The 48,688-nt window shown below is 51.7% G+C and carries 43 protein-coding genes; 15 read left to right on the top strand and 28 right to left on the bottom strand.

Features of this window, described 5'->3' with window-relative positions; translation table 11 throughout:
• On the top strand, positions 1-769 hold a 769-nt coding region (locus tag ACKI61_RS07105; RefSeq protein ID WP_407457055.1), incomplete at its 5' end, for an AAA family ATPase.
• Between the two features lie 91 nt (positions 770-860).
• Here ACKI61_RS07105 and hisN read toward each other — a convergent pair.
• Both hisN and hisC read right to left on the bottom strand, forming a co-directional pair.
• On the bottom strand, positions 861-1,673 hold the full coding sequence (gene hisN / locus ACKI61_RS07100; protein ID WP_407457054.1) for a histidinol-phosphatase: 813 nt from the start codon (positions 1,671-1,673) through the stop codon (positions 861-863).
• Between the two features lie 14 nt (positions 1,674-1,687).
• Positions 1,688-2,779, bottom strand: a complete 1,092-nt coding sequence (hisC, locus tag ACKI61_RS07095) for a histidinol-phosphate transaminase (protein WP_407457053.1) — start codon at positions 2,777-2,779, stop codon at positions 1,688-1,690.
• Between the two features lie 47 nt (positions 2,780-2,826).
• Here hisC and ACKI61_RS07090 point away from each other — a divergent pair, with 47 nt between their 5' ends.
• A complete protein-coding gene (locus ACKI61_RS07090; RefSeq protein WP_407457052.1) occupies positions 2,827-3,534 on the top strand; it encodes a hypothetical protein in 708 nt (235 codons plus the stop codon).
• 46 nt (positions 3,535-3,580) lie between these two features.
• On the opposite strand, the gene ACKI61_RS07085 is transcribed toward ACKI61_RS07090, so the two are convergent.
• Positions 3,581-5,893, bottom strand: a complete 2,313-nt coding sequence (locus ACKI61_RS07085) for a DNA internalization-related competence protein ComEC/Rec2 (RefSeq protein WP_407457051.1) — start codon at positions 5,891-5,893, stop codon at positions 3,581-3,583.
• A gap of 96 nt (positions 5,894-5,989) precedes the next feature.
• On the opposite strand from ACKI61_RS07085, the gene ACKI61_RS07080 reads away from it, so the two are divergent.
• Genes ACKI61_RS07080 through ACKI61_RS07065 form a run of 4 tightly spaced genes read left to right on the top strand, consistent with a single transcriptional unit; the run spans position 5,990 to position 9,772 of the window.
• On the top strand, positions 5,990-7,240 hold the full coding sequence (locus ACKI61_RS07080) for a M12 family metallo-peptidase (protein WP_407457050.1): 1,251 nt from the start codon (positions 5,990-5,992) through the stop codon (positions 7,238-7,240).
• A gap of 4 nt (positions 7,241-7,244) precedes the next feature.
• Positions 7,245-7,796 (top strand): DUF4416 family protein, encoded by a 552-nt coding sequence (locus ACKI61_RS07075; RefSeq protein WP_407457049.1) that lies wholly within the window; start codon positions 7,245-7,247, stop codon positions 7,794-7,796.
• Between the two features lie 30 nt (positions 7,797-7,826).
• The gene (locus tag ACKI61_RS07070; protein ID WP_407457048.1) at positions 7,827-8,813 is read left to right on the top strand and encodes a hypothetical protein; all 987 of its coding nucleotides are present in this window, start codon (positions 7,827-7,829) and stop codon (positions 8,811-8,813) included.
• Between the two features lie 11 nt (positions 8,814-8,824).
• Positions 8,825-9,772, top strand: a complete 948-nt coding sequence (locus ACKI61_RS07065) for an asparaginase (protein ID WP_407457047.1) — start codon at positions 8,825-8,827, stop codon at positions 9,770-9,772.
• A gap of 51 nt (positions 9,773-9,823) precedes the next feature.
• On the opposite strand, the gene fabV is transcribed toward ACKI61_RS07065, so the two are convergent.
• Positions 9,824-11,026, bottom strand: coding sequence for an enoyl-ACP reductase FabV (gene fabV / locus ACKI61_RS07060; RefSeq protein ID WP_407457046.1), 1,203 nt, complete (start codon positions 11,024-11,026; stop codon positions 9,824-9,826).
• Positions 11,027-11,202: 176 nt separating this feature from the next.
• Between fabV and dtd the strand changes: the two genes are divergently transcribed.
• The 3 genes from dtd to ACKI61_RS07045 all read left to right on the top strand — a co-directional run bounded on the left by dtd (position 11,203) and on the right by ACKI61_RS07045 (position 14,399).
• Positions 11,203-11,637 carry a D-aminoacyl-tRNA deacylase gene (dtd, locus tag ACKI61_RS07055; protein WP_407457045.1) on the top strand — a complete coding sequence of 145 codons (435 nt, stop codon included), beginning with the start codon at positions 11,203-11,205 and terminating at the stop codon, positions 11,635-11,637.
• A gap of 21 nt (positions 11,638-11,658) precedes the next feature.
• Positions 11,659-13,452, top strand: coding sequence for a homoserine O-acetyltransferase (locus tag ACKI61_RS07050; RefSeq protein WP_407457044.1), 1,794 nt, complete (start codon positions 11,659-11,661; stop codon positions 13,450-13,452).
• A 65-nt stretch (positions 13,453-13,517) separates the two neighbouring features.
• On the top strand, positions 13,518-14,399 hold the full coding sequence (locus tag ACKI61_RS07045) for a YicC/YloC family endoribonuclease (RefSeq protein WP_407457043.1): 882 nt from the start codon (positions 13,518-13,520) through the stop codon (positions 14,397-14,399).
• A 158-nt stretch (positions 14,400-14,557) separates the two neighbouring features.
• On the opposite strand, the gene ACKI61_RS07040 is transcribed toward ACKI61_RS07045, so the two are convergent.
• Both ACKI61_RS07040 and ACKI61_RS07035 read right to left on the bottom strand, forming a co-directional pair.
• Positions 14,558-15,496 (bottom strand): FISUMP domain-containing protein, encoded by a 939-nt coding sequence (locus tag ACKI61_RS07040; RefSeq protein ID WP_407457042.1) that lies wholly within the window; start codon positions 15,494-15,496, stop codon positions 14,558-14,560.
• A gap of 29 nt (positions 15,497-15,525) precedes the next feature.
• Complete coding sequence (locus ACKI61_RS07035) at positions 15,526-16,638, bottom strand: glycosyl hydrolase family 8 (protein ID WP_407457041.1); 1,113 nt, start codon at positions 16,636-16,638, stop codon at positions 15,526-15,528.
• Positions 16,639-16,733: 95 nt separating this feature from the next.
• Here ACKI61_RS07035 and ACKI61_RS07030 point away from each other — a divergent pair, with 95 nt between their 5' ends.
• A complete protein-coding gene (locus ACKI61_RS07030; RefSeq protein WP_407457040.1) occupies positions 16,734-17,600 on the top strand; it encodes an NAD(P)/FAD-dependent oxidoreductase in 867 nt (288 codons plus the stop codon).
• A 105-nt stretch (positions 17,601-17,705) separates the two neighbouring features.
• Positions 17,706-18,455, top strand: a complete 750-nt coding sequence (locus ACKI61_RS07025) for a hypothetical protein (protein ID WP_407457039.1) — start codon at positions 17,706-17,708, stop codon at positions 18,453-18,455.
• Between the two features lies 1 nt (position 18,456).
• Here the strand turns inward: ACKI61_RS07025 and ACKI61_RS07020 are convergent, their stop codons facing one another.
• The 6 genes from ACKI61_RS07020 to ACKI61_RS06995 are packed head-to-tail and all read right to left on the bottom strand — an operon-like array spanning position 18,457 to position 23,824.
• Entirely contained in the window at positions 18,457-19,839 is a 1,383-nt protein-coding gene (locus tag ACKI61_RS07020) for a TldD/PmbA family protein (protein WP_407457038.1), read from the bottom strand.
• 1 nt (position 19,840) lies between these two features.
• Positions 19,841-20,632, bottom strand: a complete 792-nt coding sequence (hisF, locus tag ACKI61_RS07015) for an imidazole glycerol phosphate synthase subunit HisF (protein WP_407457037.1) — start codon at positions 20,630-20,632, stop codon at positions 19,841-19,843.
• A gap of 5 nt (positions 20,633-20,637) precedes the next feature.
• On the bottom strand, positions 20,638-20,961 hold the full coding sequence (trxA, locus tag ACKI61_RS07010; protein WP_173566296.1) for a thioredoxin: 324 nt from the start codon (positions 20,959-20,961) through the stop codon (positions 20,638-20,640).
• Positions 20,962-20,987: 26 nt separating this feature from the next.
• Positions 20,988-21,632 (bottom strand): hypothetical protein, encoded by a 645-nt coding sequence (locus ACKI61_RS07005; protein WP_407457036.1) that lies wholly within the window; start codon positions 21,630-21,632, stop codon positions 20,988-20,990.
• Positions 21,633-21,673: 41 nt separating this feature from the next.
• Positions 21,674-22,258 (bottom strand): DUF1007 family protein, encoded by a 585-nt coding sequence (locus ACKI61_RS07000; protein WP_407457035.1) that lies wholly within the window; start codon positions 22,256-22,258, stop codon positions 21,674-21,676.
• Positions 22,259-22,276: 18 nt separating this feature from the next.
• Positions 22,277-23,824 carry a hypothetical protein gene (locus ACKI61_RS06995; protein WP_407457034.1) on the bottom strand — a complete coding sequence of 516 codons (1,548 nt, stop codon included), beginning with the start codon at positions 23,822-23,824 and terminating at the stop codon, positions 22,277-22,279.
• A 90-nt stretch (positions 23,825-23,914) separates the two neighbouring features.
• Here ACKI61_RS06995 and floA point away from each other — a divergent pair, with 90 nt between their 5' ends.
• Positions 23,915-24,886, top strand: coding sequence for a flotillin-like protein FloA (gene floA, locus ACKI61_RS06990; RefSeq protein ID WP_407457033.1), 972 nt, complete (start codon positions 23,915-23,917; stop codon positions 24,884-24,886).
• 16 nt (positions 24,887-24,902) lie between these two features.
• Positions 24,903-25,700, top strand: a complete 798-nt coding sequence (locus ACKI61_RS06985) for a hypothetical protein (protein ID WP_407457032.1) — start codon at positions 24,903-24,905, stop codon at positions 25,698-25,700.
• 72 nt (positions 25,701-25,772) lie between these two features.
• Here the strand turns inward: ACKI61_RS06985 and ACKI61_RS06980 are convergent, their stop codons facing one another.
• The 9 genes from ACKI61_RS06980 to ACKI61_RS06940 form a co-directional block, all read right to left on the bottom strand.
• Positions 25,773-26,558, bottom strand: coding sequence for a transporter substrate-binding domain-containing protein (locus ACKI61_RS06980; protein ID WP_407457031.1), 786 nt, complete (start codon positions 26,556-26,558; stop codon positions 25,773-25,775).
• An 11-nt stretch (positions 26,559-26,569) separates the two neighbouring features.
• Positions 26,570-27,334, bottom strand: a complete 765-nt coding sequence (locus tag ACKI61_RS06975) for an amino acid ABC transporter substrate-binding protein (protein WP_407457030.1) — start codon at positions 27,332-27,334, stop codon at positions 26,570-26,572.
• A 106-nt stretch (positions 27,335-27,440) separates the two neighbouring features.
• A complete protein-coding gene (locus ACKI61_RS06970) occupies positions 27,441-27,779 on the bottom strand; it encodes a hypothetical protein (protein WP_407457029.1) in 339 nt (112 codons plus the stop codon).
• Between the two features lie 60 nt (positions 27,780-27,839).
• The gene (locus ACKI61_RS06965; RefSeq protein WP_407457028.1) at positions 27,840-28,634 is read right to left on the bottom strand and encodes an amino acid ABC transporter ATP-binding protein; all 795 of its coding nucleotides are present in this window, start codon (positions 28,632-28,634) and stop codon (positions 27,840-27,842) included.
• A gap of 8 nt (positions 28,635-28,642) precedes the next feature.
• Positions 28,643-29,302, bottom strand: a complete 660-nt coding sequence (locus ACKI61_RS06960; protein ID WP_072978795.1) for an amino acid ABC transporter permease — start codon at positions 29,300-29,302, stop codon at positions 28,643-28,645.
• 67 nt (positions 29,303-29,369) lie between these two features.
• On the bottom strand, positions 29,370-30,161 hold the full coding sequence (locus tag ACKI61_RS06955; RefSeq protein WP_290740023.1) for an amino acid ABC transporter substrate-binding protein: 792 nt from the start codon (positions 30,159-30,161) through the stop codon (positions 29,370-29,372).
• Positions 30,162-30,416: 255 nt separating this feature from the next.
• Positions 30,417-33,803 carry a DEAD/DEAH box helicase family protein gene (locus ACKI61_RS06950; protein WP_407457027.1) on the bottom strand — a complete coding sequence of 1,129 codons (3,387 nt, stop codon included), beginning with the start codon at positions 33,801-33,803 and terminating at the stop codon, positions 30,417-30,419.
• Entirely contained in the window at positions 33,803-34,837 is a 1,035-nt protein-coding gene (locus ACKI61_RS06945) for an Eco57I restriction-modification methylase domain-containing protein (protein ID WP_407457026.1), read from the bottom strand. Before ACKI61_RS06945 ends, ACKI61_RS06950 begins: the two co-directional genes overlap by 1 nt.
• The gene (locus ACKI61_RS06940) at positions 34,834-35,775 is read right to left on the bottom strand and encodes a restriction endonuclease subunit M (RefSeq protein ID WP_407457025.1); all 942 of its coding nucleotides are present in this window, start codon (positions 35,773-35,775) and stop codon (positions 34,834-34,836) included. Before ACKI61_RS06940 ends, ACKI61_RS06945 begins: the two co-directional genes overlap by 4 nt.
• A gap of 919 nt (positions 35,776-36,694) precedes the next feature.
• Here ACKI61_RS06940 and ACKI61_RS06935 point away from each other — a divergent pair.
• Together ACKI61_RS06935 and ACKI61_RS06930 are read left to right on the top strand one after the other, a co-directional pair.
• Entirely contained in the window at positions 36,695-36,982 is a 288-nt protein-coding gene (locus ACKI61_RS06935) for a type II toxin-antitoxin system RelB/DinJ family antitoxin (RefSeq protein WP_290740029.1), read from the top strand.
• Entirely contained in the window at positions 36,979-37,392 is a 414-nt protein-coding gene (locus ACKI61_RS06930) for a putative toxin-antitoxin system toxin component, PIN family (RefSeq protein WP_407457024.1), read from the top strand. Before ACKI61_RS06935 ends, ACKI61_RS06930 begins: the two co-directional genes overlap by 4 nt.
• A 92-nt stretch (positions 37,393-37,484) precedes the next feature.
• Here the strand turns inward: ACKI61_RS06930 and ACKI61_RS06925 are convergent, their stop codons facing one another.
• The 7 genes from ACKI61_RS06925 to ACKI61_RS06895 form a co-directional block, all read right to left on the bottom strand.
• Positions 37,485-38,261: a succinate dehydrogenase/fumarate reductase iron-sulfur subunit gene (locus ACKI61_RS06925; protein WP_014547104.1), complete on the bottom strand. Its 777-nt coding sequence runs from the start codon at positions 38,259-38,261 to the stop codon at positions 37,485-37,487.
• Complete coding sequence (locus tag ACKI61_RS06920; protein ID WP_072978799.1) at positions 38,261-40,174, bottom strand: fumarate reductase/succinate dehydrogenase flavoprotein subunit; 1,914 nt, start codon at positions 40,172-40,174, stop codon at positions 38,261-38,263. The genes ACKI61_RS06925 and ACKI61_RS06920 overlap by 1 nt, the downstream gene beginning before the upstream one ends.
• Positions 40,175-40,191: 17 nt before the next feature.
• Positions 40,192-41,037 carry a succinate dehydrogenase cytochrome b subunit gene (locus tag ACKI61_RS06915; protein WP_407457023.1) on the bottom strand — a complete coding sequence of 282 codons (846 nt, stop codon included), beginning with the start codon at positions 41,035-41,037 and terminating at the stop codon, positions 40,192-40,194.
• A gap of 37 nt (positions 41,038-41,074) precedes the next feature.
• The gene (ndk, locus tag ACKI61_RS06910; RefSeq protein WP_163438727.1) at positions 41,075-41,527 is read right to left on the bottom strand and encodes a nucleoside-diphosphate kinase; all 453 of its coding nucleotides are present in this window, start codon (positions 41,525-41,527) and stop codon (positions 41,075-41,077) included.
• A gap of 216 nt (positions 41,528-41,743) precedes the next feature.
• Positions 41,744-43,816, bottom strand: a complete 2,073-nt coding sequence (locus tag ACKI61_RS06905; RefSeq protein ID WP_407457022.1) for a hypothetical protein — start codon at positions 43,814-43,816, stop codon at positions 41,744-41,746.
• A 42-nt stretch (positions 43,817-43,858) separates the two neighbouring features.
• Positions 43,859-47,734: a phosphoribosylformylglycinamidine synthase gene (purL, locus tag ACKI61_RS06900; RefSeq protein WP_407457021.1), complete on the bottom strand. Its 3,876-nt coding sequence runs from the start codon at positions 47,732-47,734 to the stop codon at positions 43,859-43,861.
• Between the two features lie 228 nt (positions 47,735-47,962).
• Positions 47,963-48,532: a hypothetical protein gene (locus ACKI61_RS06895; RefSeq protein WP_407457020.1), complete on the bottom strand. Its 570-nt coding sequence runs from the start codon at positions 48,530-48,532 to the stop codon at positions 47,963-47,965.
• Positions 48,533-48,688 lie beyond the last annotated feature (156 nt).

Below are 48,688 nucleotides of genomic sequence, written 5' to 3'. Positions count from 1 at the left end.
TTTCTTGTTCCTGGGCCCGACGGGTGTGGGCAAGACGGAACTTGCGAAGGCGCTTGCCGTGGAACTGTTCGACGACGAGAACGCGCTGGTGCGTATCGACATGAGCGAATACATGGAAAAGCACAGTGTGAGCCGCTTGATCGGTGCGCCTCCGGGATACGTGGGCTACGAAGAAGGCGGCCAGCTGACCGAAGCCGTGCGTACGCATCCGTACTGCGTGATTCTGCTGGACGAAATCGAGAAGGCTCACCCCGACGTGTTCAACACGCTGTTGCAGGTGCTTGACGACGGTCGTCTGACCGATGGCAAGGGCCGTACCGTGAACTTCAAGAATACCTTGATTCTCATGACGTCGAACCTGGGTGCCACCCACTTCCAGAACCGCGCGGGTGATGCAAAGCCCGTGACCTTGAAGGAAATCGAGCCGGAGCTCCGCAGCTTCTTCAGGCCGGAATTCCTGAACCGCCTGGACGAAGTGCTGGTATTCCAGAGCTTGACAAAGCCGCAAATCAGGGACATCGTAAGGCTCAAATTCAAGGGGCTCGCCGAGCGTGCCGCCCGTCAGGATTTGCAGCTCACCCTGACCGACAAGGCGCTCGATGCGATTGCCGACGGAGCCTACCAGCCGGAATTCGGCGCACGTCCGATCCAGCGTTACCTGGAAAGGAACGTGGAACGCCCGCTGAGCCACGCCATTCTCGCCGGTACCGTGAGTGCGGCAAAGCCCGTGGTCATCGACTACGACGGAGCCGCGTTTACGGTAAAGTAATTTCTCCAATCATCCCTCCTCCTAACCAAAAGACCCGCCCCAGTGAAAACTGGAGCGGGTCTTTTTAATGGTAGAATGGATTGCCGCGTTGCTACGGGTTCATGATTTTCGCGACTTCGTCGTGAATCAGTCCGTTCGAGGCCATACTCGTGTAGCCTTCGTAAATCGGTGCGACCGGCTTGCCGCTTGCATCGAAGAGTTCCGTTTTGCCATCAATGGTACTGAACTTGCCGCCCGCCTCCTTGAACAGCAGCGGATACGGGGCGATGTCCCACAGCGAAACCACGGGATCAATCATCAGTTCGGCACGGCCGGCGGCCACCAGGTAGTAACCGTAGCAGTCGCCCCAGCCGCGGTGCAACTTGGCTGAGCGACGCACTGCAGCATATTTTTCGCCGTAACCAGTCGATTCCATGGTATTCACGGTACCCGAAAGCACAAGCGAATCGGAAAGCGTAGCAACTTTAGAGCAGCGGATTTCACGGCCGTCTAAGAAGGCTCCGCCATCTTTTACCGCCCAGACCGCCGTGTTCATCGCAGGAATGCGAATGAGGCTTGCAAGCGGCGTGCCCTTGTGATACAGCGCAATCAATGTTCCAAACAACGGCACGCCATGAATGAACGCCTTGGTGCCGTCAATCGGGTCAATGACCCACTGGTATTCGGCATCGGGATTCTCGATTCCGAATTCTTCGCCAATCACGCCGAAACCCGGAGTTTCTTTTTCCCAGAACTTGCGGGCAATTTCTTCGGTGCTCTTGTCGGCGACAGTGACAGGCGTGTTGTCCTTTTTCCATTCCACGCCAACACTTGCCTGAAAATACTTCATGATATTTTCTTGGGCAAGGTCTGCGGCCTTGAGCGCAATTTTCAGAAGTTCTTGATTTTCTGCGGTCGCTGCCATAACACCTCCGGCGATTAGGCTTGTGCCATCCACTTTTTGACGAGGCTAACCAGGAGTTCGTTTTCTTCGCGCTTGCCGAGGGTCACGCGGATGTGTTCGGGTAAGCCAAAGCTGGTAAGACCGCGAACGATCATGCCGTTCTGTTCAAGGAACAGAACCAAGTCTTTAGCCTTGGGGCCGATGTGCACGCAAATAAAGTTACCTTGGGTCGGCAGCACCTTGAATCCGAGCGATTCAAATTCCGGTGTCAAGTACTTGATGCCTGCAGCGTTGAGTTCGAGAGTCTTCTTGACGTGTTCCTTGTCGGAAAGGGCTGCAATCGCCGCCACTTGGGCGGCCTGGTTCACATCGAACGGCGGCTTGATTTTCCACATGGACTTGATGACTTCGGCATTCGCCATGGCGTAGCCGATGCGGAGACCAGCGAGACCGTAAATCTTGCTGAAGGTTCGGTTGATGAACAGGTTCTTGTACTTGTCCAGCATATCGATGAGCACCGGATAATCTTCGGCGGTTGCAAATTCGGAATAAGCCTGGTCGAGGAACACGAGCACATTGCTCGGCACCTTATTCATAAAGTCGAGCATTTCATCCTTGGTGTAGTAGACGCCCGTCGGATTGTTCGGACTACAGATAAAGACCACGCGCGTCTTGTCGTTCACCGCCTTCAAAAGTTCCGAAAGCGGAGTTTTCTGGTCACCCACGCCCACACCGACAAAGTCGGCACCGTTCGAAAGAGTCGTAAACTTGTAGACCGAAAAAGTCGGCGTAATGCCGATACAGTTGTCACCCTGACGGATGAACGCCTTACCCACCATGTCAATGATTTCGTCGGAACCGTTACCGATGACAATCTGGTTGGTGTTCACGCCATAAAAATCAGCGATAGCGTTAATCAGCTTGGGAGCATCACCGCGCGGGTACAAGTGCAATGCGCCAGCGATTTCGTGGTAGGCTTCGACCGCCTTCGGGGAGGCCCCGAGCGGGTTTTCGTTCGAAGCGAGTTTGACAACTTCGGAGAGCCCGTACTTCGCACGGATTTCTTCCATGGATTTGCCGGGAACGTAGTCAGAAAGTTTAGAAAGCTCTGGACGCGGATCAATCATGATATCCTCTTTTTTTACATCTTAAAAATAGCTATTTTTTAAGGCGTATGAGATTTTCCCGCATCATTCTTTTCGTTCTAGCAAGCCTTTGCGTCCAACATGTCTTCGCTTTGGACCGTATCTGGAACATGCGCTACACCTTCGGCCCCGACTCAAGACCGTCACCGAAATTTGCCGCCGGCGTCGGAATGCGTTCCGATTTCGGAAGCAACATGCTCTTTCCCATCAACATCATGGGTTCCTTGAGCAAGGACTGGGATTTAGGCGTGAAGGTAGACATGTACACCTACAACCAACTTGACAACGTGGAAGCTTCGGTGGACTTTGGAGGAAGATACCGCTTGGGAGCAGCAAGATTCATCGAATTAGACGCGTATTTCGGCCTGAACCGCAACCATGGAAGCGCTCTGGTGCTTACCTACGGAAAAGAGCACTACATCGCCAAGAATTTTTCCAACTCCTACGAAGCCCGCGCCGGCTTTTTGGAAGGCGTCGCAGGAGAAGACGGTTACGTAAAATTCGCTCTGGGAACCATCCCGACGCTCCATTTCGGAAGAAGCGTTCTGTGCATGATTGAAATTACTTCCAGCGGAAGCGTCGGCTACATCAAGGACGACTTCATGGTGGACATCATTCCCAAGATGGAAGTTTCTTTTGGAGCAACCCGAGTGCGTCTGGAATTCGACATCGGTGTCATGCAAGACGACAACAACGACCAGAAGAGCATCGCCCTTTACGTAATGACAGCCTTATAAATGTGTAATTGTCGCGCGGGATGAGGAATGACATTGTTCATTCAAGCTACTCTATCATTGTTTTGACAACCATCGTATCTGTGCGGAATATCATGTCTATCGTTCCGCGTTCAGCCGTATTCAAATACGGAATTTTCAGCGAGTCCAGTCTCCGGATAATCTCCTTGTTTGGATGCCTAAACCGATTCTTTCTTCCGCTCGAAATAAGGGCTATTGAAGGCCTAATCCGCGTCAAGAACATGCGGCTACTTGAGGTTTTGGAGCCATGGTGGCCGAGCTTAAGCACATCGCTTTTCAAGTAGGCATCCGTCGCAAGAATTTCTTTTTCGCCCTGTATTGTCAAGTCTCCCGTCAATACGGCGGAATGCCCAAGTCCCTTGGCACGGAAGGTGATGCTCTGCGTGTTAGGATCAATGCAATGTTTCGTTTCAGGATGAACGACCCTGATTTCAAACAATGGTTCCCGGTACATAAAACCCCGGTGAATATCGCGGATAACGACTCCACGGCGGTACGCTTCGGCAATGACCTGCTGCCAGTTTTCCTTGGGTTCAATTCTTGCGCAATCGGTAATCCAGAGCTCCTTGACGGGAATCATCTTGATGATTGAAAAAGCTCCGCCAAAATGGTCCTGGTCAGGGTGCGTGATGACAAGGGCATCCAATTGCGAAACGCCAATATGGTGAAGATAGGGCACAATGATATCTTTTCCGGAATCTTCGCGTTTGGTGTCACCTGCATCGACAAGCAAATGCCTTCCCGAAGGAGTCGTTATCAGGTGGGAATCCCCCTGGCCAACATCTATCGTGGATATCGACCAGGATGGTTCGAAAACCCGGCAATATTCCCCACCAGCAAAAAGTGCAGAAAAAAGCAAAAGGCATCCCAACGAGAAGCGCCTTGCCAATCGGCTCCTGAAAAACATTGGGAAAAGGAGCAGCGAGAAGCCACAAAGAAGCAAAACCGACGGACCAAAGGGGCCAACCGTCATCGAGGCCTGCGGCGAATCGGAAAGAAGGCGCGTCAGAAGCGATGCAAGCCGCAAGAAGAATCGTGCCGCATAGCAGAAATGCTCGCGCAGAATGTCTAGTGGCGAGAGGAGCGCAAACAGCCCCGCCTGCATTCCCATTGAAATCGCTGGCACAACCACAATGTTACCAAGCCAAGCAAACGGAGATAGCGTCTTGAAATGGTGTATCAAGAACGGCGCTGTTGAAAGCGTGGCGCACAACGTAACATAGGTAGGATCCAAAATAAAGCCCTGCAAGCGGCACCACCATTTGTTCTTCAGCAGACTTTCAGGTAACTTTTTCAGCGGATTCAGCGGGCCACCAATCAGGATTCCCATCGTTGCCGCCACCGAAAGCTGAAATCCTGGATTCCAGATGACAGCGGGTTCTGGGAGTACAATGAGCAGTAGGGCAACCCCCAGGCTGTTCAAGGTATTCGCAGGTCTTTGAAACAAGGCGCCCACTTGCGGCACGGCAAACATCAGCACCGCCCGCCTTACGGCGGGCGAGCCGCCGGTCACGGGAACATACAAAAGCAAAAGGACTACGGCGGCAATGCGTACAATCCTATGAGAAATTCCCGTCGCCTTCAAGAGAATCATCAACATTCCCGCCAAAAGCACCACATGAAACCCGCTAATGGCGAGCACATGAACAAGCCCTGACCGTTGAAAATCGCTGCGGAGCACATCGGGAATGCCTGAGCGCTCCCCCGCCAAAAGCCCAAGCAACAACCCCGTTTCGGCAGGATCCAGGTAATCAGCAAAGCGCGAACGAATCCACCGTCGAAACTGGTAGAAGCTCCGTTCAGGAACCCAGTAGCTCCCGTATACGGTCCAGTGCCTGAACTTTCCGTAGGCAGCCCACCGCTGCGACTTCAGCCAAGCTCTCGTATCAAACGCACCTGGAACGCTCGGCGGGTTCACCGGATACCACGATGCTTCGTAACAAATTGAATCTCCGGGCATCGGGTACTGAGGCAGGTTCCGCTTTTCCGTCAATCGGGCATACCCCACGACCACAACCACGCCGCTCTTCTTGTGCTGAACACTTTCAACGAGGCCACAAGCCTTATCGGGAAGATGATCCATCTCAAATTTGCGGCCCTCCAATTCGTGACAAAGGATTGCCACTGCAAGGCTTATGAACACAATCCACTGGAAACGCTGCTCCCCATAATGCACAAGGACTGCCAAAATCGGCAAGAAGACCAAAGCATAGGCCGGAAACTCAAGCCCCACAAAAACCACCATGACCACGACGGAACTCAGCAAGGCCGGTTTTCCCAGCAGCGGCGCCAGAACGATATCCAATTCCGACTTAAAAAATTGTTTTTTTCTAGATTTCATTACAGTATCCTTTGGATGCCCTCTTATTCTATACACGCTTTTTTGGGGGCAACGGAGCCTTCTTTTATGTATTTTTTTGGTAAAAAAATTTGTGCATTGTTTATATTCTGTTCGGGCATACTCCTTCTGGGGTGCTCCGACGAGGAATCAGCGGCAGACATACTTTTGCCTGACAGGGAACCGCTTTTCACCCTGTTTCCCAATGATCTCGCCCAAAACGATTCGATTGCGGCAAATCTCGGGCACGGAATTTTCATGATCGTCCACCCCAAGGCGACCTACCAGCTGTCCTTTGACATTGATCCCAACTACGAAGCACCGGAACTCCAACTGTTCCGGGTGCTCGTCAACACAACGGATCTGACTTACCATTTCAATCAAACTAGGACGCTGGAACCCAAAGTTGTTGACGGACGGTATGTTTACGAATTCATATGCGAAGAAAGCTCCGCCAACCTATGGGCAACCACCCTGGCCCTAGACGGTGAATTCTTCCCAGGCAAAGTATCCAATGTACGCCTGACGGGAGAAGGGGCCTATTCCGACCACTTTTCAATCAACTTGATTGCCGTAGGAAACATCGAAGAGGAAATAGAGGGTTACTCCCTAAACGAATTGGCGGAGAGCATGCTGAAGAGCTTCCGCAAACATTACCGCAACATAACCATCGACACCCTTTACTTAAAGTACGCCCACAACCACCCAACCCTAGGGAAAAAATACCCTAAAGACGAGCCCTGGATTTCCGGTGTAAGTTCTGAAGACATGATGCTTTCGGAGCTCGGTGGCTGGCCAGGAAGTGAAAACGCCCTGGACATTGTTTTAGTACATTACATCAAGGCAAATGGTGTTCTCGGATACTCGGACATCTTCAGCGGAAACATGGGCTCTGGATACGGTAGCACCGTTGTGCTCGGTTCCCACTACATCACACCCTACGGCACCGAGGAACCCGTTTCTATAAGCGACATCGTCGAAACGGCTGTACATGAAACAGGACACTTCTTTGGACTTCGACATACGACCGCATCAAGCGCTGACTTAGAGAAATCCTACAATGGCGAGTTCATCTCCGACTATTCGAACTTGGAAGACGGAATTGAAGATACTCCCTATTGCAGAGAAGCTCAAATGAGCGGGCTTCTCAAGAGTGCTGCGTCCGACATGCACAATCCGGGAATCCAATACCGCATCCGCCTGTTTGAAAAAGCAGGGGGATTCGACATCCGGGATTGTCCCGATGCAAACAACATGATGTTCCCCACGGCTCTCGACAACATGGAACTCTCATTCAGTAAGCAGCAACTAGAAATCATCCGCAAGAGCTTAATGATTTTCCCGCACTAACATTATGAAGTCCTCGCAATTTTCTGAAAACGCACAACTTTTGGCATTCATCTTGCAGCCCGGTGAACAGTGGCTGCCCGAAGTGATTGACGCCCTGGAACGCACTTGGGGGAGTATTCGCCACAAGGGGAAACTTTTCGCTTTTGACCAGACGCCTTATTACACTCCCGAAATGGGCGAAGGCCTTTACCGTGGCGTAGTTTCTTTTGAAAAGGAAATTCCGCCCGAAACGATTGCCGTGGAAAAAGAACGCAGCAATGCACTGGAACTGACGATGGCGCAGGCGAGCAATCCCGATGCGCGCCGCGTGAACATCGATATCGGCTACATGGACTTGGACAAGGTGGTGCTCCCGAGCTACAAGCGAGGGCCCTTCAAGCTTTATGCCGGCAAAGGCGTGTGGCTAGACATGCTGTTGACTTATGCAAAGGGGCTGTTCCACCCCACCGCCTGGGCGTTCGAAGACTTTAAGCGAAACCCCTACCAGCATGACCTGCAACTCATTCGGGAAAAATTCAAGAAATTAGGCCGCCACGTCATTGCGAGCCCCCTGTAAGGGGACGAAGCAATCCATTCTTAAGGTGAAATGAAGAATATCGTTTACATCGTCCTTTTGATTATTGTACTCCTTGTGGGAGTCCGCTGGTACATGCAACAGTCGGCCGCCAAGGAGATCTTCGACAAGCACGAAGCGCTAATCGCCGAGACAAACGAATGCCTTGATATGGCGGAGTGGAACTGTGCCGAGAAAAACATCCGGCAGCTTCTAAAAGAAACTCCGGACGACCAAAACCTACAACTGCATTTGGCATGGATTCTACACGAGCAGGAACGCTACGAAGACTGCATTGCCTATGTACAGTCTCGCAACTTTAAGCACGAAGACTTGGATTACCTGAAGCAGAAAAGCGAAGCCCTGATTCGCGAAATGGACGAGCTTAAGATTGAACGTTCGATGCACTTTCGCGTGGAATTCGAAGGCCGCCCCGCCAGAAGCGACATCGCCGAAGCGCTAGCCGTTCTAGAAGTCGCCTACGATTCGCTCTGCCACCTGTTCGATTTTCACCCCGAAAACAAGATGCACCTGGTGCTTTACGAATCGTCGCAGTACCAAGGGGTTGGCCCGCGTCCCGAATGGGTTGGCGCCGTTTTTGACGGCAAGTTGCGGATTCCCGTAAACGTGATGGCCTACCGCGAAATATACCGTCCGATGTTTTTCCACGAACTCACGCACGCCTTTATCCGCGCCATGACGCGCTACCATGTTCCGCTTTGGGTCAACGAAGGAATCGCCCAAGTGATTGACGCTTCGCGCACAGGCATGCAAAGGCCCACAGGAGGCGCCCCCAGCATTGAGGCTCTCACGACACCATTCGTGAACGAAAACAACACCGGCACAGCCGTTAAACTTTACTGGTATTCGCAGGCCATGGTGGAACGCCTTTTGGCCCGCAATGCAAGCCTTGTCCACTTCAGAAAATTCATTCAGGACATGCGCACTCTGGGCGACGACGAAGCCCTAAAAAATTATTACGGCGTCACCACGCAACAGCTGCTCGACGAAGTAAGGTAGCGGAGGTTTCTATGGCGAAGAAAAAACACATCGTGATTCTTGCGACGGGCGGTACAATCGCAGGCGTTGGTGAGCCCGGCAAAAATACGGGCTACGTGTCCGGGCAAATTTCTGCAGAAGACTTGGTGGCGTCCGTGCCGGAACTTTCGGAGTACGCCGAAATTACAGCCGAGCAGATTTGCAACGTGAATTCCGACGACATGACGGACAAACTGTGGATTGCGCTTTCGAACCGCATTGCCGACTTGCAAACGGACGAAACGGTGGACGGCATCGTGGTCACTCACGGCACCGACACTATGGACGAAACGGCCTACTTCGTAAGCCTTACGGTCAAGTGCGAAAAGGCGGTGATTTTCACGGGCTCCATGAAGCCCGCTACCGCCAAAGACCCTGACGGCCCCGCAAACTTGTTCGGCGCCGTACGTGCGGCAGCCGGCTTCGCTGTCGACGACGACCCGCCGGCGAATTTGGTGTGGGTGTATTTTGCGGGTGAACTTTTCGACGCCCGGAGCGTTCAAAAGTGCTCTGCCTCGGCAATTAACGCGATGGGCGTAAGCGCTCCCGGCGAAGGCTCTAACTGGAACGCCTTAAAGGAACAGAACTTCTTCGACGTTTCTAAGCTCGAAAGTTTGCCGCGAGTAAACGTAGTCTACTTTACCGTAGATGCAAACCCGAAGATTCTGGAATACGCAGCCTGCGTCTCCGACGGTCTCGTAATTGCAGGCGCAGGCGCAGGCGAATTCAGTATCGCCTGGGCCCGCGCCCTCGAAAAGATCGATATTCCCGTGGTCGTTTCGACCCGAATCCACCACGGGCTCGTGACGCTCAACGAATCGCTTGCGCCTGGCCGCATCTGTGCCGGACGACTGCCGCCTCAAAAGGCCGCCGTACTATTGCGGCTTGCACTCACCGCCACCTCAAAGGTGGACGAAATCAAGCGGGTCTTCGCCTTATAAAAAAGACGCGGTTTTACCCGCGCCTTTTTGCTTCACAACATAATACTCTAATTAAATCATCTCGACGCTTTTCACGTCGGCGCTGTAGTCCACGCCTTCAATATCAAAGCCGTTCGTCGCCAAGAAATCATGACGGTAGCCTTCGAGGTCGCCCACCTGCGCCAAGTTTTCTTGCGTGATGGTCGCCATGCGCTTGTTCACTTCTTCTTGCACCTTCGGGTCGAGTTCCCAATCGTCAATACGAATCAGGTGATTTTCATCAGTCGGAACGGCGCTACCCGTATAAAGGCGTTCATTCATCAGGCGTTCCATCTGTTCAATGCACCCCTCATGAGTTCCCTGTTCCTTCATCACCTTGAAAAGCACAGAAAGGTACAGCGGGATAATAGGAATCACGGCACTGGAGCGCGTGACCAAGCCCTTGTTCACAGAAACGTAAGCTTCACCCTTCAAGTCGCGTTCAAGTTCTGCATTCAATTCGCGCGCGGTTGCCTCCAAGTGTTTCTTGGCGCCACCGATGGTTCCGTCGCGGTAAATCGCATGAGAAAGTTTCGGACCGATGTAGGAATAAGCCACCGTCTTCACACCTTCGGCCAAAACACCAGCATCCTTGAGCTGACGCACCCAAAGCGCCCAATCTTCGCCGCCCATCACCTTCACGGTGTTCGCCATTTCTTCTTCGTTGGCGGGTTCTGCGCTAATCGTGCTAATTTTGCCCGTCATGCAGTCAATCGTTGCACCCGAGAAAGTTTCGCCAATCGGCTTCAAAACGCTGCGGTAAAGCGTTCCGTTATCCGGGTCCACACGCACGCTCGATGCCACGCTGTACACCAACAAGTCAACCTTGCGGCCCATCTTGTTGAGCGCATCAATCACGTTCTTGCGCATTTCATGCGAGAATGCATCGCCGTTAAAGGTCACCGATTCAAGCCCCGCTTCATGAGCGAACTTGTCAAAGGCCATATTGTTGTACCAGCCGGGAGTTCCCGTTTTCTGCCGTTCGTCGGAACCTTCTTTTTCAAACGACACGCCAATCGTTGCTGCCCCAAATTCAAAGGCCGCAGAAATGCGGCTAGCAAGTCCATAACCGGTCGAGCAGCCCAATACCAGAACCGTCTTCGGAGCTTCTTTCGGAATTCCGCGTTCGGCGCGCTTCTTTTGTACGTATTCAATCTGGCGCTTCACATCCATGGCGCAGCCCTTCGGGTGGGCATTCACGCACATATTGCTGCGGATCATCGGCTCAATCACCATAAATATTTCCTTTTGTTTACAATTTCCGCGCCAAATTTAGAAAAGAATGGATTTTTTTGTACCCTTTTGGAGCCCGCCCCCTGATTTTCGTTAGAAAAAGATGATTTTGTAAGATTTCTGACAGATTCAACAATCGAAAAGGCCGCTATAGAAAAATTTTATTATTTTACAGGCCTATGAAATTTCTGATTCAACGCGTTTTGAACGCCCAAGTCGACATTGACGGCGAAACCGTCGGAAAAATTGACAAGGGCTACCTGATCCTTATCGGTGTCGGCGAAGGCGACACCAAAGAAATTGCAGACCGCTACATCCGCAAAATGCTTGCGCTGCGTATCTTCGCCGACGAAAACGGCAAGACCAACCTTTCAATTAAAGATGTCGGTGGCGAACTCCTGCTAGTGTCGCAGTTTACCTTGTACGCAAACTGCAACAAGGGCAACCGTCCCACTTTCAACGGAGCCGGAAACCCCGCTCTCGCAAACGAGTTATACAATTATATTATAACGGAGTGCAAAAAAGAAATTCAAATCGTTGAAACTGGGCGATTTGGGGCAGATATGCAAGTCAGCCTCACAAACGACGGTCCATTCACGATTATGTTGGACTAAAACATTTCTATATTTATGCATATGAGTGAATTTTTGCATAAATATAGCGTCGGCCCTGTGGTGCCCCAGACCTTCACGAAGGATTACGGGGACGAGGGTTTTAAGCTTGAAAGTGGCAAGACCCTTCCGGCGCTTGAAATCCGTTACGAAACTTACGGAACGCTGAACGCCGACAAGAGCAACGTAGTCTGGGTATGTTCCCCGCTCACGGCAGATGCCCATGTGGCAGGCTACTATACCGAAGAAGACCGAAAACCCGGCTGGTGGGACGCCCTGATCGGCCCCGGGAAACCCGTCGATACAGACAAATTCTTTGTCGTCTGCAGCAACATCTTGGGCGGCTGCAAAGGCACGACAGGCCCGGCAAGCATCAACCCCCGCACGGGAAAACCCTACGGAAGCACCTTCCCGATGATCACCATCGGCGACATGGTGCACGCCCAATACGAATTGGCAAAAGGCCTTGGAATCGAGAGCATCTGCTGCGTCATTGGCGGCTCCATGGGTGGCTTCCAGGCCATGAAATGGGCCATCTACTACCCCGAACAGGTGCGACGCTGCATCGTGATCGCAAGCTCCCCGCGCTTCAGCAGCCAGGCGCTCGGTTTTGAAATCGTCGCCCGCGACGTGATTACCCAAGACCCGAACTTTAACGGCGGCGACTACTACGAATCGACACACCCCGATGTCGGCCTTTCCAACGCCCGCAAGCTAGCCCACATTACCTACCTCAGCGCCGTGGGTATGGAACAGAAATTCAAACGCGCCCAGGACCAGGAAAGTCGAAACCATGCGGTGACATACAGCACACCGTTCGATCTTGACCTTCCGCTAGAAAGCTACCTGCGTTATCAGGGTGCGAAGTTCGTGGATCGTTTTGATGCAAATAGTTACTTGCACATAGCGCATGCCACCGACAGCTTTGACTTGGAAACCGAATACGGCTCTCTCGAAAACGCCTTCAAGAATGTCAAGGCTGAATTCCTGAACGTGAACCTGAGTACAGACTGGCTTTTCCCGCCGCACGAATCGCGCCGTATTACAAGCGCTCTCTTGAATGCAGGTAAAACGGTTACAAGCCTTGAGCTCGACACTCAATTTGGCCACGACGGTTTCCTCATCGAAGTCGGTGACCTCGGAAAGGCCGTGGGCCGTTTCCTCGACAGTAAGATTATTCCGACCAAAACCGAAACGCAGGTCATGCCTGTTTTCCACGACACCGAAGATTTCGACTACATCGGAAGCCTGATCAAGGAAAACAGCAAGGTGCTCGACCTCGGCTGCGGTAACGGCGAACTTCTCGATTTCTTGAACAAGAAAAAGCATGTTGAAGTTCTCGGTATCGAGCGCAACTTCAAGAGCATCATGGATTGCCTCGAAAACGATGTGCCCGTAATCCAGCGCGACCTTGACGAAAGCGGCATTCGCGATTTCAAGGACGGCAGCTTCGATTACGCCATCATCAACCGCACCATCCAAGAAATCCGCGACCCGGTCGCCCTCTTGAACGAGCTTCTGCGTGTCGCCAAGCGCGCCATCGTGACCTTCCCGAATTTCGGCCACTGGACAACCCGTGGGAGCCTGATGCTGCACGGTCGCATGCCGAAATCCAAGGAATTGCCGTACGAATGGTACGACACGCCGAACATCCGCCTCTTGACCGTAAAGGATTTCCATACCCTTTGCGACAAGGAAGGTTTGAAGATTGAGACCATCAGCTACCAGAACGAACACAAGCTCAGCAAGTTCCTGACCGCGATCGGTTTTGCAAACTTCGGCGCAGAACATGTGATTGCAATGGTGAGCAAGAAATAGTTGCAACATCATTGCGAGGAACGCAGTGACGAAGCAATCTATTAATGAATGCAAAAGGATCGAATATGGCTATTTTATCGATGACGGGGTTTGGAAAAAGCGAGTCCATGTACCAGGGTGCAAGCTGCGTGATTGAAGTCCGCAGCGTGAACAACCGCTTTTTGGACATCTCTTGTAAGTTGCCCAAGAACCTGGCCTACCTCGAAAACAGCTTCAAGAACCAAATCAAGGACAAGCTGGTCCGCGGCTCGGTCATCTTCAGCGTGACGCTCGGCGCAGGCACCGGCGGAAACATTCCGGTTTCCTACAATGAAGCGGCCATCGCGAAGTTCGTCGACATTACCCGCGCCATGCAGAAAAAATTCGGCATCGAAGGCAACATCACCCTGGAAAACATTCTTGCACTCCCCGAAGTGCTGCAGTTCACCGATGCCGACGCGGACTCCGAAGCTCTCGAAAAGCATTTGGCCACGGAACTCGACAAGGCGCTTGACCAGGTGAACGAAATGCGCGCCAAGGAAGGCGCGAACCTCGCCCGCGATCTCGAAGGCCGCGTGAGTCACCTGAACGCAGTTCTCGACAAGATTGAAGTTCTCGATCCGCAGCGCATCGAAGTGTGGAAGGACAAGTTCAAGGAGCGCATCAACGTGCTCCTGAAGGATAGCGAAATCAACGATGTACGCCTGCTGCAGGAAGCCTGCATCATGGCCGACAAGCTTGACATTCACGAAGAAATCACCCGCTTCCGCAGCCACAACAAGCTTTTCCTGAACGCCCTCAAGGAAGGCGGCGCCCAGGGCAAGAACCTCGGATTCATTCTGCAAGAAATGGGCCGCGAAGCCAACACCCTCGGCACCAAGTGCCAGAGTGCCGACATCGCCGCGCTTGCCATCGAGCTCAAGAACGAAGTCGAGTGCATCCGCGAGCAATCGCTCAATATCGCTTAAGGCGAGCGTCGCGGGCAAACTTGTTTGCCCATGACCGAGCCGAGCGAGATGCGCTACAAAGTAGCGCCACATCGCTTAAGGCGAGCGTCGCGGCATCACTAAGTTCAATTAGAAAAGGCGCTCTTCGGAGCGCCTTTCTTTTTCATCCTTAAATCGAATTAGTCCTTCAGGCAGCGCAAGCTCGCACCGTGTTCGGGATCAAATTTCTCGAACTTGGCGATATCCTTGTCGTGGAAGAACACGAGCACTTCGCCTTCGGCTGTCCAGAAATACGCCTTCTGACCGGCGCCTTCCAGCTTGCGCTCCTTCAGTGGGACATCGCTCTTAGCGAAATGACCGCCACCGGCCTTGGCACCAAAGCCAAGTTCATCCTTGCCGTTGCCATAGTTGTTGGTACCCTTAATCGGATCCCAGCCGTAGCCAGCCTTAAGCACGACACCCACAGGCTTACTGGTGCCCGCATAAGTCAACAGAACATTCCACTCTTCCTTGGTCGGCATGTGGAAACCATCGAGGCAGGCCTTCTTCGCATTTTCAAAGTTGTAGAGGCGTCCCCAATGGTTGCACTGGGCGCAGAGCGAACCCGATGCCGTCGCATAGTTCATGTTTTCAGCAGTCCAGAGCTGGGTGCCAATGCGAATCCATTCGTAGGCGTAGCCGTCGCGCGGATCCTTGTAGGAACCACTCGTTGCAGGTTCGCCATTTTCATCGAAGTTTTCACCAAAGGCAATCTGCTTGTTCTGCTTGTATTCGGCCTTCGATGCCACCTTGCCGTTCTTGTGGTAGCGTGTCACCAAGCCTTCGATGTAACCGTCGGCATAGTTGTATTCCGCTTCGAGCGTTCCATCTTCATAGTATTCCTTGACCACCCCTTCGCGGCGGTCGTTGACATAGTTCGCTTCTCGCTTCACGTTACCGTTTTCGTAGAATTCCTTTTCCGGGCCTTCCTTCTTGTCCTTGACGTAGGTGGTCTGGATGCGAATCTTGCCGCTCGGGTATTCTTCGGTACGGACATCTTCGCAGGCGCTAAACAGGAAGGCTGCAGCGATTACACCCGAAAGCACCGCAACACGTGTGAATGATTTTGTCTTATTCATTTTTTGATTCCTTTTTTCCCAACCATAAATTAAAATCTAATCTTTCCCGCCGTGGCAAGAAGCCCAATCAGGTAAAGCATTCCGTCGTAGTAGCGCCAGAAACGGTACGGCACCGAAAGTGCGGCAAGGTCTTTTACGAAGGGTTTGATCAGCGGATCACCTTCCGGAAGCACCTGGGTCGCAGCAGCGTTCATCGCAATGACACCGGGAGTCGCATTACGGCCGGGGCGCGGGAAGTCGCTACCATCCACGGAATAGTCCGCCAAATACGGGCGACGGCTTTCAAAGAAGAACAGCAACCTTTCGCAGATGCTCTTTTCGCATTCGTGGCCGCGGAACAAGGTGTAGTCGAGACTCAGGTTCATCGCCACACGCCAGGCATCTCCACTAAAGCATCCGCTTTCGGGATACCAAGGAGTGGGGCGCGGAGTGCCGTCGTATTCGGAGTATTCGCTGCAAAGTCCTGTTACGGGATGTGCTGCTTTTTGCAGATACTCAAGACTCTTTTCCGCTGTCGTTAGCCACCTTTCATCGCCGGTCGCTTCGGCAAAGGCGCGGTAGAACGCCACCGTGTTGTAGCTCGGATCGGTAAAGTCGTTGCCGAGCACCGGAGAAAACTTGACCAGGTTCCTTTCTGGGTCGATGATTGGTCCAACGATTCCGTTATTCGGCTTGTTGCGCAACCAGTTGATCAGTCCGATAGCTTCGTCCTTGAGATCCGGTCGATTGAATTTTTCAGCCGCAATCAAGAGCGCCATAGCAAAATACTCTTCGCCATCGGGAGCAGCGCCCGGATCCATCTTGCTGAAGTCAGTCGTAGACACCTGCCACGCGAAGTAACCCACATGCGGACCGTCATCGTTTCGAAGGTAGCGCTTGGAGAAATTCCACAACTTGTCGAACTGGCGTTCATGACCCGTAAGAGCCGTGATGTACATTCCATAGCTCATGCCTTCGGAGCGGATATCGTCGTGTCCGATGTCGATGATGTAGCTCATGTCATCCGAGGCATCGAAGCAGACCCGTTCGTTGATCGGGTCGCCTTCAAACAGCTTGCTATAGGCATTCTGTATAAGCTGCGCCGCAAAACTGGGTCCGTAGCCGGCTTCGACAAACATATCACGCGGAGTATATCTTTGCATATCAGTCCTTCATTCGAATTACCCAAGACAACCAATTCTAAAATAAATAATTTGTATCTTATAAATTGTATAAATTGCAATACAATGAGGTTTTTATGTTCGACATGTTAATTCTTGGTTACGGTCCCGCTGGAATTTCGGCAGCACTATACGGTTTGCGGGCAGGACTCTCCGTCCAGCTCGTCGGAAAAGACGGCGGGGCGCTCGCCAAGGCCCACCTGATCCAAAATTACTACGGTCTTGAGCAGCCACTGACAGGCGAACAGCTCCTAGAAGTAGGTCACAAGCAGGCCTTGGCACTCGGAGCAAACATCGCTAACGACGAAATCACCGACCTTATGTTCGACGGCCAGGGATTTTCGGCGAAGGGACTTGTCGGCGAATACCACGGAAAGGTCTGCATCATGGCAACAGGGGCCGCACGCAACAAGCACCCCGTTGCAGGAATGGCCGAACTCGAAGGACATGGCGTCAGCTACTGCGCCGTGTGCGACGCCTTCTTCTACCGCAAGAAAAAAGTGGCTGTCCTTGGGACTGGCGAATACGCACTCCACGAAGCACAGGAACTGCTGCCTATTGTCGACAGCCTCACACTCCTAACCAACGGAGCTGCGCTTACCACGTCGTTTCCGAGCAGCATCCGCATCGAGAATCGCCACCTGCAGTCACTCGTCGGCGAAGGCCAGTTCAAGGGAGTCCACTACGAAGACGGCACCGAGGAAGAATTCGACGGACTCTTCGTCGCACTGGGCAGCGCAAGCGCCACCGACCTAGCCAAGAAGGCTGGAGCCGGTTTCGATGGACCGACACTTGTTCTCGACAAGGATTTTCAGACGACGCTCCCCGGGCTCTTTGCCGCAGGAGACTGCACCGGGGGCACGCTCCAGGTCGCCGTTGCCGTAGGTGAAGGCGCCAAGGCAGGCCTTGCCGCCATCAAATACCTGAGAGAGCACCGCGGATAAGGTTCCATGCGCCGCATCACGCTGCTCACCAACCCCGATGTATGCAACCTACATTGCCTGCTGTGCTTTCGAAGACAGCAAGCTCATTCGTCTAGGTTCGGCAGCATGCCCATCGAAATTGCAAAGGCGGCCATCGAAAAATACGCAGCGGAACGCGACCCCTCGGGAGCGAGACTCCTTCAAGAAGTCATCGCCACCACCATGGGCGAACCGCTACTTTATTCAAAATTCGAAGAGCTGCGAACCATCTGCGTCACCTTAGGAGTCAAGCTGAACATCACGACCAACGGGACATTCCCTTTAAAATGGGGAACGCCCCACGGCATGGAGCAGCTCCTCACCGCCTGCAGGGACATCAAGATCAGCACGCTCCCCTACGAGATGGGCGGATTCAGCCTTTCCAAGTGGCGAGAAAATGTCGAGCAACTTTTAAAGCTACGGCACCGCCTAGAAGTATCGAGCATCAATAATCTTTCAACCGTTTCCCTGCAAGTAACGCTGCACCGCGAAAATCTAGACCAGCTTGAACCGATGCTCCATTGGGCTGAGAGTATAGGCATTCACCGCATCAAGTGGAACCCCGTCGTCATTCTCGATTCAATGCCACAAAAAATAAGGTCTTTTTTCGAATTGGATAGTGAAACCTTGGCCAAGCTTCGGGAAGAAATCCTGCTTGGAGCGCTCCGTTCCAAGCAAATTAAAAATGAAGGTAGTCTTTTCCTAGAAAACGCAACGGGCGACTGTCCTATGGCAAGCGACTGCAACCACTGTCCCTTCAAAGACGAAGTCTGGATATGGCCAGATGGTCACGAAGACCATTGTCCCAATCCAAGACGCCGATGGAATTTTAAATAAATTAACGACCGCCAACCAGAATTTGGTCAACCTTGATCGTGGGCTGCCCCACGGTCACAGGAACATGGCCCGACGAAGCTCCGCACACACCCGCAGCGATTTCCCAGTCGGAACCGACCATGCTGATGCGCGGCATAATTTCATGACCCTTGCCAATGAGGACTGCGCCACGCACCGGTTCGCAGATTTTACCCTTTCGAATCACATAGCCTTCATCTACGGCAAAGTTGAATTCGCCTGTCGCAGGGTTCACCGACCCGCCCGCCATGCGGGCGGCGTAGAGACCCTCGTCGACGCTTGCAATCATCGATTCAAGGGAATCTTTACCCGGAGCAATAAAAGTATTGCGCATGCGGCTCACGGGAGCATACTTGTAGCTTTCGCGACGGGCAGACCCCGTCATGCCGATTCCCACTTCCTTTGCCCCCACACGGTCACTCATGTAGGTCTTCAAGATGCCGTTTTCAATCAAGGTCGTTCGTTGCGTGGGCGTACCTTCGTCATCGTACTTAAGGCTCCCCCACACACCATCCAAAGTTCCATCGTCAATGGCCGTAAGACACGGCTGGCCAATGGCTTCGCCGATTTTACCGCAGAAGGGGCTTGCACCACGGCGCACCGCTTCCGTTTCCAGCGGATGACCGCAGGCCTCGTGGAAAATCACGCCGCCAAAACCATTCCCCATCACGACAGGCATCTGCCCGCCCTTGATGTAGCCTGCCGACAGCATACGCAAAACGCGGTCTGCAGACATCGTCGCTATTTCTTCGGGTGAATAATTAGCTAAGAGTTCATAGCCGCCCAAAGCTCCAGGAGCTTCGTGAGTCGTGAGCCTTTCCGTGCCGTCCGACGCCGTCACCGTCACATTCACGCGCAAGCGTGCGCGGTTCATCGAAAGGTCCAAGCCTTCGCTATTCAAAAGCCGAATCGACGAGCAAGCATCCGTCACCGAAGCGCCCACCTGTACCACACGCTCTGAAAGGGCGCGCGCCGCCTTGTCCGCACGGAACAAGAAATCCTGCTTGACCGCCTGTCCTAAAACACGCGGATCCTTGAACGCATCCACATTGTAATCGGCAATACGCTTTTCGGGAGCAAACTCCACGGAGGGGTGTGGCTCCCCCGCAACGCGTCCAAAAGCAAGTGTCCGGACTAGTTTTACAAGTGCTTCCTCAGAATCGTCGCTCGTAAAGCCATACAGGACTTCGGTCCCGTACATCAGGCGAATGCCGATGCCGTATTCAGTCCCCGCTGTTGCAGACTCGATGTGACCGGACTTCAGTCCAAGCATTGAGCTACGGGTTTCTTCCTCGTAGATTTCGACGAAATCCGCTCCGGCCGACAGACCCGCTTCGAATATCTTTGCTGCAACAGAAGGATTCACTCTACACTTCTCCGTTCATTTTCTTGCGCACCGGAATACCGGCGGCAAGCATTTCCCTTTTGATTCCAGGAACGGTATAGTCACCAAAATGCACCATCGACGCAATCAGCGCGGCATCGGCAGACGTCTTTGCAAAAAGATCCACAATATGTGCAGGAGTTCCTGCACCACCGCTTGCGATGACCGGCACCTGCACCGCCTTCGCTATCATGTCCGTAATGGTAAGTTCGTAACCATTTTTCACGCCGTCGGTATCAATCGAATTCAAGCAGATTTCACCGACGCCCAAGTCTTCAGCCTTTTTCGCCCACTCAAGCGCATCAATGCCCATCGGCGTGCGACCTCCACGAATGTAGACCTCGTAGCCACTTGGAATTTTGTCAGAAACTCCGACATACTTTGCATCCATGCCAAGCACCACGCACTGGCGACCAAAGGCCTTCGCACCTTCGGCAATGATCTCGGGGTGGAGTACGGCAAGACTGTTCACGCTCACCTTTTCTGCTCCAGCCAAAAGAGCCTCATGCATATCGTCCAGGTTGCGGATTCCGCCACCCACCGCAAAAGGAATGAACACCCGCTTTGCGATCTGGCGGATCATTTCCATGTCGCAGGGACGGTTTTCCGCACTCGCCGTAATATCGTAAAAGACAAGTTCGTCGACTCCGTCGGCACTATACTGCGCCCCCATGTCTACGGGGTCGCCAATGTCAATATTACCCTTAAACTTGACACCCTTCGTGACCTTGCGGTCGCGAACGTCCAAGCACACGATTAAACGTTTTGTCAGCATGGGTATTACAGGTTGCGGTCAATAACGCCCTTGACGGTCGCCTTCGGCACTGCACCCACCACATTACCCACTTCGACTCCGTTCTTGAAGAGTTTCATGTTCGGGATGTTCGTAATGCCAAAACGAGCGCAAATGTCGCCAACACCAGCGTCGTCGACATTGATCTTAGCGATAATGGCGCGACCGTCGTATTCATCGGCGAGTTCGTCGATGATAGGACCCATCATCATGCAGGGGCGGCACCAGGTTGCCCAGAAGTCTACAAAGACCAACTGGCCTGACGAAATAACTTGATCAAAATTTTCAGCAGTCAAATGAATTGCTGGCATAGGAGCTCCGTTTTATTAAAATTCCTTTAGAAAGTCACACCGAAGGTATAGTTGATGTCAAAGCTTGAACCGACCGCGGTCGCATCTTCCAGGTCCTCCCTTTCCTTTTTCGATGCTGAATACTTGACAAACTTGTAGCCTACATCAAACGATGACGTGAAAAAGCCTGACCGGAACTTGTGTCCCAGATACAGGGCAAAGCCAAACCCATTGAGATGAGCATCAAAATCATCATCGGGATTCCTGTCGTAGGAATATTCCATGCTCACGTAGTTGTAGACAAAATGGGCATCGGCATAAAGTCCACGATGGCCTTCACCCATGTAGGCGCGTAAGCCTTCGGAAACGCCAAACACAAAAATGTCAAGGCCTTCATCGTCATCCGTGAAATCGGCCCAGACCATGTTCGGGCGGGTAATTAAAGACATGCGGCTTCCGAGATTACCTTCTATGGTCAAGAACACCGACGGGACATCGATCAGCGACAAAATAAACATCGATATCGGATGAATCGAGACCGCAAACATCGGTTCGTCATTTTCGACATGGTTGATGTTGACCACCGGAGTTGCAGGCTCCTCCGCACCAGAAGTGTACTGGTTCGGATCGGCCAAATCGGCAAAAGCAATACCCAGGCACACCAAGCAAGAAAGGATTGTCCTTTTTATCATATTATCTCCTTGCTATCAAAAATAGTAAATTCAAGGTCAGCTTATTTCTTCTTGAACCGTAAATACAGTCCCTCGACATCCGAACGGAACGCCCGAAATAGGGTCAAACCGGACAAAGCGTCGTTAAAAAATTCGATGTCTATCGAATCGGGGCCATCGACATCCGCCTTCTCCATATCCGCCGTAATCTGAATATAGTTAGAAGGGTCGGCCACCGCCACAACAAGCATCGTGTAATCCTCCTTGACCGGTGCCGAAAATTTCGCATCAAAGTCAAGAATCAACCGGTTACCCTTGAAGGTCGCCCTGAAGTTCTTCAGTTCCTGCACCTTCAGAAAACTGGTTTCCATCAGCACGAAGTTGTAGTAGTTTGACTTTCGAAGGGGTTCCATGATGGCGTCACAGAACCACTGGTTTTCTTCGTCCGAAATGATTCCGTCACCATTCTTGTCTCCCGACGACATCATCGCCGTGCTATAAAGTTCATCGTAGACCCAGTGGTTTTTCACAGCGGAAAAACCGTTTTGGTCAAAGAGGACTTTCACCGTTGCGTCGACAAAGACATGCGGGTGGGCAATTGCAAGCGACACACCGCACAGGCAGAACACCAACAGCGACTTCACCATGGCATAAACCCGCTTAAACTAGAACGCAAGGATGATTCCCGCCGTAAGGAGTCCAAGACCAAGGGCACCAAGACCAATGGCAACACCACACTTGGTGTCGCCGCTATCATTTAGACGATGATTGTCCTTCACCATTTGGCGAGTGTCGTCACTATCGAAGGCCGATAGTTTTTCATAGGCATGCTTCTTGTCGGCGGCAGAGCTCCAGTCGCGTTCCGCCAAGTACCACATGACACCACCCGCAATGAGCGGAACGATGGAACCCCACAGAAGACCGCGGCCAATGCGCCTTTTGCTGCGTTCCTTGTTAAAGGCGTTCTGGTCCTCGATAAATTCTAGATCATCCAAGACAGGCGTCATGTCGACATATACCAAGTTCGGCATGTAGGGCTTAACTTCAACCGTCACCGAAGTGTCGCGGTAGCCGACCTTGCGGAAGAACAACTGCGCCGAGACCTGTGGTTTAACACCGTCGACAATGACATCGGTCATGTAGTCCGGCATCTTGTTCAACGAAGGCGCCTTGTCCAAGTAGACTTCGACCGCTTCGGGATTCGTGTTCAAAGTGAGCCTAGTCGTGGGCCTAAGCACCGGAATCGTCACCTTGTTCAAGCTATCCGCATTGATGCGCACCACGGCAGAGCCCCACCATTCCACATCTTTCAGGACCTTCATCACCGAAATCGTGTACTTGCCCGGTTTAATGTTTCGAATGGTATCGGGCGCAACCTGCTTGAGCGGAATTCCATTCACGAACAAGGAACAGGCTTCTGGTTCCGACACGACCAGCAAATTTGCGTTTCCCGGCGGATACAGCTCAATGGTCTCTTCGACCACCTTGATTTCGGGAACCACGTAATTTGAAAGAGACAGGGGAATCATGGCAGCGTCTTCCATGTTGTAGAGACGCTTGAGTTCGAACCTGAAATATTTGATGTAGGGGTTTTTCTCCGCAGCGGCAATACTATCTGCAATTTCCTGGTTACGGATTTCCTCTTCCACCTTCGCGATTTCTTCCATTTTCAGTCGCTTTTCTTCTTTCTGAAGAGCCGTTTCCAAGTCGTCACCGGCACCATCGTCCACCGAGTCTGCCGCCGGGACAGCCTCTTCGGCATTAGCAGCCATAGAATCCTTGACCGCATCTGTCATGATGATTTCTGCGGGCTTCTGCAGAGTATCGGATTCTTCATCTTCTTCAGCGGACTCTACACCCTGACCGTTGCTTTCCTGAAGTGCCAACGCCTGCTTGTCTTCAAGACGATCGATGTGTACTTGTTCTTCCTCGGTCGGCTTTTTCAGGTAGACCGTGTCGTTCTCAATTTTCACGAAAATGGCTTCCTGTTCCACAGAATCGCCCTTCACCCAGTAACGTACCGGAACTTCGCGGCCCTTCAGCCCCTCCGACGAAGAACTCTGCACAGAGGAGGACGACTCTGTAACACTTGCTACAGAAGACGAAGACTGCTCCACAGCCTGCTGGGCATCCACATGGGATTCGGCTTCATCAGCAAACGCTGTAGCAGCCGTCAACAAGAAAAACAACGAAAAGATGATTCGCTTAAACATACCCTAAAGATAAATAAAAAAATAAAGAAAATTAGGCTTTTGAGCATAAAGAATGTATATTAGGAGCAAGAACAAAAATGGAGATAAACCATGGACACCCTTCTTATTGTGGGAATTATCATCGCGGCTATCGCCGTCATCGTTTTACTCGCCTTTATCGGCAAGTTCTTTAGCCTGTGGCTGCAGGCTCTGTTTTCAAAGGCAAACGTGAGCATTTTCCAGCTCATCGGCATGAGGCTCCGTAAGGTACCGCCGCAGGTGATTGTGGAAGCTCGCATTCTTAGCTGCAAGGCAGGCCTCCCGGTAGACACGAACCTGCTGGAAGCCCACTACCTTAGCCGCGGTAACGTGCTCCGCGTGATCCAGGCGCTCATCGCCGCGAACAAGGCAAATATAAAGCTCGACTTCAAGGAAGCGGCCGCCATTGACCTTGCCGGCCGTAACGTGCTCGAAGCCGTGCAGATGTCCGTGAACCCGAAGGTCATCGAGACCCCGAAGGTTTCCGCCGTGGCACTCGACGGTATCCAGCTGCATGCCATTACCCGCATTACCGTGCGTGCAAGCATCCAGAAGCTGGTCGGTGGTGCCGGCGAAGAAACGGTCGTTGCCCGTGTGGGCGAAGGCATCGTGTCTTCCATCGGTTCTGCCCAGAGCCACAAGGAAGTTCTCGAGAACCCGAACATGATTTCCAAGAAGGTGCTCGCCTCCGGCCTCGACGCCGGCACCGCATTCGAAATTCTCTCTATCGACATCGCTGACGTGGACGTGGGTCAGAACATTGGCGCCATTCTTGAAACCGACCGTGCCGAAGCCGACAAGAAAATTGCACAAGCAAAGGCCGAAGAACGCCGCGCCATGGCATACGCCGCCGAACAGGAAATGAAGGCGAAGGTCATGGAAATGAAGGCAAAGCTGGTGGAAGCTGAAGCCCAGATTCCGATGGCCATGGCTTCGGCCCTTCGCGACGGCAAGCTCGGCGTAATGGACTACTACAACTTGAAGAACATCGAAGCCGACACGCAGATGAGAAAGGAAATCGGAGCCGCTCCCGAAGCGAAGTAGGTTCGAGTAGAGCACTATGGAAACTCTCATTTTCATAGCGATTGCGGTCATCTTCACGATCATCCAGAAAAAAGCCGAAAAAGCGAAGGAGCAACGCAGACTCCCGCCAAGGCAATACACGGATGAACCGAATGAAGAGGATACGCAGGAGTCGCAGGAGCACCGCCCCCCGCGCTCTTTGCAGGACTTGATTCGTCAATTCGAAGAAGCCCAACGGCAAGCGACGCAGGGCAACATCGAACCGCCGACTCCCCCTGTGCAACACAGGCAAGTAGAGCAGCTTTCGCTCCGCGACATTGCCGAAGTCGTCATCCAGGTGGACTTTATCAACTTGGAATTCCTGATGGATGAGTTCAACGTCGATGAAAATACCGCCGCCGAGATGCTGATGGCCCTGCAGGACCACCGCATCGTAGGCCACGATATGGGCGAAGGCGACTGCGATGTACTTGTGCACGACATGGAAGAACTGGACAACCTGCTGAACCGCGAAAAGCATGCCGAAGAAAAGCGCAAACAACAAGAGAAAGAGGCCAAGCTCCATGCAGAACGCGAACGGAACGAAGCTCGCAGGCGCGAACTGGAGCGTCAGCAGGAATTAAACGAGCTTGAAGACCGCGCAAGGGCAGCTCGTGAATCCGCCGCCGCAATCTCCAGCATGGATTCGACCGAAGGGTCTGCAGCCGAAATCCTTGCAACACGAAAGCCCGCCGTATCCGTAAAGGATATCGCCGATGTGCGCAAAGGGTTCATCTGGGCAAAAGTCTTGGACGAGCCGCGCTTCAAGAAGCGCTGGAGCGCCCAGTACCGCTAACGCTCATCACCTATAAAATTCAAAAGCCTTCGGAACAAACCGAAGGCTTTCTTTTGTACTTTGCAATTCTTCTTATTTACCGAACCACTTAACGGAAAGTTCCACAAACTTACCATCTCTCTTCAATTGATTCAGAACGCTGTTGATGGTATCACGTAGCGACTGGTCCTGCTTGCGGAATCCCACCGCATAGAACTCATTGTAGGAACCTTCATCAAGAACGGTATACGCCTTGTCATGCAAATTGTTCCAGTACTTCACAAAAACTTCATCGGCATATACTGCATCGACTTTTCCGCTATCCAACGCATCAAATTCGGGAATCAGGTCCTTAAACAGGACAATCTCATTCGCGTCATCATCCACTTCGATTTCGTCCAACAAGGTCTGCGCCGTCGAAGCTCTCTGCACACCGAGCCGTTTTTCCTTGAGCATGTCTATGTGTTCCAGGGACTTGTCCTTAACGACGAAAACCATCCGGTTCGTAAGGTAAGGGTCACTCAGATTCATCGTTTTCGCACGGGCACTATCAACGCTCATGCCATTCCAGATGCAGTCGATTCTGCCCGAATACAGATCTTCTTCCTTGTTAGCCCAAACAATCTCCTGAATTTTAAGCCGAAGTCCCAAGCGGGAACACACTTCTTTTGCAAGGTCGATATCGAAGCCGACTACATTGCTGTCCTTGTCAACAAAAACCATCGGCGGAAAAACAGCCACAGACCCTATGACAAGGACTCCCGAAGATTTCACCTTTTCAAAAGACGGATCAACACTAGAAGATTCCACCTTTTCCTTGCAGCCAGAAAGGGTTGCCGCAAGGGCTATCATCGAAACCGCAACCAAGACCTTTTTCATACACACTCCCCTTATTTACCAAACCACTTCATTGAAATATTCACAAAGCGACCGTCCTTCTTCATGGTATTCACGATTTCGTTCACCGCATCGCGCAGGGCCTGATCGCCCTTACGGAAACCAATGGCAAGTTTCTCATCTGAGCCGACATCTTCCAAAATCACAAATTCCTTGTGATTTTTCAATATCCAGTATTTCGCAAACACCCCATCTAAGTACACCACGTCGACACTGCCGTTTTCAAGCCCCGCGAGGGCCATCTGGTTGTCATCAAAGTAAACTACTTCTCTCGCCGATTTACCCACTTCAGAGGCCGCAAGGAATGTCTGCGAAGTAGAGCCCTTCTGCGTGGCGATCACCTTGTCCTTAAGGGAATCGTAATTGGCAAGCGAAGAATCTCGAACCACGAAGAACATGCTGTTCTTCAAGTAAGGGTCGCTCAGGTTCATGGCCACGGCACGGGAGCTGTCGACACTCATGCCGTTCCAGATACAGTCGATGTTTCCCGAATTAAGTTCCTGTTCCTTGGCATCCCAGGAAATCGGCTTGGTTTTAAGCTTTACCCCTAGACGAGCACAAACTTCGTTCGCAAGATCGATGTCAAAACCAACAATGTTGCCATTTTCGTCACGGAACCCCATCGGCGGATAGGAATCGTCGAGGCCAATTACCAGTTCTCCCTTGGAAAGCACCTTTTCGAGAGACTTGTCGGAATCACAACCAACAAGAAAAGCCGACATCAAAAAAACGGATAAAACTGCAAACAAATTTTTCATACATTCTCCTTTCTATTCATAAAATATATACAAAAAAGAAAAAAAGTTCCCATAAAAATAAATTTATGGGATTTTACTAGAAATTTGTGCAAAATTGTGTAAAAAATCAGGCTACGTATCCTAAAGGCGTTATTTTCTTCGACAATAGTTCCGGTGACTTCGGCCTTGATTTTTCCGTCATCATACCTGTCAATATATCTTTGGGATTTCCAGTGTTCCAATATGTTTTGACATATCTAGGGAACTCATACTCCGCTTCTAAGACACCTTCTAATTCAAAGTTGCTTTGCCCATCAGGCGAATCGTAGGCGATAGAAACGACAGGCTTGTTCTGTCCGTCTTCCCTTTTGAACAAAGTGTCTATCCTGCCATCCGTGGCATAGTAGTAATATTCTCCCGGAACAGAATCGATGACACCCTTGAAAATGGAACGGGAGAATTTCAACGATTTTAACGAAAAAAGGCTGCAGCAAAGGAATACAGGAATTCCTGGATTCCATCCGCATCAAGCCTTTGAAAACCTGCTCAGGAACTGCGCGAGGCGTTCGTTACCCGATTTGCGGAACACGTGGTCGGGAGTTCCCTGTTCCACGATGACGCCGCCGTCCATAAAGACAACCTTGTCTGCCACGTCGCGGGCAAAAGCCATCTCGTGAGTCACGATGACCATGGTCATCTTGTCTTCGGCCAGTTTCTTGATAATCTTGAGCACTTCGCCGGTCAGTTCCGGGTCCAGCGCAGAGGTCGGCTCGTCGAAGAAAAGAATCTTCGGGTTCATCGCGAGGGCGCGGGCAATGGACACTCGCTGCTGCTGGCCACCGCTGAGCTCGCAGGGGTAAGCCTTTTCCTTGCCCTCAAGGCCCATGCGTTTGAGCAAGAATCGTCCCATGGCGCGGGCTTCTTTGCGGCCATCTCCCAATACGCGCACCGGAGCGAGACAAAGGTTCTGCAGCACCGTCAAATGCGGGAACAAGTTGAAGTTCTGGAACACGAGCCCCGTAGAAAGTCGAATATCGCGGAGCGTTTTCGCCGGCGCGTACTTGACCGCCGGGCCCTTTGCCGAATCATTCGGCACCACCATGTCCTTGCCGTCGACCTGCACAAAACCGCCGTCAACCGTTTCGAGCTGGGTAAGGCAACGCAAAAGCGTACTCTTGCCGGAACCGCTAGGCCCGATAATCGAGAGCACCTCCCCCGCCTTCAAGTCAAACGAGATATCCTTGAGCACATGCAAGTCGCCAAAGGACTTCTTGACATGTTCTACCTTGAGGATCGGCGCAGATTCATTCACGTTTTCCATTCCACGCCTCACTTATAGTAATTGAGCTTGCGTTCCACGTAGGCGAAAAGCACGCTCAGCAAAAGGTTCGCCACATAGTAGAACACGCCCGCCACGAACAGCGGATAAATACTCGCATAGGCCGCCTGCTGTTTCTTGGCCAGCGCAAAGAGTTCCGTCACCGCAATCACCTGCGCAAGGGAGGTGTCCTTCACCAGGGTGATGACTTCGTTGGCGCTTGCGGGAACCACGCGCTTTACCACCTGCGGCAAGATAATGCGGAAGAACGTCTGCGTACGGGTCATGCCCAGCATGTAGGCCGCCTCGTACTGCCCCTTGGGTATGGACTGGATTCCCCCGCGGAAAATTTCGGCAAAGTAGGCCGCATAATTTATCGAGAACGCCACAATCACCGCCGGGAAGCGGTCAAAGGAAAAATCCACGCCCGCATATTCGCTCAGGTAGTAGGAGCCGAAATAAATCGCCACAATCTGGAGCAGCAAAGGGGTGCCGCGCATCACCGAGATGTAGAACGACACCGGGTAACGCACCACGCGCCACTTGCTCATCTTGAGGACTGCGATGAGCAGGCCCAGCGGAATCGAGAACAGGAGTGTAAGCCCGAAAATGGCGAGCGTCGTGCAGAAGCCGCCCCAAAGGATAGGCAAAAGCGTTGACAATTCCGACATGAATAACCTCAGAAGCGCACTGCGCTGAGCTCATACCTCAAAGCTCCCGTAGGGAGCGACCTCACACCTATTTGCCGAACCACTTGGCAGAGATTTCGTCGAACTTGCCGTCGGCCTTCATGGCAGCCAGGGTGGAATTCACGGCATCACGCAGGGCCTGGTCCTTCTTGCGGAAACCCACGGCGTAGACTTCGTCGGAAAGGCCTTCCTCGAGCACCGTGTAGTCCTTCGCGTTCGTCACAATCCAGTACTTGGCCACGATTTCGTCCAGGAACACGGCATCCACGCCGCCCTTGTCCAAATCCATGAGCGCCGTCTGGTTGTCGTCAAACGGAACAATTTCCTTGGCGGCCTTGCCCGCTTCGGAGGCATCCAGCAACTTCTGGGCGGTAGAGCCGTTCTGCACGGCAATCTTCTTGCCGGCGAGGGCAGCGAGACTTGCAAGAGCCTTGTCCTTCACCGTGAAAATCATGCGGTTCTTGAGGTACGGGTCGCTCAGGTTCATCGCCTTTGCGCGGGCGCTGTCCACGCTCATGCCGTTCCAGATGCAGTCGATCTTGCCGGTGTTCAGTTCCTGTTCCTTCGCGTCCCAGGAAATCGGCTGCGTCTTGAGCTTCACGCCCAGGCGCGCACAAACTTCGGTGGCGAGGTCGATATCGAAACCCACGATGTTGTTGTCCTTGTCGCGGAAACCCATCGGCGGAAAAGAATCGTCGAGACCGAGCACGAACTCGCCCGCCGCCTTCACCTTGTTCAGGGATTCATCGGCCTGAGTCTTGGATTCCGCCTTCTGGTCGTTACAGGCAGAAAGAACCGCGGCACACGCAACCGCCGCAAACATCGCTAAAAGTTTTTTCATCTTGAAGTCCTCTTTTTGATTTACAAGAGAAATATAGAAAAAGGGCCGCATTTCAATGAATACAGATAATTGAGCAGACCTCATATTTAAGGCCTGTATGATTCAAGGAGTTCCATGACGTTGGCTGCATCCTGTTCAGCCTCATCCCAGCTCTGGTCGATATAGGGAATACCTTCGCTTCCGTAAAGTTCGATTATCGCAAGTTTTGGTCCCTTTCGGCTTTGAAAGGGACTTTTGTGGGCGTTCTCACGCGTTTTATTTATACGCCGTTCCCACCCATTCTGCTAGTTTTCCGTTTTTAGCGAGTTCGGCGGTATCCTTCATCTTGAAATTCGGATAAAGCGCTTGAATTTGCGATGCGGTTTTGCCTTCGATTTCGTTGTTGAAACCGAGAATGTAGTGCATGGCAATCATGTAGATGATTTCGGTAGGAGCTGCCCCACAGACTTGATTCTTGACGATATGCTCTAGCCTTTTCTTGTCGGCAGGGAAGAGTTTCTTCATCTTCTTTGAACGATAAAGGCGCTTGATGATTTCGGTGATATAGAGTCCTGATTTCATGTACAGGTCAGCGAAGGTATGCTCTGGGTCGTCAAAGCAGCCCGGCGTTTCCTTTTCGAGCATATCCACCATGTCCTTTACGACTTTTTTCGGTGTAAAGATTTGGTTCGTCTTCTGCGGCGGAATATAGTCGAAAATATCGCCCTTTACATCTTCCATGAAGTAGTCCGCCAGTTCCGAGCGTTTGCGCATAAATTCCTTCACGGAGTCGTTGAATACGACCGAATCAAAGAGATGACCGTCATAGTGCTTTTTCTTTCCGTCATTTTCGTCGGTGTAATCACCACCATCGCGCAGGAATTTGAATTCGTCAACAGTAATACTCGTTACCTCAAGGAAAACATTACCCGGAATGTCGCGTTCAAATGTTTCGAGAGTCGTATTGTCATTTCCGTAGGCCATCAAGAAAGAGGGAATCGTTCGTGCAAATCCACGCAGGTGGTCGCGAACCTTTTCTTCAATATCATTTTTCTTCTTTTCAATCTTGCTTTCTTCGACAGCCTTGACGGTTTCCTCTGTCGCCTTTTTCCAAATGTCCGATGTATCCGAAACGGTTTCTTTGAATTTTTTTTCAGCCGCATCCATTTCCTTCTTGAATACTTGCTGAATTTGCTTTTCTTCGGCCTTAGAATTACAGTTTTTCAACGCCTCGTCACGCTTGTGTTCCGCTGTACCGGCTTCTATCTTGAAATCGGCGGCGGCAGAACTGATTTTCTTTTGCCCGTAATTTTGCAATTTGCGCTCGAATTCCTTGGACTGAGATTTGGTCATGTCTTGGCCAAACTTGACCTTGGCTTCTTCGGCAACATCCTTTACAGAAGCATCGTAAACAGCGGTCAATTCCTTAACGATATTTTCAATTTTCGACGGCTCGTGATCTCGCAGTAACCTATTCACGTCTTTTTCGTAATCATTAGATTGCTGGGCAAAAACCGGATCACCGAACTTATCGGCGGCGGTCCCGACCACCTGTTCCGAGGGAACATCGACATTTCCATTTTCATCAAGAGGAAGTTCATTCGCCTGTTCCGGGGTAACAATATTCTTGTCCGCTTCTGCCTTGGTGACAGGATTCACCTTCTTGAGAATGTCGTTTACAATCGAAGGTGCTGCGAATATGCCACTAATGTTCTGGAAAAGGAAATTGCTCATAAAACCATGATTCACGACTTCCTTGGCGTGGATATGCCTCGGGATGGACAACACCTTTTCGGCATCCAGCTCTATCATTTCGCCATTGTCGTCTTCGCCCACCACAGGGAAGAAGTTCAAGAGTTCCAGAACATGCTTTTTGCGTTTTTCGCTATTGCCTGCACCACCGGCAGTATCCTTGTACTGGTCGTTGGCAATGGTTTCCACGATAGTCAGCGTGCGTGCCGGATCAAAATCAAACACATACGCATTGTCCTTGCGATATGTTTTGCCATCCTTATCCAAGAAAAGGCACGGATTTTGGGCACGGAATGCAGCCTGCATATACAGCGCCGGAGAGCGCATGGAGCAAAGCATCAAAACTGCAGTCCATTCGGGAATGGTCACACCCGTCGTGAGTTGCCCCACCGAAAGGGTGATAGTCTTTTCGTTTTTCTTGATTGCTTCGCGAACAGCGGTAATCGCCTTCTGATTTTCCAGTTCCTCGTCGCCATTGCCTACAGCAAGGACAACCGTATATTCCTTGAATACAGGGTGCTGTGTCAAAAGCTTTTTCAAGGCGATGGCAGAATCTACGCGGTTCAACAACCAAAACGTATGTTTGAGTTGATTCCTGAGTTCTTCCGTAGAGAACGGATACTTTTTCTGCTCCGTGAGAGCGTCCAAGAACTTCTTTACATCTTCGAGATGTTCAAAATACCCCGAAGCATTCGTCTTGAAGAACTCATTCAAGTCAAAGTAATATTGCGTTTCTTCGTCATCAATGAGAGTTCCGGCATCGGCCTTCGCTCCCATCATATCGGACATCTGGTAGGTGAAAAGATTGAGCTTCGGCAAGTCTTCGTAAGGATTTTCTACACCCTTTTCGGCAAATTCCTTTTTACGCTCCTGTTCGTCTGCGTATGTCCAGTTGAATATAGCCTCTTCGGGGAACTTGTCGGAAGCAAGCATCTTGAACGGAGTGCCCGAAAGGTTAAGCGTAAAACGGCGTTTGATGCGTTCCAAGGCAACATCCGTTTTATCGGTTTCTACGCCCTCGTGCGCCTCGTCAAGAATCAGCACATCCCAATCAAGTTCAGAAACTTCACGGAGTTTCTCGTAATCGCCACCAAAAGCCTTTGCGCCTTTAAGGTCTTGCAAGGAGATAAATTCAATGCAACCGAGCCTGTTCTTGCTTACAGCGCGAGTAAACTCATCCCTTGTTAAAACATGCTTGTATTTTTGCGGATTCTTTTTGAAAACATCCACCTGGCTTACAAAGTAATAGCCGCCTTCTGTCCCGACGAAACGGGCGTAATCATTGTACCAGCTATCGGCAATGGCCGGGCGGTTGGTCAAGATAAGAACATTCTTTGCACCAACGCGCTTGCAAAAATCGTATGCCGTAAGGGTCTTGCCAAAGCGGGGTTTTGCATTCCACAAGAATTCGGGAGCCTTGTCCTTTTTCAGAATTTTCACCAGTTTGTGGTTATCGAAATAATCGGCGGTCTTTCTGGCAGCTTCTTCCTGTTCATCGCGAAGTTCGTAGATTTCGACGCCTTCCATTTCGGTAAGGATTCCGTGATTTTCCTTAAAATCATTGAAATGATTCTTAGAAGTCTTTGCGTCAGTCTTGAACCACTCCGTTTTCGGTTTCCTTTCGATATCCACCTTGTTTGTCAGGTATTTATGGAAATCGTAATCACGGAAAGGCGTCAAGTCATCTTCGAAAACAGCCCTTCCACTCCACGCAATAGGGGCATCGGTATCGGAGGTGTGGGTTTGCTGATGAACGCGATCCTTAACAGCGTCTTTCAAGTTCTCACCAAAATTGACTTCGGTATCACCGATTTTTATCCACCCGTCATGGGTGCGGTCATTTGGAGTGGTGTATGCGTAGATAGCGCGGTTCACAGGCCGCATTGTCTTGATTTGGGTAACGTTTGACATTAGACCATCTCCTTGACGTGGGTTTCAATGAAGTCCTTTTCTTCTTTGGAGAGGCCATATTTCTTGTAGAGCTGCAAATCTATTTCGTGAACAGATTTGGTCCAGTCGATATCGGATTTAGAGGTAAAATCTTGGAGAGGAACGTATTTCCATTTTTCAGGAGTATTTGCTTGTGTTTTTTTCAATATCCCCAACAAGCATCTCGCAAATTTTGTTTTCACATATTTGGAAATTCTGAGCGCTTCCTGTTTTGACGAAAACGAGCCCATACTTAAAAAAGTTTCTGTTGATCCATCTCCAGGATAGCCTATTATAGGATCTACAATTGTTTCACCAAATTCACCTCTTCCCATTGCTCCCGATAAGAAAATTTTATACTTATCCACATTCGATACTTTATTCACATACTTCGTTCGTATAAACTTGTAAACTCGTTCATTATTTAATCTTCCTAATATTCGAATATAATCGCCTTGATTCGGTTTTTCATCAACAAAAACAAAGGGAATATTTTGAAAAACATTAGATTTTAAATCATACGCATGCCCTTTACTCATCAATTTTTCAGCCTTTGGATAATCCTTATGCAAGGCCTCGGTAAAATGATATGCATAGCTTGTAATGATTATAGTACTTAATGATTCATAATTCGCATTTCTAATAACCTTGTTCAATATGCTTTGTATTTTGCTGTTAGGAGTAAAAACACCAATAGGTCCAAATACTTTTGAGTGAGAATGAAAGGAAACGGCCACACCACCTTTGATATCCGTATTCGGGAAAATTTTGCTGCTATCTTCCTCAAAATGAAGAATCTTAAAATGTTCATCAGACAACATCTTTTTATTCCACATTTTGGGAGTAGATCCTGCATTCACCAAAAATCTAGCAGGATGAATCAGTTCAACATTTTCTGCAATTTCATACGATTCATCAATAAACTTATCATAAATTGGGGGTGCAAAAGTTTTATTATCCCCAATCGTTTCATCTTGATACGGCGGGTTTCCGATTACGGCAAAGAATTTTTTCATTTTCCATTCTCCTTTGATTTTAAAGAGTTGTAGGTCCGGCTGAAGCGTCTTCGCCAGTCAAAAATCAAGCATTCCTCGGTGGCTTCGGATTTGCAGGATTCGTTTCCCACTTCGAATCCGGGAAGCGTCATTTGTCCGCATTCCTTTTCCTTGATTTGCGGAGTCCTGCCCGTAAGGCCATCCATCTGCCAAAAGTTCCACGCAATAACGTTAGCGGCACTCCGCGCTGTCGTTCTGTCCGGTTTTTCGCCTAATTTCTTTTCCCAATGTTCTGTCCAAGACAAGAACACGTTGATGCGGGCAATCAAGAGGTTGTCCCCCTGGTACTCGTACCCGTAGCAACTTTCCAGGGAACGCATGGACCATTTCTTGTATTCGTCACCATCCGCATTCTCTTCGACCACGCGAAGTTTACGGTCCAAGAAACCAATACGATCCTTGACCTCGATAAAATTTCCATCTGTGGGGTTGTAGCGGCTCGTCACGAAGGGCGCTTCGCCGCAGGTAATTTCAAGCCTTGTCTGGTCAACGTATTCTTGCCAGGTTTTTCCGTCGCTAAATTGGATTTTTTTACGGTTCCTAGTCCAAGCCCTATCACCTTCGGTATTGAATGCTCCCGTATAGCCCAAGTAATCATCGTCCAGGGCGTTGTTCATTTGGTTACAAATCCACGACGGTGTAAAAACTTCGGCACGCTTCTTGGTGCGTTCCCTTTGGGCATCAAGGGTCTTGGCAATTCGCGGACGCACAAGCATCAGGCTCCCGCCAGTAATGTCCTTGAATTCTATTTCGCTTTTCGGGGAAATGGCGTCGTATTCGTCCGTGGCCCACAGGATATTCTTGCCCGTGGTCTTGTCCTTTAGCAATATGGGGAGAACGGCTCCTCGATACACGTCAAAGATTTGCCGGACAGGCGTGTCAGCCACAATGTTTTTCATTCCATTCTCCCGAACTTCAAGCGCAACGTTCTGTTTCGCTCCCGTTCGGGGACTGGATTACGGCGATTTCACAAAAAGAGAATACACGACGCCCTAGGCATACAATACGCCCACGCCAAAACAGGGCGCGCATGCGTCCGGATTTCTGAGTACCCTCTTATTCTTTCGTTCTGAAATTGTCGAGATTCCATGCCAAGAACAAGAGCAACTCGTGGGAATTTCTCTTGTTCTGGCATTTTACCGCACAAAAAAAGGCGTGAGGTTGAATACCCTTACGACATGAGGCTCTCGACTGCCTGAACGAATAAGGATAAACAACCCACGCCCCATAAAGGCCGATACGCACAAACGGACCGCATGAATGCGGCCTGCATAGCGAACCGTTGCCGGTACTTGCATGCCGACAGACGTGAGCGTCCATCTTATCCTCTCGTTCGAAATTGTCGAGATTTCATGTCGAGAATAAGAGAAACTCTCTATTTTCGATGAATAATATAGTCTTTTTCCACCACAGGCGGATTGGGAAAACGCAAAAATGTCCCTAATTGCAACATTAACTAAAATAGAACCGAACCACGAATCAGGTTTTGTCCCTCCCCCCACCATACGCAAAAAAGGGCCGCATCGCTGCGGTTCCTTTTAATGCTTTAGATCCTATCGGGGCTACGCCCCTCCAGGATAACATAGGGAACGAGACGCCATCTTGCTCCTTTTATGTGAAACATTTTATCTAAAAACATCACATTTTGTTTCACACAACCGCACAAATAACGCAAACTTTAGTTAGACAACCTTGAAAATCTTGTACACAAGTGCAAGATTGACTTGTTTTTCCATCCAGAATATTGTATATTAATACAGGTGTATTAGAATCAACTTCAAACGCATTTGTAGATTTCAGCAAAGCAAAGGAGCCATTATGCCAAGTACACTATTGCAAGTCAGGGTGGACGAAAAGACTCGTTCTGCAGCAGGGAGCATATACGAAAAGCTCGGCATTGACTTGCCGACAGCTGTCCGCATGTTCCTTGCCAGGACCATTTTGGAAAACGGCATACCCTTCAGCATGAAGCTCCGTCCAGCCGCTCCCGCCGACGTTCTCGAAGCCATGAAACAGGCTTCGCAGTCTGCCGCCGATGCAGGAGTCGCAGACATGTCTCTTGACGAAATCAACGACGAAATCGCACAGGTCCGAGCAGGCAAATGAAATGCTACGCAGTCATTGACACGAACGTGTTGGTCTCCGCATTGCTAAAATGGGATTCCATTCCAGGGCAGGTCGTGCAACAAACCTACGCCCACGAGATTATTCCCGTTTTCAATGATTCTATCTTACAAGAATACGAAGAAGTGCTCTCCCGTGAAAAATTTCATTTTCCAAAAGAGACTGTCGAATTTTTGCTTTCACGCTTAAAGATAATCGGTGAAAACATGACAACCGTAGAATCGCTTGTTGGCAATTTTCCAGACCTCAAAGACATCGTATTTTTTGAAGTCACAATGGAAAAGAATAAAACCGATGACGCGTTTCTTGTCACGGGAAATCTAAAACATTTTCCAAAGCACTCCAAAGTCGTCACTCCGGCAGAAATGCTGCGTATTTTGGACAACATATAATTCTTTCATTTATATGCCAAAAAGGGCCGCATCGCTGCGGTCCCTTTTTGCTAAAGGCGATCCCGGAACAAGTCCGGGATGACATTTAAGGATTAATCCTTCCCGTACACCTTTTCAGCGTAGGTCACGGTGGCGCCGAGGTATTCGCGGTTCATCTTGGCGATGTAATCCACAGTAATACCCTTCGGGCAGGCGGCCTGGCATTCGTAAAGGTTCGTGCAGTTGCCGAAGCCTTCCTTGTCCATCTGGGCGACCATGGCGAGCACACGCTTCTTCGCCTCAACCTTGCCCTGCGGCAAGAAGCTGAGGTGAGAAACCTTGGCAGATACGAACAACATAGCGGATGCGTTCTTACAGGCGGCCACGCAGGCACCGCAACCGATACAGGCGGCAGCGTCGAAGGCGCGGTCGGCATCAGCCTTGGGAACCGGAATCGTGGAAGCTTCAGGAGCGGCACCGGTGTTGACGGAAACGAAACCGCCAGCCTGGATGATGCGGTCGAATGCGGTACGGTCCACGGCGCAGTCACGGATAACCGGGAATGCGGCGGCGCGCCACGGTTCGATCACGATGGTGTCGCCATCCTTGAACTTGCGCATGTGAAGCTGGCAAGTGGTGGTCGCATGGTCGGGACCGTGCGGCATACCGTTGATGACGAGAGAGCACATGCCGCATATTCCTTCGCGGCAGTCGTGGTCGAAGGCGAAGCCTTCCTTGCCCTGCTTCATCTGTTCTTCGTTCACGATGTCCAGCATTTCCAGGAAGGACATGTCCGGAGAAACATCGTTGATCTTGACAGTTTCGAACTGTCCCTTGGTCTTGGCATCCTTCTGACGCCAAATCTTCAAAGTCAAATTCAGTCCGCTCATTATTTGTAGCTCCTAGTAGCGAGGTGGACGTTATCAAAGGTAAGAGGTTCCTTGGAAAGTTCCGGTGCGACACCGTCGCCCTTGTACTCCCAGGCACCGACGTAGCAGAAGTTCTCGTCGTCGCGCTTGGCTTCGCCTTCCGGAGTCTGGCTTTCTTCGCGGAAGTGGCCGCCGCAAGATTCCTTGCGGTGCAGGGCGTCGAGAGTGAGGACTTCGGCGAACTCGAGGAAGTCTGCAACGCGGCCGGCACGTTCCAGGTTCTGGTTGAAGGAACCTTCGGAACCGAGCACGTTGACGTTTTCCCAGAATTCGGCACGGAGGGCCGGAATCTTCTCGAGGGCGGTCTTCAGGCCGGCTTCGTTACGGGCCATGCCCACGTATTCCCACATGATGTTACCGAGTTCACGATGGATATCGTTAACAGTGCGGTGACCCTTGATGGAGAGGAGCTTGTGGATGCGTTCTTCGGTCTGCTTCTTGCAGTCTTCGAACGCGGCATCGGATTCGGAAACCTTCTCGAGCTTGGTGCCCGCGAAGTAGCCGCCGATGGTGAACGGAATGACGAAGTAACCGTCGGAGAGGCCCTGCATCAAAGCAGAAGCGCCGAGGCGGTTTGCACCGTGGTCGGAGAAGTTAGCTTCACCGAGAACGAAGCAGCCCGGAATCGTGGACATCAGATCGTAGTCCACCCAGAGGCCGCCCATGGTGTAGTGGATGGCCGGGAAGATACGCATCGGGACCTTGTACGGGTCTTCGTCGGTAATCTTTTCGTACATCTGGAAGAGGTTGCCGTACTTGGCAGAGACACCGGCAACGCCCATGCGCTGGATAGCGTCGGCGAAGTCGAGGTACACGGCCTGCTTGGTGTTACCCACGCCGAGACCTGCGTCGCAGACCTGCTTGGCGTTACGGGAAGCCACGTCACGGGGCACCAGGTTACCAAAGCTCGGGTACTTTTCTTCGAGGTAGTAGTAACGGTCTTCTTCCGGGATCTGGTCCGGAGAACGGGTGTCGCCAGCCTTGCGCGGAACCCAGATACGACCGTCGTTACGGAGAGATTCGCTCATCAAGGTGAGCTTGGACTGCAGGTCGCCGTGGCGAGGAATGCAAGTCGGGTGAATCTGCGTGTAGCAGGGGTTAGCGAACAGGGCGCCGCGCTTGTAGGCACGGAAAGCAGCCGTCACGTTGGAACCCTGGGCGTTGGTAGAAAGGTAGTAGACGTTACCGTAACCGCCGGTGCAAAGGCAGACAGCATCACCCACGTGGCTTTCGAGTTCGCCAGTGATGAGGTTACGGACGATGATACCGCGAGCCTTGCCGTCGATCACGACGAGGTCCATCATTTCGCGGCGGGGGAACATCTTCACCTTACCGGCGGCAACCTGGCGCATGAGAGCCTGGTAGGCACCGAGCAAGAGCTGCTGACCCGTCTGACCGCGGGCGTAGAACGTACGGGAAACCTGCGTACCACCGAAGGAGCGGTTGTCGAGGAGGCCACCGTATTCACGACCGAACGGAACACCCTGGGCGACGCACTGGTCGATGATGAGGTTGGAGTTTTCGGCCAAACGGTGCACGTTGGCTTCGCGAGCGCGGAAGTCACCGCCCTTCACGGTATCGTAGAACAGGCGGTAAACGGAGTCGCCGTCGTTCTTGTAGTTCTTGGCAGCATTGATACCACCCTGGGCAGCAATGGAGTGCGCACGGCGGGGGCTATCCTGGATGCAGAAAGACTTGACATTGTAACCAAGTTCGGCGAGGGATGCAGCGGCAGAAGCACCGGCAAGGCCAGTACCAACCACGATCACGGTGAACTTACGCTTGTTGGCGGGGTTCACGAGCTTGAGTTCGAACTTGTGCTTGGTCCACTTTTCTTCGATGGAACCACCGGGGATTTTAGAATCAAGAATCATTAGTGGGCTCCTTAAAATTAAGCGTTAAAAGAAACTTCGACGGTGCCAACAGAAGGAACCACATAAGAAGTCTTGGCGGCTTCCTTTTCCTTCTTCATCTGTTCGTACTGCGGCTGGAGGCTGCGGGACTTTTCGATGAGGGCCTGGGTACCCGGCTGGTTAGCGAGGTAGAAGGCAGCAACAGCGGTGATACCGAAACCGAGGGCAACGATAATGCTGTAAGCGATACCGGCGATGTCGATAATCGGGGTCCACTTCTGGTGAGCAATGCCCATGGTCTGGAAGGCCGAAGAAATAGCGTGGAAGAGATGCATACCGATCACGAACATGCTGACCACGTAGAATGCAGCCCAAGCCGGGTTAGCAAACATTTCGATGGTGGTGAGCCACATGTCGCGGACGATTTCGCCCTTGTCGTTCAGGTACAGGTAGTGTTCACCGAACTTGAGCATCATGAGGTGCTGCACGAGGAAGCCGAGAATGAAGAGACCGGACCAGATCATGGTGAAGGTCGCAAAAGTCTTCTTGCCCTTGCGAGCGTTGACTTCGTAGTCGATGCCACCGCGAGCCTTCTTGTTCTCGATCTTCAGCTTGATAGCAAGGAAGATGTGGAGAGCGAAAGCAGCCACCAGCACCAGTTCGACGAGATAAATCATCTTGATCGGGAAGTGGAGCGGGTTGAATCCGGTCAGGAATTCGGTGTAGGCATTGTAAGACGCCTGGGCCGCAGCCTGATCGAAATTCAGAAGCTGGAAGTTACCACACATGTGGCCGAAGATGAACAGGGCGAGGAACGCGCCTGTGCATCCCATGATCTGCTTCTTACCGATGGAAGAGGTAAGATACTTGACGATCCATTGCATTGAGTTGTGTCTCCTTGAGGGGGGTTATTTTTGAAACTTAGAGGACGCAGCAGGCCTTGAGGCTCGGCATTTCGTAAGCGTAGCGTTCGTCTTCCTTGAACCAGAAGTCCAGTTCGCGCTTGGCGGATTCGGGACTGTCGGAGCTGTGCACGACGTTTTCGGTCATGGAAGGGGCAAAATCGTAGCGAAGGGTACCGGGTTCCGCCTTAGCCGGATTGGTTGCACCGTTGATGGCGCGGACCTTGGCAATGGCATTTTCGCCGCCGAGGGCGAGCATCACGGACGGGCCCTTGGTCATGTAGGCTTCCAGTTCCGGGAAGAAAGGCTTTTCCACGTGTTCAGCGTAGAAACCGCGAGCATCAGCAGAAGTCATCTGGTGCATCTTCACGGCGCAGACGGAGAGGCCTGCAGCGATGTAACGGTCGATAATGCGGCCCATGAGACCGGATTTCACGGCATTGGGCTTGATCATTGCAAATGTCATTTCCATAGTAGGTACCTTTTAGTTAAAGATGTGAGAAATATAGATTTTAAAAAGTGGTTAGTGGTTAGTGGTTAGTGGTTAGGAGTTAAAATAAAAGTGGTTAATGATTAGGATTTAAGAAAAAATGGTCGATAATTAGAGGTTAGGGAAAGCAATAAAACATATTGATATCTTACCCCTGTTCACTAACCACTGTTTACTAGCCACTACTCGCGAAGCGAGCTACTCTTCCGCCTCGATTTTCTTCATCAAATCATCGGCAAGTTTGCCGTTGCTCTTGATATTATCGACTAGCCACTGGGCAGATTCCTTGAGTTCGCTATTCGGATACTTCTGGAGGAACTCTTCAAGCACTTCGAGCGCCTTGTCATTCCAGCCCAGGTTTTCGTTGAGCATAAAGCCGCGACTGAACATGGCCTTTTCGGCATTTACGCTATTCGGCCACATGGTGTAGAAGGCGTAATACTCCCCTTCTGCATCCATAAACTCTTCGTTTTCGCCTTGGGCCAAGGCCATTTCATAGGCAACCTTTTCGAACAAACTATCCACATCGGCGTAGGCATACATGACCTTGCGGTACTCATAGTAGGCAGCAGACCTATTCCCAGCTTTGTACAGCGAGTCCGCTTTCGGAACCAAGATACTGGCAAGCATTTCTGGTTTGTATTCCGTTTCGGTTGTGTTGTACAAGTGTACATCAGCCTTGTAATAGGCTTCAGCAGCAAAGCGGTCCTGCATCAACCTGGCGACTTCCTCAGAACGTCTCGCGTAAATGGCAGGCACACTTTCTTCGTATGTTTTTCCAGCATAAAAAACACGGTAGCACATATAGTATTCATGGGCATACATGTTCTTTGGGAAAGCGGCAACCTTGCGCAAATCATCCTTCGCCTGTTCATAGGAATACCCCACATGAATCGGACTGCCCACGCGATCGTACAGAGCCTTCAATGTATCTTCCGGGATATCTTCGCCACTCAGCTTCTTTTCCATATAGCGTTCGCAAATGTAATCCATGCGGCTAGAACGCCTAAGGGCTCGGTATTCCCAGCTGTGGTTCAACTTGGACTTCTTCGCCATCTCAGCGAAAGCCATGTTTTCAGCAATCATCGACACAAGGCGCTGATGCAATTGGAAATTCATAGCTCGGCGGAAGAACTTTTTGTTGTAGCGATTCAAATCTGCTTCCGTGAACACAGGCTCGCCAGCCTTGGTAATCAGGACCACCGATGAGTCAACATCAAAATAGGTTCCCGACTTGACTCCATTTGCAATACCCGCGTCAACGCGGTCATACGGCTTGAGACGGGATGCATCAAGAGATGCCAGGTAGAATACATGGAACTTTTTGTCGGCGGAACCAAGAACCGGAGTCACAAAGCCGGGCTTTTTTCCTTCCAGCGTTGCTGCGAGATTTGCAATCTGCCCGATGCCATGCGGCAGCACATAATTCTGCTTGACATGGCCAACATAACCGCTGTCCTTAGCCGTTTCGGCATTCTTGCTCTTTGTGGCGGCAACCAGCTTGAACTGTTCAAGAGAAACGGTATCCGCAAACAGGGACGACAATTCCAAGGAATCGCCCTGCACATGATAAAGCTCATAACCGGGAACGGTCATAAACTGATCTTTGTGCTTTTCATAATACACCTTGGGGTCAACCGTCGGAAGTTCCGGCATACTAATCTGAGCGTTTTCCATGAAGTTCGCAGTAAGCTCCTTCTGCAGTTCCATGCGTCGGTTATCCGCAAAAGACCTCAAGGCCTTCAGGGTATCTTCAGTAGAAGGATTTTCTCCCTTCAAATTCTCTTTAAGGAAGTCTGCGAACTTATCCTGGTTCTGTGATGCATAGTAGCGGTTCGCCACATCGGGGCGCGCCATCAGGAATTCTCCCGAAGAATCCTTCGGGAACAGGCTACGGTTCATATCGTAGAACTTGCGCAATTCCGCATCAGAATAACCGATGCATTCAGACACATAATAGCGCTGGAACACCATCGTCATAACACGCGGGTCCAAATCGTCAAAATACGCCTGCCATTCTTCTTCCAATTCGGGGTATTCTGAAAGCGCCCTAGAAACTAAAGCAGCCTTGGAATAGAGCTTATCATACAGATAACGGTTCTTGTATGTTTTGACAGGTCCTTCATTCTTCAAGAGCAAAGTGTAATCTTCTTGATAGACTTTTTCATTATCGATGCGAGCAAGGAGGGTGTCCTTGTCGCCGATGCCGTTACAGCCGTTCAAGAAAAACAGCGAAGCCAATGAAGCAAGAGTTAGAAGTTTTGCCTTCATAATTCCTCTAATAATGGTTTTCGACGAATAACCTACAAAAAATTAGCCCACAAAGATACGACCATTGCGGAACAGCTGCATCCACGGGCCGTCTTCACCCCATTCTGCCGGGTGCCAGGAGTACTGGCAGGTACGGAACACGCGTTCGGGGTGCGGCATCATCACGAGGGCGCGGCCGTCTTCGGAGCAGAGGCCGTTGATGCCGAACGGGGAACCGTTGGGGTTCAGCGGGTAGCGTTCGGTGTATTCGTGCTTGCCGTCCACGTAGCGGAGCGCCACGAGACCGGTCTTCAGGCAGGCCTCGGCGGCATCCCGGCTAGCGAATTCCGCGCGGCCTTCGCCGTGTGCCACCGCAATCGGGAGCACGGAGCCTGCCATGCCCTTGAGGAGCACGGCAGGAGTGTCTTCGACCTTGAGCGTGCAGAAGCGGGCCTCGAAGCGTTCGGAGAGGTTCTGCACAAAGCGCGGCCAATGCTTAGCGCCAGGAATCAAGTCCTTGAGGTTAGAGACCATCTGGCAGCCGTTGCAGACGCCCAGCGTAAAGGTGTCCTTGCGGTTGAAGTAAGCTTCGAATTCGGCACGGGCCTTCGGGTTGAAGAGGATGCTCTTCGCCCAGCCTTCGCCGGCACCGAGAACGTCACCGTAGCTGAAGCCACCGCAGGCCACGAGACCGTTGAAGTCCTTGAGGCTTACGCGACCTTCGAGAATGTCGGTCATGTGAACGTCGATGGATTCGAAGCCTGCCTTCTGGAAGGCGGCTGCCATTTCGAGTTCGCCGTTGACGCCCTGTTCACGGAGGATTGCCATCTTCGGGCGGCTTGCGTAGTCCTTCACGACCTTTGCAGACGCCGCCACGTCGAAGGTGACCTTCGGCGTGATACCCGGATTGTCCTGTTCCAGTTTGAGCGTGTATTCGCTTTCGGCGCAATCCGGGTTATCGCGGAGGGCCGCGATGCGGCGGGTCGTGTCGCTCCAGATGGCGCGGAGATCCGAGAGGCCTTCGACGTAGTCGCCGATGACCAGGTTGTATGTATCGTTAAGAGTTGCAATTTCAGAAACCGTATCGCCGAGACCAGCGGCATCGAACGCGGCCTTAACAGCAGCGAGGTCGGCATTCTTCACCTGCAGCACGGCACCAAGTTCTTCGTTGAAGAGAGCGTCGATGAGGTTGCCCTTGAGGGCGTCGGCCTTCACCGTCACACCTACGTGGCCGGCGAACGCCATTTCGACGAGCGTCGTGTAGAGGCCGCCATCGCTCTTGTCGTGGTAGGCCATAATCTTGCCAGCCGCATTGAGCTTCTGGATGGTTTCGAAGAAGGCGCGGAGTTCCTTGGCGCTGTCCACATCCGGAGCCTTATCGCCGAGGTTGTTGTAAACCTGAGCTGCAATAGAAGCACCCATGCGGTTCTTACCACGAGCGAGGTCCACGAGAACGAGGGTCGAATCCTTGTCCTGCAGGAGCTGCGGGGTAAGCGTCTTGCGCACATCGGCACACGGGGCAAAGGCACTGATAACGAGCGAAATCGGAGCGGTCACGCGGTGGCTACCCTGAGCGTCAGACCACACGGTGCTCATACTCATGGAGTCCTTACCCACCGGAATTGTAATGCCAAGTTCCGGGCAGAGTTCCATACCGATAGACTTCACGGCTTCGTAAAGGTCGGCGCCGTCGCCTTCGTAGTTCGGCGTGGCCATCCAGTTTGCGGACAAGTTTACGCGGCCCATATCAGGCACGCAAGCAGCAGCCATGTTCGTGAGAGATTCTGCCACCGTCATACGAGCGGCAGCGGCCGGAGAAATCAAGGCAACCGGAGCGCGTTCGCCCATGCTCATCACTTCACCTTCGTAAGTATCAAGCGTCGCGCTGGTCACGGCGCAGTCGGCAACCGGAACCTGCCACGGGCCAACCATCTGGTCGCGGCAAATCATACCCGTCACGCTACGGTCACCGATAGAAATGAGGAACGTCTTGTCAGCGACAGTCGGGTTTGCAAGCACGCGGTGAGCCACATCCTTGATGGAGGCATCGGCCGGAACCACGGTAGAGTTCAGCGGGCGCTTCTGGCTCTTTTCGTTACGGATCATGCGGGGCGGCTTGCCGAGGAGCACGCCGAGCGGCATGTCGATCGGAGTCGTACCGAAGTGCTTGTCAGTCAAAGTCAGGTGCTTTTCAGGAATGGCTTCGCCAACCACAGCGTACGGGCAGCGTTCACGCTTACAAATCGCGTCGAACACATCGAGTTTATCGCCAGCAATAGCGATAACGTAACGTTCCTGGGATTCGTTACTCCAAATTTCAAACGGGCTCATACCCGGTTCGTCGTTGGGAACGTTGCGGAGTTCAAACTTACCGCCGAGACCGCCATCGTTCACGAGTTCCGGGAAGGCGTTCGAAAGTCCACCTGCACCCACGTCGTGAATAAAGGTAATCGGGTTTTCTTCGTCCATCGCCCAGCAGCGGTCGATGACTTCCTGGCAGCGGCGTTCCATTTCGGGGTTTTCGCGCTGCACGGAGGCAAAGTCGAGAGATTCGTTACCGGCACCGTTCTGCACGGAGCTGGCAGCACCACCACCGAGGCCGATAAGCATCGCCGGACCGCCGAGCACAATCAGGTGGTCACCCGGGTCGATGTGGCCCTTCTCGATATGCTGGTGCTTGATGTTGCCGAGACCACCGGCCAACATAATCGGCTTGTGGTAACCGCGGACTTCCTTGCCGTTCTGGGCATCGACTTCCTGTTCGAAAGTGCGGAAGTAACCGAGGATGTTCGGACGGCCGTATTCGTTGTTGAACGCGGCACCGCCGAGCGGGCCTTCAATCATAATGTCGAGGGCGGAAGCAATGCGGGACGGGCTACCAAAGTCCTTTTCCCACGGCTGGACTGCACCCGGCAGTTTCAAGTTCGAAACGCTAAAGCCAGTAAGGCCGGCCTTCGGCTTGGACCCCTTACCCGTGGCACCTTCGTCACGGATTTCACCACCACTACCGGTAGCGGCACCCGGGAACGGAGAAATGGCCGTCGGGTGGTTGTGGGTTTCGACCTTCATCAAGATGTCGACTTCTTCGTTATGGAAATCGTACTTGTTGTTGCGCGGGTCGGCGTAGTAGCGGCCAGCGACAGCGCCCTTCATCACGGCGGCGTTGTCCTTATAGGCGCTGAAGATGTTGGAATTGTGGAGCTGGTAGGTGTTCTTGATCATCTGGAACAGGGACTTGTCCTGCTTCACGCCATCAATCGTCCATTCGGCACCGAACACCTTATGGCGGCAGTGTTCCGAGTTGGCCTGCGCGAACATGTAGAGTTCCACGTCGGTCGGGTTGCGCTTGAGTTCGGTGAAGTTCTTGACCAAGTAATCGATTTCGTCCGGAGAGAGAGCGAGGCCCATTTCCTTGTCAGCCTTCACGAGGGCGTCGCGGCCTTCGGTAAGCACCGGAATCACGTTGAGCGGACGCGGTTCTTCCTTGCTAAAGAGGACTTCCAAGGAGGCGGTGTCGGCGAAAACGGCCTGCGTCATGCGGTCGTGAATCTTGGCCGAGATTTTTTCGCGGGCACCGGCGGGCACAGCACCTTCAAACTTCACATAGTAAGCGATGGCGCGTTCGATGCGCTTGATGGCCGAAAGGCCGCAAATGTGAGCGATATCGGTAGCCTTGGAACTCCACGGGCTGATGGTACCCGGACGCGGGCACACCACGAAGAGTTCGCCTTCGAGAGCCTTGGGTTCGCGGGCGGGGCCGTAGTGCAGCACCTTCTTCAGAGTTTCGGTTTCCGCATCGGAGAGTTCGGCGGACAAGTCCACCACGTGCAGGAATTCAGCGTAAACGGAAGCGACAGAGAGCCCCGCAGCCTTGAAATCGGAAGAAAGTTTCTGGAGACGGAAATCCGACAGAGCCGGCGTACCACGAAGAATGAGCATTATAAACCTCGGTTTAAATTTTTACGCCGTAAATTTAGAAATTAGGTATGAGGTATGAGGTCGCTTCGCTTTGAGCTATGAGCTTTTATAATCGCGCCTTCGGCGCCTTGCTTTAACTCAATACTCAGACCTCAAAGCCTTGCCTAAGCAAGGCGCGCTCATAACTAAGAAACGGCCCGCAGAGCGGGTCGTTTCTTACAATTTTATAACTCGTTGAGAGTCAAAAGATTAGCGCTTTTTGCCCTTCTTGCCTTTCTTGCCCTTGGCGGCCTTGGCGGGCTTTGCAGCCTTCTTCGGTGCCGGAGCTTCTTCAACAGCCTCTTCACCTTCTTCGCCTTCGGCTTCCTCGATTTCTTCGCCCGGATTACCGACGAGAGCGTTCACATTCACAGAAACGAGGCCGGCAAGAGACTTGACTTCGGTTTTCTTGTCGACTTCGACCTTCGAGAATTTAGAAACGATGTAGTAGGCACCGGTAGCTTCAAAGCGGCGAGTCATGTTCGCAATGCTCATGGAGCCCTTGGTAGACGGGAAATACTTGGCTTCGAGGCGAGCCTGGTCCTGCGACGTCTTGACAGTCTGTACGGCTTCGCAAGCGAGCGCCCAAACGCCCTTGTTCGTTTCGATGGAATTGTTCACATATTCCATAATCTGCGAAGCTCCCTTAAAGGACTTTGCAGTCGTCTTGTCGTAGTGTTCCGTAGCCTGGGAAACATAGCTACCCTTCTGCATCAAAAGGGTCACCAACAGCAGCACCACAACCGCAGCAAGAGCAATGGAAATCGTTTTGGTATTCATAAATCATCACTCCTTATTCAAAGTGGAAGGGAGCCGGAGCTTCCAGCTTAAAGTTTTCAGCCATGTTGTAACCAGCAAGAGCCTTGTAGTCACTAGACTTGAGCTTACCCTTCACAAAAGTGAAGGTAATCACACAGTTCTTACCGCAAGCCACTT

The organism is Fibrobacter sp. (assembly GCF_045601785.1).
Lineage (GTDB): Bacteria > Fibrobacterota > Fibrobacteria > Fibrobacterales > Fibrobacteraceae > Fibrobacter.
This window is presented reverse-complemented; position numbering and strand designations above follow the sequence as displayed.

What these genes read in the sequence shown, in the direction of transcription:
- hisN (WP_407457054.1), bottom strand. Translation starts at nt 1,673, where the DNA reads ATGGCAGCGACCGCAGAAAATCAAGAACTTCTGAAAATTGCGCTCAAG.
- hisC (WP_407457053.1), bottom strand. Translation starts at nt 2,779, where the DNA reads ATGATTGATCCGCGTCCAGAGCTTTCTAAACTTTCTGACTACGTTCCC.
- ACKI61_RS07090 (WP_407457052.1), top strand. Translation starts at nt 2,827, where the DNA reads ATGAGATTTTCCCGCATCATTCTTTTCGTTCTAGCAAGCCTTTGCGTC.
- ACKI61_RS07085 (WP_407457051.1), bottom strand. Translation starts at nt 5,893, where the DNA reads ATGAAATCTAGAAAAAAACAATTTTTTAAGTCGGAATTGGATATCGTT.
- ACKI61_RS07075 (WP_407457049.1), top strand. Translation starts at nt 7,245, where the DNA reads ATGAAGTCCTCGCAATTTTCTGAAAACGCACAACTTTTGGCATTCATC.
- ACKI61_RS07070 (WP_407457048.1), top strand. Translation starts at nt 7,827, where the DNA reads ATGAAGAATATCGTTTACATCGTCCTTTTGATTATTGTACTCCTTGTG.
- ACKI61_RS07065 (WP_407457047.1), top strand. Translation starts at nt 8,825, where the DNA reads ATGGCGAAGAAAAAACACATCGTGATTCTTGCGACGGGCGGTACAATC.
- fabV (WP_407457046.1), bottom strand. Translation starts at nt 11,026, where the DNA reads ATGGTGATTGAGCCGATGATCCGCAGCAATATGTGCGTGAATGCCCAC.
- dtd (WP_407457045.1), top strand. Translation starts at nt 11,203, where the DNA reads ATGAAATTTCTGATTCAACGCGTTTTGAACGCCCAAGTCGACATTGAC.
- ACKI61_RS07050 (WP_407457044.1), top strand. Translation starts at nt 11,659, where the DNA reads ATGAGTGAATTTTTGCATAAATATAGCGTCGGCCCTGTGGTGCCCCAG.
- ACKI61_RS07045 (WP_407457043.1), top strand. Translation starts at nt 13,518, where the DNA reads ATGGCTATTTTATCGATGACGGGGTTTGGAAAAAGCGAGTCCATGTAC.
- ACKI61_RS07040 (WP_407457042.1), bottom strand. Translation starts at nt 15,496, where the DNA reads ATGAATAAGACAAAATCATTCACACGTGTTGCGGTGCTTTCGGGTGTA.
- ACKI61_RS07035 (WP_407457041.1), bottom strand. Translation starts at nt 16,638, where the DNA reads ATGCAAAGATATACTCCGCGTGATATGTTTGTCGAAGCCGGCTACGGA.
- ACKI61_RS07030 (WP_407457040.1), top strand. Translation starts at nt 16,734, where the DNA reads ATGTTCGACATGTTAATTCTTGGTTACGGTCCCGCTGGAATTTCGGCA.
- ACKI61_RS07025 (WP_407457039.1), top strand. Translation starts at nt 17,706, where the DNA reads ATGCCCATCGAAATTGCAAAGGCGGCCATCGAAAAATACGCAGCGGAA.
- hisF (WP_407457037.1), bottom strand. Translation starts at nt 20,632, where the DNA reads ATGCTGACAAAACGTTTAATCGTGTGCTTGGACGTTCGCGACCGCAAG.
- trxA (WP_173566296.1), bottom strand. Translation starts at nt 20,961, where the DNA reads ATGCCAGCAATTCATTTGACTGCTGAAAATTTTGATCAAGTTATTTCG.
- ACKI61_RS07005 (WP_407457036.1), bottom strand. Translation starts at nt 21,632, where the DNA reads ATGATAAAAAGGACAATCCTTTCTTGCTTGGTGTGCCTGGGTATTGCT.
- ACKI61_RS07000 (WP_407457035.1), bottom strand. Translation starts at nt 22,258, where the DNA reads ATGGTGAAGTCGCTGTTGGTGTTCTGCCTGTGCGGTGTGTCGCTTGCA.
- ACKI61_RS06995 (WP_407457034.1), bottom strand. Translation starts at nt 23,824, where the DNA reads ATGTTTAAGCGAATCATCTTTTCGTTGTTTTTCTTGTTGACGGCTGCT.
- floA (WP_407457033.1), top strand. Translation starts at nt 23,915, where the DNA reads ATGGACACCCTTCTTATTGTGGGAATTATCATCGCGGCTATCGCCGTC.
- ACKI61_RS06985 (WP_407457032.1), top strand. Translation starts at nt 24,903, where the DNA reads ATGGAAACTCTCATTTTCATAGCGATTGCGGTCATCTTCACGATCATC.
- ACKI61_RS06980 (WP_407457031.1), bottom strand. Translation starts at nt 26,558, where the DNA reads ATGAAAAAGGTCTTGGTTGCGGTTTCGATGATAGCCCTTGCGGCAACC.
- ACKI61_RS06975 (WP_407457030.1), bottom strand. Translation starts at nt 27,334, where the DNA reads ATGAAAAATTTGTTTGCAGTTTTATCCGTTTTTTTGATGTCGGCTTTT.
- ACKI61_RS06965 (WP_407457028.1), bottom strand. Translation starts at nt 28,634, where the DNA reads ATGGAAAACGTGAATGAATCTGCGCCGATCCTCAAGGTAGAACATGTC.
- ACKI61_RS06960 (WP_072978795.1), bottom strand. Translation starts at nt 29,302, where the DNA reads ATGTCGGAATTGTCAACGCTTTTGCCTATCCTTTGGGGCGGCTTCTGC.
- ACKI61_RS06955 (WP_290740023.1), bottom strand. Translation starts at nt 30,161, where the DNA reads ATGAAAAAACTTTTAGCGATGTTTGCGGCGGTTGCGTGTGCCGCGGTT.
- ACKI61_RS06950 (WP_407457027.1), bottom strand. Translation starts at nt 33,803, where the DNA reads ATGTCAAACGTTACCCAAATCAAGACAATGCGGCCTGTGAACCGCGCT.
- ACKI61_RS06945 (WP_407457026.1), bottom strand. Translation starts at nt 34,837, where the DNA reads ATGAAAAAATTCTTTGCCGTAATCGGAAACCCGCCGTATCAAGATGAA.
- ACKI61_RS06940 (WP_407457025.1), bottom strand. Translation starts at nt 35,775, where the DNA reads ATGAAAAACATTGTGGCTGACACGCCTGTCCGGCAAATCTTTGACGTG.
- ACKI61_RS06935 (WP_290740029.1), top strand. Translation starts at nt 36,695, where the DNA reads ATGCCAAGTACACTATTGCAAGTCAGGGTGGACGAAAAGACTCGTTCT.
- ACKI61_RS06930 (WP_407457024.1), top strand. Translation starts at nt 36,979, where the DNA reads ATGAAATGCTACGCAGTCATTGACACGAACGTGTTGGTCTCCGCATTG.
- ACKI61_RS06925 (WP_014547104.1), bottom strand. Translation starts at nt 38,261, where the DNA reads ATGAGCGGACTGAATTTGACTTTGAAGATTTGGCGTCAGAAGGATGCC.
- ACKI61_RS06920 (WP_072978799.1), bottom strand. Translation starts at nt 40,174, where the DNA reads ATGATTCTTGATTCTAAAATCCCCGGTGGTTCCATCGAAGAAAAGTGG.
- ACKI61_RS06915 (WP_407457023.1), bottom strand. Translation starts at nt 41,037, where the DNA reads ATGCAATGGATCGTCAAGTATCTTACCTCTTCCATCGGTAAGAAGCAG.
- ndk (WP_163438727.1), bottom strand. Translation starts at nt 41,527, where the DNA reads ATGGAAATGACATTTGCAATGATCAAGCCCAATGCCGTGAAATCCGGT.
- ACKI61_RS06905 (WP_407457022.1), bottom strand. Translation starts at nt 43,816, where the DNA reads ATGAAGGCAAAACTTCTAACTCTTGCTTCATTGGCTTCGCTGTTTTTC.
- purL (WP_407457021.1), bottom strand. Translation starts at nt 47,734, where the DNA reads ATGCTCATTCTTCGTGGTACGCCGGCTCTGTCGGATTTCCGTCTCCAG.
- ACKI61_RS06895 (WP_407457020.1), bottom strand. Translation starts at nt 48,532, where the DNA reads ATGAATACCAAAACGATTTCCATTGCTCTTGCTGCGGTTGTGGTGCTG.